This is a genomic window from Rhizobium phaseoli (assembly GCF_010668805.1).
In the GTDB taxonomy this organism is placed as follows: domain Bacteria; phylum Pseudomonadota; class Alphaproteobacteria; order Rhizobiales; family Rhizobiaceae; genus Rhizobium; species Rhizobium phaseoli_A.
In genome coordinates this window covers 1-55358 of sequence record NZ_WUFT01000022.1, presented here as the reverse complement: position 1 = coordinate 55358, position 55358 = coordinate 1, and the positions used below count along the sequence as shown (strand labels likewise).

Here is a 55358-nt window from a genome sequence, read left to right as displayed (position 1 = left end):
CGCCGATATCAACCACCTGCTCCGCCCCGGCCATCTGAAGCAACTCGCCTCGATCCTCGACGACCCCGAGGCGACCGACAACGACCGCTTCGTCGCCTACGACCTTTTGAAGAACGCCAATATTGCCGCCGGCGGCGTGCTGCCCATGTGCCAGGATACCGGCACCGCAATCATCATGGGCAAGAAGGGCCGCAGGGTCTGGACCGAGGGCGGCGATAGCGCGGCACTCGCCCGCGGCGTCATGGATGCCTATGAGAAGAAGAACCTGCGTTATTCGCAGCTCGCGCCGGTCAAGATGTTCGAGGAGAAGAACACCAAGAACAACCTGCCGGCCCAGATCGATATCTACGAGGAAGGCACCGACGCCTACGAATTCCTCTTCGTCGCCAAGGGCGGCGGCTCGGCCAACAAGACCTTCCTTTATCAGGGCACGCCTTCGCTGCTGACGCATGACCGGATGATCGACTTCCTTAAGGAGAAGATCCTGACGTTAGGGACGGCAGCCTGTCCGCCCTACCATCTGGCGATCGTCATCGGCGGCACCTCGGCCGAAATGAACCTGAAAACCGTCAAGCTCGCCTCGACCCGCTATCTCGACGAACTGCCGACCGAAGGCTCCGAGAGCGGCCACGCCTTCCGCGATCTTGAGATGGAAAAGGAAATCCACCGACTGACGCAGCAGATGGGTGTCGGCGCCCAGTTCGGCGGCAAGTATTTCTGTCATGACGTGCGTGTCATCCGCCTGCCCCGCCACGGCGCCTCGCTGCCGATCGGCCTCGGCGTCTCCTGTTCCGCCGACCGCCAGGCCAAGGGCCGCATCACCCGCGACGGCATTTTCGTCGAGCAGCTCGAAACCGATCCGTCGAAATACATGCCCGAGATCGACGAAGCGAAACTGTCGGAATCGACCGTCCGGATCGATCTCAACCGGCCGATGGCCGAGGTGCTGGCCGAACTCTCCCGGCATCCCGTCAAGACGCGGCTGTCGCTGTCGGGCACGATCATCGTCGCCCGCGACCTTGCCCATGCCAAGATCCGCGAGCGGCTGGAAAAGGGCGAAGGCATGCCCGAATATCTGAAAAACCACCCGGTCTATTATGCCGGTCCGGCCAAGACGCCTGTAGGTTACGCTTCCGGCTCCTTCGGCCCGACCACGGCCGGCCGCATGGACAGTTACGTCGACCAGTTCCAGTCCTTCGGCGGATCGATGGTGATGCTTGCCAAGGGCAATCGCTCGCGCGCCGTGCGCGAGGCCTGCAAGAAACATGGCGGCTTCTACCTCGGTTCGATCGGCGGCCCCGCCGCCCGTCTCGCCCAGGACTGCATCCGCAAGGTCGAAGTCTTCGAATATCCCGAACTCGGCATGGAAGCGGTCTGGAAGATCGAAGTCGAAGACTTTCCGGCCTTCATCGTCATCGACGACAAGGGCAATGACTTCTTCCAGGAACTAAACCTGGGCTGACGCTCTCGGATGTGGGACGGGCAGGCATCGGCGCCCGTCCCCGTCATGAATGTGCGGCAAAGTCCGCCGCCAGCAAACAGCCTCAGAAATATCATTCCAAACCCATTTCCAATGAAATATCGGGCTGTCGAACAACTATCGATATGATGAATACGTGCAAAATGCGGAGAAGAACTGCAAGTTTTTCAGATATCGCTCCCGTCAAGCGAGCATGCGCTTTCTCACCAAAGCTAGATATTTTCTTTGAAAATCATGGTGCTACTTGAAGTATTGGCCGGTCATGAACTTATCGTATGTAATCTTTGGTATATATCGCTTTAATCTTTTCCCAAGAAATTTAAGCTACCAAATAGATTATTGCCTTCGAATATATGAGGAGTTCGCCGGATGAACACGGCTGTCGCGCCAAAGGTGCAGGTTCCCGACGTAGCGGGCCAGATCACCTATGCCATGCGCTCGATGGGCGTTGCGCCGATACCGCGCAACTACGAACTCTTCTACGAAGCCTATATCGGCTCCAACCCGGCGCTCACCCGGGACCTTGCAGCCCTCGGCGGCCAGGTGACGCAGGCCGAGCTCGACGAGCTCGGCGCGCAATATTTCACCAGCAGCCCGGCCCGCATCTTCGACGACGCCCATACGCGCATTTCAGGCGAACTCGATGGGCTGCTGCGGGTCCTGAGGCAGGAGCAAAACTCGCTGGAAAGCTATACCAGGCTGCTCGGCGAGACCCATAAGCGCATCACCTCGAAGAGCAATGCCAGCGTCGAACTGATCGAAAACGCCATCGAACTTTTGAGCCAGGCGACCGGCGACACCATGGCGCACGGCGAACGTACCGTCGGCGACGTTGTCCAGCGCTCGCAGGAGATGGATCAGGTCCGCAAGGAACTCGACGAATATAAGCGCATCGCCAACACCGATTCGCTGACGCGCCTTTCCAACCGCCGCGCCTTCGACGAGCGCCTCGCCGCCGTCTTCAACAATCCCGGCATGCGGCCGGTGACGGCCCTGCTGCTGGCCGATATCGACAACTTCAAGAAGATCAACGACACCTATGGCCATCCCGTCGGCGACAAGATCCTTGCCACTGTCGCCTCCGTCATCCGCAGCAACGTCCGGCGGGATGTCTTTGTCGCCCGCGCCGGCGGCGAGGAATTCGCGCTGATCATCGACGGCAATACGCCCGAGGAGATCACGGCGATCGCCGAGCGTATCCGCCGCACGCTGGAAACCACCCCGTTCAAGAATTCCCGCACGCGGGTCAATTACGGCCCGATCACCGTCTCGATCGGCATCTGCATGGCCTCGAGCGCCGAGGATGCGGGTGAACTCTACAGCAAGACCGACATCGCCCTTTACGGCGCCAAGAATGCCGGCCGCAACTGCACCATCCTCTATCAGGACGGCATGCAGAAGGATTTCACCAAGAGCTGGCTGATCTACAAGACCTGACGACCAGTCTGCGCCACGGACACGCCGTCATCACAGGTGACGGCGGTTTTACCACATCGTCTTCGCCGCGCGTCCCGGCCATTCCCGGTCGTAGGTTTCCTGGTCGAAATCGCCGACCGCGGCCTTCAGCATCTGGCCGGGTGTGGGCAGGCCTGCCGGATCGGCGAAATGTTGGCCATTCCAGAGTTCGGCCCGCATCACGGCGCGGGCGCATTGGAAATAGACCTCGTCGATCGAAATCACCACGACGGTGCGGGGATGTTTGCCGTCCATCTCGAAACTCGAAAGCAGCGCTGCGTCGTCCGAGACCACGCCGCGGCCGTTGATGCGCATCGTCGTGTTCGAGCCGGGGATCAGGAACATCAGCGCCAGCCGGGGATCGCGGACGATATTGGAAAGCGAATCGACGCGGTTGTTGCCCCGCCAGTCCGGCAGATGCAGCGTCTCGTCATCGACGACACGCACCACGCCGCCGAGATCGCCGCGCGGCGAACAGTCGAGCCCCTCCGGCCCGACGGTGGCAAGCGCTGCGAACGGCGAAAGCGCGATCATCTCCCGATAGAGCGGCGTCAATTGCTTCGTCACCTTGTCGACCGAGGCCTGCGAAAGCCCGGCGCCGTAGATCGTGTTGAGTTCTTCGATGCTGCTGATGATTTTCATGAGGCGTCCCGCCGCGGCTTGATATCGGCACGGACGCTACAGCGCCGCATGCTTTACCGGAAGCTCAAAAAACGGAATGATCTCCGCATCTTTTTTGATGCTTTCGTCGGGAACGCCCTCTTCGCCCCGATCGCCGTCGAGAAATGCCGCGATCGCGGCAAGCACCGGCGCCGCGCCGAGGATGCGCCGATGCCCGAAGCCGTTCGCCCAGAACAGCCGGACGTCCTTCCCGGCAGCCTGATAGCGCCTGGCATGGGTCGGCGGCACCTCCTTGTCGTCCTCCGCATGGATGACGAGCACCGGCCGGCCGATCGCACTCGCCGCTTCACCGGCATCGAAATCCTCCAGTCTCCGCCCGGTGACGTGATGCACCGCATTTTCCAGCGCCGCTTGCGCGGCCGGGCGGAGGCCGATCATCCGGCCGAAATCGGTAAACAGCCAGGCCATCTCGCTCGGCGCGCCGATCAGCACCAGCCGCTCGCAGACAACCGGCGCCATGCCGGGCAGCAAGCCCGCCGCTGAGACCATCAGCGCCGCACCGCCAAAGGAATGACCGATAACCGCATCGAAGACGCCGAAGCGTGCCTCGGCAGCCGCAATCGCCTCGACCGCGAGCCCCATATGCAGGAAACGCCGGCCGGCGCGTCCGTGACCGGGAAAATCAAGCGCCACCACCTCCGCACCCGTTGCCGCAAGCATCGAAACCAGCTCGGCCATGTATTCGGCGCTCGAGCCCCAGCCATGCGTCACCAGATAGCGTTTGCGCTTGCCCCGCGCCCCGCCGTTCAATCGATAGGCATACGCTTTCGCCCCGCCGGCAAGCCTGAGGGTGAAATGTTCGGCGCCGGCAAGCCGGGCGGCACCGGCTGCATGCGCCGCCTTGGCCTTCTCCCCTTTCGGCCGCGGCGATGGCGTTCGGCAGAACAGCAGAAACGCCGCTCTGCCCGCCAGCTCCGGCGAAACCGCCTGCAGCAGGGAGAACCCGAGGCGGGTGACCTCAAGCGCAAAATTTGCCATAGTAAGAATCCAAAATACTGTTCAACACTGAACAATAAAGTACAACGATGAACAAAAATCAATCCCTTCCCTGGGATCACCCGCGTTTTCGCAGCTGGATCGCGGTGGCGCGCGCCTGTCAGCTGATGCAGCAATCGCTGACCCGCTCGCTTGCCGATCTCGACATCAAGCCGCCGCACCTCGATATCTTGGTCAATCTTTATCGTTTCGAAGCCATCTCGCAGCAGGAGCTGGCCCGCAAGCTGCTGGTCGGCCGCTCCAATATGAGCATGCTCTTACCGCAGATGGAAAAGCGCGGCTTGATCGAACGACGCGGCGATGCGCGCGACAAACGCGTGCTGCGCCTCTATCTCACACCGGAAGGCCGCACGTTGACCGAGGCGGCGATGGTGATCCAGACCGATCTCATCGAGCGCTCGCTTTCGCAAGAGCCGATCGAGCAATGCATGGCGACCGCCACCTCGATGGAGCGCATCATCACCGTGCTGCTCAGCGACCTCAGCGACGAGGATTGAGGATCAATGCAGCGTCGGCGCTGCCGCCGTGCCGGTCAGCGAGCGGTATTCCCAGGCGGCAACGATGATCAGCACCAGCGTCGCCAGAATGCCCATCAGATAGATTTCGATGAAGGGTGCAACGAAGGCCAGCAGGATCAGCAACACCAGGCCGGCCAGATGCGAAAGCGGCAGCTGCCCGCTGGTCGCCCCCTTGAACCAGAGATTGCCGATCAGGAACAGGCCGGAGCCCCCGAGCACGGCCGCAGCGATGCCGAGATCGCCGGTCTCATGCGGATGCGAGAACATGAATTCGACCGCCACCGCATGCACGATGATGCCGGCAAGAATCGGAATATGCCCATAGGTGAAGGCGAGCCGCGCCAAGGCCCCCGGCGTCGCCTCATGCTCGATGCGGTGGGCGGCGCGCCCGTGGCCGAAGCGGAAATAAAGCCACCACATGGTGACCGTGCCGATGAAACCGGTGACGAAGACGATGCCGGTCAATCCCGAAAACGGCAGCTCCGAAAAGGTGCGGCCGGAAACCAGGATTGCCTCGCCGAGGCAGATGATGACGAAGAGCGCGCAGCGCTCGGCCATATGCGCACCGGAAACATCCCAGTCGCCCGCCGTCGAGCGGCCGAGACCAGGCACGGCAAAGCCCGCGGCCGGGCCGGCATATTCGATCGCCAGCGCGATCACCCAGGCGATCAGCCGCGCTTCATGATCGAGCAGCCCGCCGGCAATCCAGAAGACGGCAGCGACCACGAGCCAAGTGGTGATGCGGATGAAATTCAGCGTATTGGCGCGGTCGACGCGCGTCATCGCATAGGTGGTAAACAGCGAGCGCCCGACCTGCATCGCCACATAGGCGCCGGCAAACAGCAGCCCCTTGTCGCCGAAGGCTTCGGGAATGGAGGCTGACAGCAGCAGCCCGAGCATCATCAGCGCCACCAGCATGCCGCGCACCGGCATCTTGTCGGGATCGAGCCAGTTGGTCACCCAGGCGGTGAAAATCCACACCCACCAGACGGCAAAGGTCATCAGCGCCGCTTCGGCGGCACCGAGCGGCGTATAGTGGGCGGCAAGCGCATGCGAAAGCTGCGAGATCGAAAAGACGAAGACAAGGTCGAAGAACAGTTCGAGGAAGGTCACCTTGCTGCCGCTGGCACTGCCCTTGGAGCGCAGCCAGTTCTTTTCGTTCAATTTCGCCATGTATCCCCCGATACCCATTGATTTCAGCGCGGCTTTTCCGCCGTATCGCGGTCCATGCCCTTTTCCCTGAGCTCGTCCTCATAGGTCGAAAACAGCTCAGCACCCCGTTCGCCGAGTTCGCGCAGATAGGTCCAGGTGTAGATGCCGGTATCGTGCATGTCGTCGAAACCGATCCGGACCGCATAATTGCCGGTCGGCATCATCGAGATGATCGCGACATTGCGCTTGCCCGGCACCGTCACCTTCTGCCCCGGCCCGTGCCCCTGCACCTCGGCCGACGGCGACAGCACGCGCAACAGCTCTGCCGACAGGTCGAAACTCTGACCGTCGTCGAAGGTTATCGCCAGCCTCTGCCGGTCTTTCGAAACACGAAGTTCGCTCGGCCAGATATCGCTCATCTCTATCACCTCTTTCCTCTGGAGCAGTAGGCGTTCGCCTTTTTCGAGGCAAGCGCAAATTAGCGTGTGCGAAATCCGTTTCCCTTGACGGCGCAATCACATATGCACACATAGAAAGATATCGCTTGAAAACAGGCAGGCATCCGGTCTGGCGTGCTTCAGATCCGGTCGCGGAGGAATTGGTGAACACCAGCATAGGAACGATAGGAAACGCATCGCCGCTCACGGCGGATGCACATCCGATGATCGACCCCTTCGGGCGGGCGGTCACCTATCTCCGTGTTTCCGTCACCGACCGCTGCGATTTCCGCTGCACCTATTGCATGGCGGAGAATATGACCTTCCTGCCGAAGAAGGACCTGCTGACGCTGGAAGAGCTCGACCGGCTCTGTTCCGCCTTCATCGCCAAGGGCGTTAAGAAGATCAGGCTGACCGGCGGCGAGCCGCTGGTGCGCAAGAACATCATGTATCTGGTCCGCCAGCTCGGCGCAAAGATCGGTTCCGGCCTCGACGAGCTGACGCTGACGACCAATGGCTCACAGCTCGCCCGCCATGCCGAGGAGCTCTATGATTGCGGCGTGCGCCGCATCAACGTCTCGCTGGATACGCTTAACCCCGACAAATTCCGCAAGATCACCCGCTGGGGCGATTTCGACAAGGTCATGGAAGGCATCGATGCAGCGGAGAAGGCCGGGCTGAAGATCAAGCTCAACGCTGTGGCGCTGAAGGATTTTAACGACGCCGAGATGCCCGATCTGCTGCGCTTCGCCCATGGCCGCGGCATGGACCTGACCGTCATCGAAACCATGCCGATGGGCGAAATCGAAGAAGATCGCACCGACCAATACCTGCCGCTCTCTGCGCTGCGCGCCGATCTGGAGAAGCTGTTCACCTTTACCGACATCGACTACCAAACCGGCGGCCCGGCGCGCTACGTCAGGGTTACAGAGACCGGCGGCCGCCTCGGCTTCATCACCCCGATGACCCATAATTTCTGCGAGAGCTGCAACCGCGTCCGCCTCACCTGCACCGGCACGCTCTATATGTGCCTCGGCCAGAACGACGCCGCCGATCTTCGTTCGGCCCTGCGCGCCAGCGAAGACGACGCCCTCCTCCACACCGCGATCGACGAGGCCATCACCCGCAAGCCCAAGGGCCACGACTTCATTATCGACCGCACGCATAATCGTCCGGCCGTGGCCCGGCATATGAGTGTCACCGGTGGGTGAGACGCGGTCCCGCAAAGCGGGAGCGATCGATCCAGTGAATCGATCGCAGCGTCGAACGCCCTGAGCCCAAGCGAAGGGCCGGGATACGGTGCGGCAACTTCCCTCATCATCCTCAAATGACATTAGTCATTCACCCGCGCGGGTACGCGGTGAATGACTCTGATACGGCGTGCCGTGGCCGCCCCCCTCTGCCCTGCCGGGCATCTCCCCCACAGGTGGGGAGATTGGCTGGGCGCAACCGCTTCTCCAAACAATCAGCGTCGCAGCGGACGAAACGGTAGAGGTTCAGGAAGGTCCAGCCGCTTGCGATCTCCCCACCTGTGGGGGAGATGGCCGGCAGGCCAGAGGGGGGCGGCCACGGCACGCGCCCTCCCTGTTCCCTCAGGGCTTCGCTCGAGGAATGTCAGGAGAACCCAGTGCGATTAAGTCCTTGGGCGCAGTCAGCTCACCCAGGCTTACGCGCACAAATCGCAAACCGCTCCTGCACCATACGCTCCAGCCCGCGCAGAAACGGCATCTTGCGCGCCTGCGCCCAATGAATGTCGCCGAGCTTGCGATCGACCACAATGTCCACAAAACCGGCCTTACGGAGAAGATCGACGATCGCTTCGGCCGGCATTTCATGGGAGAAATGCACGCGTGAGCGGATCTTCTGGTGCCGCGCCATCATCTCCGGCGACATGTGGCTCGCCGCCGGCTTGCCGGTGATCCTCGTCCACAGCTTCTGCAGACCCTTGACCCAGGTTTCCCTACCCATATTGCCGTCGACGATCAGCACCTTGCCGCCCGGTTTCAGCACCGCGAACCATTCCTTGAAGGCCAATGCCGGGTCCACCAGCGTCCAGACGAGATGCCTATTGGTGATGACGTCGTAGCTGCCCCGCGGCTCCATGGTGTTTTCGGCATCGCCGGAAACGAAGCGGATGTCAGTGCCGCGCTTCTTCGCCTTGGCGCGCGCCCGCGCCAGCATGGCATCCGACCAGTCGAGCCCGGTGACGGCAAAGCCGACATCATGCATCAGATGCGAAATGACGGCGGTGCCGCAGGCAAGATCGAGTGCCGCCCGTCCCTGCCCGTCGCCGAGATGTTTTCGGATCAGCCTCTGCCAGCCCTTTCGCTCGCCCTCCGAAAAGATTTCATGGCCGACGCTCTGATCGAAGGTTTCAGCCCTCTCCGACCAGAAATCGCGAATTTCGTCGCGGATCGAGTAGTTTGTATTCATCGAATTCATCTTGCGTGCCCCGGCAGTGCAACAGTTTGGAAATGCTCTAAAACATATAACTTGATTCACAAAGTCATATTTCTTATGGCTGCGGACATTATTCAGACGTCAGGGGAATTTCCAGATGAATTTCGTGAAAATGCTCGCAGTATCCGCAGCTGCGGTTGCCGGCCTGATGCCGCTATCGGCCTGGGCGCAGTCCTTCACCGTCAAGGACGTAGCGGGCCGCGAAGTCAGCTTCGACAAGCCGGTCGAGCGGGTGATCCTTGGGGAAGGCCGCATGCTCTACGCCGTCGCGCCGATCGAGAAGGAAGATCCCTTCGCCAAGATCGTCGGCTGGCGCAACGATCTCTGGACCACCGACAAGGACGGTTTCAACGCCTATGTCGAAAAATTCCCGAAAGGCAAGGACCTGCCCTTCCTCGGCAATCTCACAGACGGCACGCTGCAGACCGAGACGGTCGTCAAGCTGCATCCCGATGTGCTGCTGCTGCCGATCGGCAATAAGACGGCGGCCGACGAAGTGAAACTCGAAGAGATGCTCGCCGGCATCGGCGTCAAAATCGTCTATATCGATTTCCGCGAGCACATTCTCGCCAACACCGAGCCGAGCCTGAAGATCCTCGGCCAGCTCTTCGGCCATGAGGACCGTGCCGAAGCCGTAGCAAGCTTCTGGAAAGAGCAGATGGCGCGGGTGACCGACAGGCTGAAGGCGGCCAATCCGCCGAAGCCGAATGTCTTCATGTACCGCGCCGCAGGGCTGGTGGAGTGCTGCGGCACATTCGGTCCCGATAATTTCGGCCTGATGGTCGATTGGGCCGGCGGCCACAATCTCGGCTCCGATTTCCTGCCCGGCTACACCGGCTCGATCAATGCCGAGCAGGTCGTCGCCTCCAATCCCGATGTCATCGTCGTCACCGGCTCCAACTGGAGCCAGACCAAGGATGCCAAGGACTTCGTCAATGTCGGCCCGAATGCCGCTTCCACCTTCGGCGACAGCCGCAAGGCGCTGAACACGCTGATGGAAAACCCGGCCTTAACCGGCTCCAAGGCGGTTGCCGGCGGCAATGTCCATGCGATCTGGCACCAGTTCTATACCAGCCCCTACCAGTTCGTCGCCGTCCAGCAGCTCGCCAAGTGGTTCCACCCGAATCTCTTTGCCGATCTCGATCCGGATGCCACCTTCAAGGAATTCCACGAAAAATTCATGCCGGTCGCCTATCAGCCGGGTTATTGGGTCGACGCCAAGGCGGCTGAGTAAAACCACGATGGTCGAGGTCGCCGCCATATCGATCGAAGCCGAAGCCGAAGCCGGGAGGGAGCGCTATCGCGCCCTTGCCCGGCGCAAGCTGTTGATCCTTGCCGCCATGACGGCGGCGCTCTGTCTCTCCTTTGCCGTCGATCTGGCCTGGGGGCCGGCCCGCTACAGCCTCGGTGAGGTCGTCGCCGCCCTCCTCGACCCGTCCTCCGTTTCCGATCAGGTGCGGGCCGTCGTCTGGAATATCCGTATGCCGGTCGCCGTCATGGCGATCGTCGTCGGCGCCTCGCTCTCCGTTGCCGGCGCGCAGATGCAGACGATCCTCGCCAATCCGCTCGCCAGCCCCTTCACGCTTGGCATCTCGGCAGCGGCAAGCTTCGGCGCGGCACTGGCGATCGTCACCAGCGTTCCGCTCCTGCCGGTGGCAGCCGGCCTGCTGGTGCCGGTCAATGCCTTCATCATGGCGCTGATCGCCACGCTCTTCATCCATTTCGTCTCGCAGGCTCGCGGTGTTTCGGTGCAGACGGTGGTGCTGCTCGGCATCGCCCTGGTCTTCACCTTCAATGCGGCCCTCGCCTTCCTGCAATATCTCGCCTCCGAACAGGCGCTGTCTGCGGTCGTCTTCTGGACAATGGGCAGCCTGACCAAGGCCACCTGGCCGAAAATCTGGGTAACGCTCGCCATTCTCCTGATGGCCCTGCCGCTCTTTGCCCGCAATGCCTGGGCGCTGACCGCCATCCGCCTCGGCGAGGACAAGGCCGCCAGCTTCGGCGTCAATGTCCGCCGCATCCGGCTGGAAACCATGCTGGTTGTCTCGTTGCTCGCCGCCGTGCCCGTCAGCTTCGTCGGCACCATCGGTTTCGTCGGCCTCGTCGGGCCGCATATTGCGCGCATGATCCTCGGCGAGGACCAGCGCTTCTTCCTGCCGGGCTCGATCCTCTCCGGCGCGCTGCTCCTGTCGCTGACCTCGATCGTCTCGAAATCGATCATCCCCGGCGTCGTCTTCCCGATCGGCATCATCACCGCGCTGGTCGGCGTGCCCTTCTTCTTCTCGCTCATCCTCTCGAACAGGAGCCGGTCATGGTAGCGCTTCAGTTGCAGTCGGTCGGCGCCTATCACGGCCGCAAGCTCTTCGTCGAAGACGTGACGACGCCGGTCATGAAATCCGGCGAGATCGTCGCGGTCATCGGCCCGAACGCCGCCGGCAAGTCGACGCTGTTCAAGCGCATCACCGGGCTGCTCAAGGGGCCGGGTCAGGTCGTCGTCGAAGGCTCGAAGACGAAAAACACCATCGGCTACATGCCGCAGGATACCTCGGCCAATGCCGTGCTGACCGTCTACGAATCCATCCTGCTCGCCCGCAAACAGGGCCAGTCCTGGGCCGTCGGCGACGGCGACCTGCGCTTCATCGACGAGATCATGGCAGCGCTCGATATCAGCGCGCTGGCCTTCCGCGATCTCGGTGCGCTGTCAGGCGGCCAGCGCCAGCTCGTCTCGATCGCCCAGGCGCTGGTGCGCGAGCCCGAAATCATGCTGATGGACGAACCCACAAGCGCGCTCGACCTCCACCGCCAGGTCGAGGTCCTCGATTTCATGCGCCGCCGGGCCCGCGCCAAAGGCATGATCGTCCTGATCGCCATCCACGACCTCAACCAGGCCCTCCGCTTCGCCGACAAAGTCCTCCTCATCGCCAACGGCCGCATGCGCGCCTGCGGCGCCCCAAGAGACGTCGTCACCGCCGAAATGCTGCGGGAAATCTACAGGGTCGAGGCGCGGGTGGAAAAATGCTCACTGGACCACGACCATGTGATCGTGGATGGGACGGCGCATTAAGGCTGGCAGGACCAACGCGAAAGACTGCGCCCCCTGAAGCGCCGTGGCCCAGGAAAGCCGCATTCTGAGACGTCAACACCAAGAGAGCCCCAGCCTGAAGTGCCAACACCCGAGCGCGCCTCGGCCTGAGATTCCAACGCTCGAGAACGCCTCAGCTAGAGATGCCAACGCCCGAGAGAGCCTCATCCTGAGGTGCGTAGCCCAGAGGGCGAAGCCTCGAAGGACGAGGCGGGCGCTCCCACTCCAGCCACCGCCGCGGGACCCGCCTACCCCATCAGTCGATCAATCGTTGCGCGGTAAACTTGTCCGTAACCAGCATGTCGATCACCCCCACGCGGAGCGCGCCCGCGATCGCGTCCGCCTTTTTGGACCCGCCGGCGAGTGCAATCACCCGGTCCACGCGCTCGAGATCCTCAAGTGGAAGCCCTATGACCCGGTCGTCCAGGGGCGTCTTCACCGGCTTGCCATTCCTGTCGAAGAAGCGCAGCGAGATATCGCCGACGGCGCCCGCTTCGGCGAGATCGGACAGTTCGCGCGATGAAAAGATGTTGCCGGACCGTGCGAGAAGTTCGGACGGCTCGACGGCTCCGATTCCGACGATCGCAAGCGTTATGCTGCCGAACAGGTCCATCGTCTCGCGGACATACGGATCGGCCTGCATCAGAAGTTTTGCCTCTCTTGATGACGTCACGCCCTGCACCGCGAGCAGTTTTGGCTCGGCGCCGGTCAGCCGGGCAAGCCGCGTGGTCAGCTGCGTCGCATGCGTCTGCACGGAAGGATCGCCCATGCCGCCAAGGGTTTGGACGACGTACTTCGCCTGAGCGCTCTTCTGCGGATGAATGTTCTCGACCATCTTGGAGATGGTCTGGCTCCAGCTCGAGACGCCGATGATCTCGCCTGGCGCAAGCGTCACCTCCAGGAGGTGCGCCGCTGCCTCTCCGATACGGGCCATGATCGCACCGTCCCGGTCTTCCGTGCACTCGACGACGATCGCCTCCGGCAAATCGTATTTCTCGCGAAGCGCGCCCTCTAGTTCGCTATAGGTGCCAACGGGTGGGGTCACGCTGGTTCGCACGATATCTTCAGCCTCGGCCCGCTTGAGCATGCGCGACACAGTCGCCTGCGACAGCCGAAGGTGCTCCGCGATCTCCGCCTGTCGCCGCCCCTCCAAGTGGTACATCTGGGCGACCCTTGATATGAGGCGGAGTTCGTTGAGGCGGGTCATCGCTAATCCTGGAGTGAATTTTTATTCATCATTAGCGGTTGTATCGCGTGACGTCGAGCGGGCAAGTGCATCATTCCAGGTACCGAGAAGCGCCGCGCGATCCACCGGTTCCGGATCGAGGATTTGTGAGTTTCGAGGCAGCTCTGCGATATCTTGAAGATCGCTCCACAAGCCAAGTGAGAGACCCGCGAGATAGGCAGCCCCCAAAGCCGACGCCTCGGGTGCTTCGCATTGGATGACCGGATGTTCGATGAGGTTGGAGACACACTGCATCAGGAAGCGGTTCTGGCTCGGTCCGCCATCGACATAGAGCGCTCCAAGCTCACCGCCGCTTTGTGCCCGCATGGCGGCGATCACGTCGTGCACCTGGAAGGCGATCGAGTCGGTCACCGACCGCGCCATTTGCGCGCGGGTCGTATTGAAATTGATCTGGGAAAATAGGGCACGGGCGTCGGAATTCCAGTAGGGTGCGCCCAGTCCCACGAATGCCGGCACGAAACCCGGTCCGCCCGGTTCGGCGCTCGCCGCAAGTTCGACAAGCGCCACCACATCGGAAAGGCCGAGAATGCCGGCCATCCAGGGCAGGCTGGCGGCGCAAACGAGAATATTGCCTTCGAAAGCGAAAGTCGGCTTTCCCCGGAGACGCCATGCGACGGTCGTTGTGACGCCGTTGCGTGGCGGAATAAATCGCGCAAGCGTCGTCATGATGGAAGAACCGGTTCCAAAAGTTACCTTGCCATCACCCGGCTTGAAGGCTCCATGACCGAACAGCGCAGCATGGCTGTCTCCGATCGCGGCCATTATCGGAGTTCCATCCGGCACGCCTGGCAAGCCTTGCGTCCTGCCGAAGTCGGCAGAGCTGTCGAGCACCTCCGGCAGCAGCGCGATATCGACGCCGAAAATCTCGCCGAGTTCCTCGCTCCATCTCTGCTCCTTCAGATCGAACACCTGGCTCCTGGCGGCATTGGAAGCATCGCAGACATGCCGGCGCCCGCCCGTCAGGCAGTGGACGAGCCAGCTGTCGACCGTTCCCAACCGGACCGATCGCCCAGCCGGTATACGGTCGAGCAGCCATCGGAATTTCGAACCCGGAAACATCGGATCGAGTGGCAGGCCTGTCAGCGCCTGCACACGGTCAAGATGGCCTTCGGCAATCAGACGTTCGCAATCTGGTGCGGTTCGACGGCACTGCCAGCTGACCAGCGGTCCAAGTGCCTCTCCCGTTTCGGCGTCCCAGGCAGTGACCGACTCGCGCTGATTGGAAATCGCCACCGCCGCGATAGTCACGTCGGGCGTGGCCTTCAGGCAGGCGTCGATCGCCTCGCAGACCGAGGCGTAGAGCCGGCGTGGGTCCTGTTCGACCCAGCCTGGTTTCGGATAGGTGATGCCGACCGGCGCCGAACCTCTGCCGACAATGTCTCCCTTTTCGGAAACGAGAACGGCCTTTGAATTGGTCGTGCCCTGGTCGATTGCCAGAATTGCCCGCATTCCATCCTCCCCGGATCAGGTGGAGGCCGGGGTGAAAATGCGCCCCGGCCGGTCCACGCGATCCTAATTACTTGCGCCTGATCAGCGACTGTGCGGCGTCGGCGATTGCCGACGGCGCCATCCCGAATTCGTCGAGCAGGAACTCTGCCGAACCTGTGGGGGCATAGACGCCGGGAACGCCGAGACGTTTCATCGGCACTGGAGCATTGTCGACCACCACTTCGGCGACCGCGGAGCCGAGCCCGCCGAAGATCGAATGCTCTTCGGCCGTGACGATCGCTCCGGTTTCCCTAGCCGCAGCGATGATGGCGTCCTCGTCGATCGGACGAACCGTTGCTAGGTTGAGCACTCTGGCATTGATGCCGCGTTCTGCGAGGATCTCAGCGGCCTTCAAAATTCGATGGGTCAAAGTGCCGTTGGCGATAAGGGTGACGTCGGAACCCTGGCGAAGCAGGTTTGCCTTGCCAAGTTCGAACTTGTGACCCTCCGGAAGTAGATCCGGCACACCGACGCGAGAGAGACGCAGGAAACAGGGCCCGTTATAGGCCGCGGCCCACTCGACCGCAGCAGCTGTTTCGATGCGGTCACAAGGCGCAATGACCGGAAGATTGGGCAGAACCCGCGTCCAGGCGAAGTCTTCGATCGAGTGATGGGTCGGGCCGAGTTCGCCATATGCCATTCCCGAAGAAATACCCACAAGCTTGACGTTGGCATTCGAATACGAAATATCCGCCTTGATCTGCTCCAGCGACCGTCCCGTTAGAAACGGCGCGGCGGCGCACACGAACGGAAGGCGCCCGCCATTGGCGAGGCCTGCTGCAACACCCACCATGTTCTGCTCGGCGATACCGACATTGACGAGGCGCTCTCCAAACCTAGCCTTGAAGCCGCCGAGCTTGGAGGAACCGACGGAGTCGTTGCAGACAGCAACGATCGTTTCGTTTTCGGCTGCCAGCCGTTCAAGTGTCGAGGCGAATGCGTCGCGGCAATCGTAGAGCTTGGGTTGGTTTATTGGCGCGTTCATGCCAGTGCCTCCGACAATTCTGCCACTGCGATGTCGTATTGTTCCTTGCTCGGTACCTTGTGGTGCCAGTCGACCCGGTCCTGCATGAACGAGATTCCATGGCCCTTGTTGGTATGGGCCACGATGCAATGCGGTCTCGATCCCTTATGTTCGAGGGCCGAAACGACTTCGCTCATCGTGTTCCCGTTGATCTCGGTGACCTCCCAATCGAAAGCTTCAAGCTTCGGACGAAGCGGGGCGAGATCGTTGGTTTCCGAAAGCGCAGCACCCTGCTGGAACCTGTTGTGGTCGATGACCAGCGTCAAATTGTCGAGCTTGAACTGCGCGGCGGCCATGATCGCTTCCCAGTTGGAGCCCTCCTGCATCTCACCGTCGCCGGTGACGACATAGGTGTGATATTTTGCACCCGAGAGCTTGGCGGCTTTCGCCATTCCGACTGCGACTGGAAGACCGTGGCCGAGCGGCCCGGTATTCGTTTCGACGCCGGGAACCTTGTTGCAATTCGGATGCCCGTTCAGCCTCGAATGCGGCTTCAAAAAGGTGGAAATCTCCTCCTCCGGGATGAAGCCGCGTTTTGCGAGCGTCACGTACAGGGCGCAGGCCGTATGCCCCTTCGAAAGAACGAACCTGTCGCGGTCGGGATGTCCAGGCTGATCGGGCCAAACATTCAGGACACGAAAATAGAGGGCAGCCAAAATGTCGATGACCGACATTTCGCCGCCAATATGGCCGGCGCCCGCTTTGAAGACCGCCTGCAGATCGCGCAATCGGATCTCGCGAGCGACCCGCTCGAGTTCTCTCGTATTCATGGGTTCCTCTTGTGCATAAATATTCATTAATCAATATTCTTGCACCGCCGCGCGATTGTCAAGCCCTTTAACCGGGGCTCCGGCGGCCTCAGGACCAGAAAACCCTATTGACAGCCGAAAGGCAAATTGTTAATGAATTTTCCAGCAGCAATGAATATTTATTCTTATAACACTTAGCGGTCGGCCTGGCATGAGGAGGAACAATGGTGGCGCTCGATATCAATGAAAACGGGCTTTCGTCCGGCGCCTGGTTGAGCAAGCTCAAGGGAGCCACCGGCCCACTCGTCGGGCTGCTTGCGCTTTGCGTCTTTCTGAGCGTCAGCACCGACACGTTTCTTTCGGTTCGCAACGGCCTCAACATCCTCGATCAGATCACCGTCCTCGGCATCATGGCCGTCGGAATGACCTTTGTCATTCTGATCGGCGGCATCGATCTCTCGGTCGGCTCGGCACTCGCTCTGGCGATGATGGTCATGGGCTGGACTGCGAATGTCGCCGGTCTGCCGCTGCCGGTCGCGATCGTTTTTGCCCTGGTCGCATCCGGGGTTTCGGGGCTGATCGTCGGACTTCTGGTGACGCAGTTCAGGGTTCCGGCCTTTATTGCCACTCTGGCGATGATGTCGGCTGCCCGCGGCGTCGCCAATATGATCACGGACGGCCAGCAGATCGTCGGGTTCCCCGACTGGTTCATGATGCTGGCAATCGATCGCCATTTCGGCGTGTTGACCGCCACCGTGTTTCTCATGCTTGCCGTGGTTCTTGTGGCGTGGCTTTTCCTGCACTTCCGGTCCGAAGGTCGCATGCTCTACGCGGTCGGCGGAAATCCGGAAGTCGCGCGCCTTGCGGGCATCAACGTCCCACTCGTGACGATTGGCGTTTACGTCGTAAGTTCCGTCCTTGCCGGGCTCGCAGGCATCGTACTCGCCGCCAGGCTGGACTCCGTCCAACCATCAAGCGGTCTCGGCTATGAGTTGGATACCATCGCTGCGGTCGTCATCGGCGGAACGTCGCTCTCCGGCGGCGCCGGCGGGATCGGAGGAACACTGATCGGCGTTCTTATCATCGGCGTCCTTCGCAACGGGCTCAATCTTCTCAACGTTTCGCCGTTCCTGCAGCAGGTGATCATCGGCATCGTCATCGTGCTCGCGGTCGGCGCGGAGACTATTCGTCGGCGTCGCGCTTGACGAACGGGGTCCGCCGCGTTGGCGGGCCGGAAATTCCGCCCCAAGGGTTTGGGGCGGATCAATACCCCGAGGGGGAGGACATACCCGAGGGTTCCATCAAACAACGGAGGAAATACAATGAAAATTGCGCGCACCATGCTCGCGTCTGCTGCACTGCTCGGCCTCACGCTCGGCCCCGTACACGCAGCCGAACTGAAGAAGCTCGGCTTGGCCGTTGCCAACCTTCAGGCAAACTTCTTCAACCAGATCAAGCAATCGGTCGAAGCCGAAGCCAAGAAGCGCGGCATCGAAGTCATCACGGTCGACGCAAAGGGCGACGGGCCGACACAGGTCAATCAGATCCAGGACCTGCTGACCCAGAAAATCGATGCGCTGATCTACATTCCGGCAGGTGCGGCCGCTGCGACCGTTCCGGTCAAGCTTGCCAAGACCGCTGGTATTCCGGTCGTGAACGTTGACCGCAACGCCGAGGGAGCACCCGGCGATACCTTCCTTGCAACGGATTCTGTCGCCTCTGCCAAGGCGGTGTGCGACTACATTCTGAAGGAAGCCGGCGGCAAGGGGAAGATGGTCATCATCCACGGCCAGAAGGGCACGACGCCGGAAGTCGATCGTTCGAAGGGCTGCGCTGAATCGCTCAAGGCATATCCGGATGTGAAGGTTGTCGCCGAGCAGTTCTCGAACATCTGGAGCCAGGACGAAGGATTCCAGATCATGCAGAATATGCTGCAGGCAAATCCGGACGTTTCGATCGTCTTCGCCCAGGCCGACGGCCTCGCTCTTGGCGCCGCGCAGGCGATCAAGGTCGCCAATCCTTCCCAGAAGATCGTAGTCGGCGGCTTCGATGGTGACACCGCTGCGCTCGAAGCGCTCAGCAAGGGCGTCTTCAACGTAACGGCGACCCAGCAGACGCAGAAGATGGGCCGCGACGCGGTCGAAAATGCCGCCAAGCTTGTTGCCGGAGAGAAGGTGCCGCCGGTCCAGCTCATGGATGCCACGCTGACAACCAAGGAAAACGTCGCAGGCTTCATCGCCAACCATCCCTAAAGCATGTCCCGCAAAAGTGTGCCGCGGTTTTGCGACAACGACATGCGTAGATTCAAAGTGTTAGAGCGCCCTTTGTGCGTCCGAATGGACGCACGGCGCTCTAATGAACCGACGTCTTGAGGAGGTGTGCCGTGACTGATCCAGTTCTTTCCCTGAGGGGCATATCCAAGTGGTATGGGCCGCTCCAGGTTCTGAAGAATGTCAGCTTGGACGTTTATCCGGGCGAAGTGGTAGCACTTCTCGGTGAAAACGGAGCCGGCAAGTCGACGCTATCCGGCATCATCGCCGGGTCACGCACGCCGTCCGAAGGATCAATGACTTGGCTGGGGCAGTCTTATGCCCCAGCCTCCCCAAGGGAAGCGATCGACAAGGGCGTCGTCCTTATCCATCAGGAACTGCAGCTGCTGCCACAGCTGTCGATCGCGGAAAACGTCTTCATCGGGCGCTGGCCGATGAAGAACGGCGTCATCGACCGTGCCCAGATGGTTCGCCGCGCCCAGGAGCAGCTTGCTCGCCTCAATCTTCACATACCCGCCACCCGCAAGGTCGCCGGCCTTTCCACCGCAAATCAGCAACTCATCGAAATCGCCAAGGCGCTGGCTCTGAATGCCAAGCTCCTGATCCTCGACGAACCGACCGCGGCCCTTGGTGGTGCCGAGACGGAAGCTCTTTTCGAACAGGTTCGAAAGCTTCGCTCAGAGGGCGTCGGCATCGTCTACATTTCCCACCGCATGGAAGAGATCAAGCGAATAACCGACCGGGTCGTCGTTCTTCGCGATGGCGAACGCGTGCAGGAATTTTCCGACAGCGCGACACCAGTGCGAACGATCGTCGAAAGCATGGTCGGACGCCCGCTTGACCGCTTGTTCCCGGCCCTGCCGGTTCCGACAGACCATCCAGTGCTCCAGGTGTCGGGGCTGAGCTCGCCGGACAACTCGTTCCGTGACGTTACCTTCGATGTGCACTCCGGGGAAATTCTCGGAATCGCCGGACTGGTCGGCGCTGGCCGCACCGAACTTGTCCGCGCGATTTCGGGCGCGGACCCGATCAGTGCCGGTTCGATCAAGCTGGAAGGTGAAGAACTCAGGCTGCGCGCTCCGGCAGGCGCGATCGCCAAAGGCATCGTCATGGTCCCGGAAGACCGCAAGGAGCAAGGCCTGGTTGTCGGGCACCGGATCGGCGAGAACATTATCTACGCCAATCTTGACAAGCTGGGCGGGCGTTGGATTACCCCGCGCGTCAAGCGCGCGTTTGCGGAGAAGGCAGTTGCCAAGTTCGGCGTAAAGGGCCGCGCGGAGCAAAATGCCTCGGACCTGTCCGGCGGCAACCAGCAGAAGGTCGTCATCGCGAAATGGCTGATGCGCGATCCCAAGGTCGTCGTACTCGACGAACCGACGAGAGGCATCGACGTCGGCGCCCGCGCCGGCATCTACGACATCATCGTCAATCTTGCCAAACGGGGCGTGGCGGTCATCGTCGTCAGCTCGGACCTCGAGGAAGTTCTCGGAGTTTCCAATCGCATTCTCGTGCTTGCCCAAGGCAAACAGGCAGGCATTCTCAACCGTGACGAGGCGAATGACGTTTCGGTCATGGAGCTAGCCACCATCTAAAGCAATTCCAGCAAAAGTGTGCAGCGGTTTTGCGCCAGGAATTGCGTGAAAACAAAACAGACACAGAAAGGAAGAGCGGTGTCCGACATCACTCTGAACGCCCCGAAGCTTTTCGACCTCAGCGGCCAGGTTGCCATCGTGACCGGAGCCGGGAGCGGCATTGGGCAACGCATTGCCATCGGCCTTGCACAGTGCGGCGCCGACGTGGCGCTGCTCGACCGTCGAACTGACGACGGGCTGGCGAGGACCGCCGAACATATCCACACCGCCGGCCGCCGTTCGATCCAGATCGCGGCGGATGTCACCAGCAAGTCTTCCCTTGCAGAGGCAATAGCACGGACCGAGACAGATCTCGGCGCATTGACGCTTGCAGTCAACGCTGCCGGCATCGCCAACGCCAACGCGGCTGAGGAGATGGAAGAGGACCAATATCAGACGTTGATGGATATCAACCTGAAAGGCGTCTTCCTTTCCTGCCAGGCCGAGGCGCGTGCCATGCTGAAGAATGGACGCGGCGCCATCGTCAACATCGCTTCCATGTCCGGTGTGATCGTCAACCGGGGGCTGAGCCAAGCGCATTATAACGCCTCCAAGGCGGGCGTGATCCATATGTCGAAGTCTATGGCGATGGAATGGGTCGACCGCGGCATTCGTGTCAACACCATCTCCCCCGGATACACGGCAACGCCGATGAACACTCGTCCGGAGATGGTTCATCAGACCAAGCTCTTCGAAGAGCAGACGCCAATGCAGCGAATGGCAGCGGTGGACGAAATGGTCGGCCCGGCGGTGTTTTTGCTGTCGAATGCAGCAAGTTTCGTGACCGGCGTCGATCTTCTCGTCGACGGCGGTTTCTGCTGCTGGTGATGCGAAACGCGCATTGCCGGCAACTCGAAAACGATCTCGCTTCCTCCCTGGCAGAGATCGAGGCGCTGAAGGGGATAACGGGTAGACGGCGTGCGATACCGTCGTCTACCCGCCCCTCACGCCGATCGAAACGGCCCCGTGGAACGGACAGAGGGTTCGGGTCTCCACGGGTCGCTGAAGGCTTCGGAATTCACCGAGATCATCTCGGCCGCCGCTTGAATTCCAAAAATGATCGCAGACTGCGTCGCGCGCCCCAGGTCGCTATCTACCCATGTTACCGGAAGGAAAGAGCATGAAACGCTTTGAGCAAAAGACCGTCGTCATTACCGGGGGCAGCCGCGGCATTGGCGCGGCCATCGCCAGGCGCTTTGCCCACGAAGGCGCCAATATCGTCGTCTCCGCCAACGAGGACCTGGTTCATGGCGTTGCCGAGCAAATTCGGGCCGAAGGCGGCAAGGCGATCTCCTTCATCGGCGACGTCACCGACAAGGCGAGCGTCGTCGCCCTCTACGATGCCGCCGAGAAGGAATTCGGCTCTGTCGACGTCTCGATCCAGAATGCCGGCGTCATCACCATCGCCCGCGTCGAGGACCTCTCCGAAAACGACTGGGACAAGGTCATGGCCGTCAACACCAAGGGCGTCTTCCTCTGCGCCCAGGAGGCAATTTCCAGAATGCGCAAGCACAAGCGCGGCGGCCGCATCATCAACACCGCCTCCGGCCAGGCCCGCGACGGCTTCATCTACACCCCGCACTACGCCGCCTCGAAAATGGGCGTCGTCGGCATCACCCAGAGCCTGGCCAAGGAAGTCGCCACCGAAAAGATCACCGTCAACGCCTTCTGCCCCGGCATCATCGAGACCGACATGTGGGCCTATAACGACCAGGCCTGGGGCAAACTGCTGGGCAACTACGCCCCCGGCGAGTTGATGAAGGAATGGGTCGAAGGCATCCCAATGAAACGCGCCGGCTCCGGTGAAGACGTCGCGGGCCTTGTCACCTTCCTCGCCAGCGAAGACGCCGCCTACATCACCGGCCAGACGATCAATGTCGATGGCGGGTTGATTATGTCGTAGGCGGGCTTGGGGTGGCACTGAAATTGGGCGGAATGTCATTTGCCTTTCGCTTGCCGCTCAAGGCGTTCGTCGCTGCCGCTCCTCACCCCCCTCATCTGCCCTACGGGCATCTTCTCCCCGCTGGGGCGAAGGGGGGAGCAAGACGCACGGTGGCCACACCTATCGCAACGTCTCAAATGGAGCGAGGCGCCGCCGCGATTCCGCTTCTCCCCAGCGGGGAGAAGATGCCGGCAGGCAGATGAGGGGGCCACTCGGCACATCTTTCATTGCCTGGGCAAAATGCCCCCTCGCCCCACTTACGTCCGACTGATCGAAACCCCGCCATCCGCCAGCATCGCCGTCCCCGTCACAAAGCTCGACATATCAGACGCCAGGAACAGCGCCGCATTGGCGATCTCTTCCGGTTGGGCCATGCGTTTCAGCGCGTGCAGTCCCTCCACGAAGGCGAGCAGTTCCGGCGTGGCATCCGGCCCGTTGGTGATGCTGGCTGGCGTGTCGGTGCCGCCGGGAAGCAGGGCGTTGACGCGGATCTTCTGTCGCCCGAGTTCGGCGGCAAGCACCTGCACAAAGCCGATTAGCCCCGCTTTGCTCGCCGCATAGGCGGCCATCCCGGGCATGCCGACGGTGTGGCCGACGAAGGTCGAAGTGAAGATCAGGGATCCACCACGCTCTCCCATCGCCGCCGACTGGTATTTGGCGCCGAGGAAGGCGGCGGTGAGATTGGTATCGATCGTCTCGCGCCATCCCTCCGGCGACAGCCCGGCGATCGGTCCCATCTCGCCGAGGATGCCGGCATTGTTGAAGCCGATATCGAGCCCGCCGAAGCGTGAGACAGCCGTCTCGACGAGACTTGCCTGCAACGCCTCGTCCTTGACATCCCCCGATATGGCGACCGCCTTTCCGCCCTCCACCTCGATTTCGGCGACGACGGCGTCGAGAGCGTCCTGTCGCCGTCCGGTGACCACGAGCTTGGCGCCCTCCCGCGCAAAGAGTATCGCCGCCGCGCGGCCGATGCCGGAGCTGGCGCCGGTGATGATTGCGACCTTGTCGTTCAGAAGTGTCATGTCCGTTTCTCCTCAGTTGTCGAGACATCTGAGATCTCAAACATCAGCCGATCCAGCCACCCGTTTCCCGCGCGAGGAAAAAAAACTACCTATGCTGATGATTTCAGTCAGAGCGACGGCGCCACTGCGGGGCATGTTTGAAACGGTCATCGCCGCGCCGGCAGGATTGATTTTCCTCGATGAAACAGGGACCTGCCACCTATCCCACTCACATCACGGCGTTGACGTCCGCACCATTGTGCGCTGCGTCATCGATTTATCCCGGATGTGGCATTCATCCGATTCCCTTCGAGTATCTTCCCGACTAAGAAGGGGCGCACAGGTAACGGGAATCTCTTCATGCCGCGGTCACGCAATACTGAGGGCGCCATCTATATGAGCATGGCGATGGCCGGCTTTTCGGCAAGCGACGCTCTCTCCAAATCGGTGATCGCCTACATGAACGCCGGCGAAATCATGTTCTTACGTGGGCTTTTCACCAGCCTGCTGGTCTATCTGATCGCTTGGAAAATGGGCGCGCTACGCTCCTGGCGCATCGTGCTCAAGCCGGTCATCATCCTCAGGATCATCTGCGAAATGCTCGCCGCCGTCACCTATATCACTGCCCTCGGCATGATGCCGATCGCCAATGCCTCGGCGATCCTGCAGTCGTTGCCGCTGGTCGTCACCTTTGGCGCGGCGCTCTTCTTCGGCGAGCCTGTCGGCTGGCGGCGCTGGTCGGCAATTCTCGTCGGTCTCGTCGGCGTAATGATCATCATCCGCCCCGGCCCGGAAGGTTTCACCGCCGCCGCCCTCCTCTGCGTCGGCTCGGTGCTGTCGACGGCCAGCCGCGATCTTGCGACCCGGTCGATCGACCCGGAGATTCCCTCGCTGATGATCACCGTCGTCACCGCCATCTCCGTTTCCTTCTTCGGCGCACTGCTCATTCCCCTGCTCGGCGGCTGGCAGCCGGTCAGCGCCACCTCGCTCGGGCACTTGGCCCTCGCCTCGGTGCTGGTGCTCGTCGGCTACCAGTCCGTCATCCTCGCCATGCGCACCGGCGAAATTTCCTTCGTTGCGCCGTTCCGCTATACAAGCCTGATCTTCTCGTCACTGCTCGGCTTTTTCTTCTTCGCCGAAGTGCCTGACAGCTGGATGCTGGTCGGCGCTGCGATCGTCATCGCCTCCGGCCTCTATACGTTCTATCGTGAGGCCAAGCGCCGCGTCTCGCCGATCGCGCAGGAATCTGCGCCGCGCACACCGGTGTGACGAAGATTCTGGGGCAGGATGATGGCTGAATTCTCGCTGGAAAAATCCGATATAGCAGGCGTCGTGCTGGCTGGCGGCCGCTCGCAGCGGATGGGCCGCGACAAGGCGGGCGTGATGCTCGGGGTCGAGAGCCTGCTGCGGCATGTGTTAACCCGCCTCTCGCAGCAGGTCGTCGCGGTTGCCGTCAATGCCGATGCCGCCGCCGAGGATGTGCCTGTCGTCCCCGACCGTTTTCCCGGCAAGGCCGGGCCATTGGCCGGCATCCATGCGGCGATGGTCTATGCCGCCGGCTTGCCCGCGATCAGCCATGTCGTCACCGTCTCGGTGGATTGCCCGTTCTTCCCAGCCGATCTTGTCGCCCGGCTCGCGGCAGCGCTCGAACACCCTTCGCAGATTGCCATCGCCGCCTCCGAAGGCCGCAGCCATCCCGTCTTCGGGCTCTGGCCGGTGGCGCTGGCCGCCGATCTCGAAGCCTGGATCGCCACCGACGAGAAGCGCCGCGTGCGCGACTTCCTGTTGCGTCATGACGTTACGGAAGTAATGTTTCCACTGCATCCGACCCGCGCCAGCCTGCTCGATCCCTTCTTCAACATCAACACGCCGGATGATCTCATCGAGGCAGAACGCTGGCTGGAGGCCCTTGGCGCATGACCGCACCCAAAATCTTCGGCATCGCCGGCTGGAAGAACTCGGGCAAGACGGGGCTCGCCGTCCGGCTGGTGACGGAATTCACCCGCCGCGGCTACAGGATCTCGACGATCAAGCACGCTCATCATGATTTCGATATCGACAAGGTCGGGGCCGACAGCTACCGCCACCGCCAGGCCGGCGCTCACGAGGTCACCATCGTTTCCGGCACCCGCTATGCCATCATGCACGAATTGCGCGGTGCGCCTGAACCTGAATTCGAGGAGATCCTTGCCCGCCTCGCCCCCTGCGATCTCGTTCTGATCGAAGGCTACAAACGCGAACCGATCCCGAAGATCGAGGCCCGCCGCCTGGAGGCCGCCAATCGCCAACCGCTGGCACCGGCCGATCCGCATATCTGCGCCATCGCCGCCGATCATGCCGTCAACGATACGGCGCTGCCCGTCTTCGATCTAGACGACACAGGCGCCATCGCCGATTTCATCGCAGCGATCGTCGGCCTTAAACAGCGACCCTGAACCACGCGCGCTGATGGCGCCGATAACCGGAGCCGTCTCGCGGGCCAGCGCCTTGGCGATTTCCTTGGTGAGCTGAGCTTGATTATAGGGTTTACCCAATCTCGGAATATCGATGTCGGTGCCGGCAGGAAGATCGGCATACCCTGTCGCCAGCACGATCGGCAGCGTCGGGTGAATGTCCCGCACGGCCTCGGTGAGCTGTGCGCCGGTCATACCCGGCATCGAATAGTCGGTGATCATCAGATCGAAATGCTGACCGTTCTTGATCAATTCCAGTGCCGCCGCGCCGGAATTTGTCTCGACGACCTCATGGCCGAGATCTTCGAGCATGTCGACCGAACTCATGGCGATCAAGGCGTCGTCATCGACCAGCAGGATCTTCAGTCTGGAGGCAGATTGCGGGACGGGCAGCTCTGTCTCGGCCGGCCGCTCCGGGCGCCGTTCGGTCGCCGGTAGCCACAACTCCGCGGTTGTTCCCACCCCAAGCTCGCTTGTCAGAAAGAGCGCGCCGTTAAGCTGAACGGCAAGTCCGTGGATCATCGATAGACCGAGACCCGTGCCTTTCCCGAGTTCCTTGGTGGAGAAGAAAGGATCGACGGCCTTCTTCAGCGTCTCCGCGTCCATGCCGGTGCCACTGTCAACCACCGCCAACACAAGATAGGCTCCGTCGCCCAGATCGCCGCCAGCGCCGACAACCTGTTCTTCGCGCAGCGATATGGACAGCGTCCCCCCATCCGGCATCGCATCGCGGGCATTGACCGCAAGGTTGAGCAGCGCCAATTCGAGCTGGTTCGCGTCGATCAGCGCCGGCGGCAGTCTCGCCGGGAGATTGGTCTCGATGCTGATCGAGGATCCGACCGAGCGCCGCAGCAAGTCGTTCATGCCCGAGACAAGAGCGGCCAGATCGACGGGCTTGACCTGCAGATCCTGCTGTCTGGCAAAAGCCAGCAAACGCTGGGTCAGCGCCGCTCCGCGTCGCGCGCCCTGAATCGCCCCGTCGACCAGACGCGTCGCCCTGGTATCTCCGGCCAGGTGTTTGCCGAGCAGTTCCAGATTTCCGAGAACGACCATCAGCAGATTGTTGAAGTCGTGGGCGACACCGCCAGTCAGCTGGCCGATCGCTTCCATTTTCTGGGATTGGCGAAGCTGCTCCTCGGCTCTCTCACGCTGGGCGACCTCTTCCAGCAGCGTCTGGTGGGCAGCATTGACCTCCCGGGTCCGTTCCCGGACACGCTCTTCGAGGGTTTCATTGAGCCGCCTCAGATTTTCCTCGATGGTCTTGCGGACGGTGGTATCGGAGCAGACCCCGACGAGCTTGCTGGCTGATCCATATCTGTCTGCATAAAGCTGGGCGTGGACCTCGGTCCAATGCAGTGATCCATCCGGCCAGATCGTTCTGTGCTCGATCGAATAGTCGCGTCCGGTATCGACCGTCTGGCGCAGGCGTGTCAGCACAAGTTCGCGATCATCGGGGTGGATGCTGGCGATCAGATCATCGCGCGTCACCTCATCATCCGGCCCTCGACCGAAGACCGCTTTGCAGGTCGCCGAGGCCGACAAGGCCATCGTCGACAGCTCCAGTTCCCACGCACCCAGGCGGCCGGCGGCGAGCGCCGTCTGCAACCGCCGCTCTCCCTCGCCCAGAGCTTCGAGCCGAGCGCGCGCTTCATACTGGCGCAGCCGGCCTTTCAGTGCGGTCCGCGCAACGCTGATGAAGGACGTGGCATGGAACGGCCTCTCCAGAAAAGTCACATTGCCGAGAACTTCGGAAAGCCTGGCGGCAGCGGGATTTCGTTCAGGTCCCCCGCCGCGTGAGGTGAGAACGATGAACGGCAGGTCAGACCAACTCGGCTGGGCGGCAACCCAGGCAGCGATCGGTGTCAGATCACCGCCGCGGACGGCCTCTTCGGTCAGAACGCCAACCGCAATTTCCTCATCGAGTGATGCCGCGAAGTTTTTCAGATCGGCAACCGCTATCGAGGGTAGTCCCGCCTGATCGGTCAATGATGCGGCGACCTGGGCGTCGCGTCCGGCCGGTGCGTAGATCAGGGCCTTCGGGTTCGGGAAATTAGAAATTGCCGCCGTCCTTGTTGTCGGTTGGCAAAAGCGGAGCGGATGCTGCGACGAATTCGGGAACCCCACGAAGCACCCCCTGGAACCCGACGAGAGGATCTCCGAATCGCAAGCCACTAGCATCGATGCGATATTCTCGTATCGTGTCCTCGTGAAAGCCGGTCCTCTTCTTGATCACCGAGACCGCCCGCCGCACCTTTCCCGCAGCTTCGAAGTAGCGCAGCAGAATGACGGTATCGGCAAGATAGGTCACGTCGACGGGTGCATTCATGTCGCCGACCAATCCGTGCTGGGCGACCGTGAGGAAGGTGTTTGCGCCTTGCCTGTTCAGATATTGCAACAATTCGTGCATATGCAATATCAGCGAATTCTCATCAGGCATCGAGGCCTGATAGCCGTTGATGCTGTCGATGACCACGGTTTTCGCGCCCGAGCTGTCGACGGAAGCACAGACGCGATGGGCAAATTCACCCGGTGAAAGCTCTGCGGCATCGAGCTGCTCGATATGCAGCAGACCCTCATTCCTCAGCGCCTCGAGATCCATGCCGAGCTGTTTCAGACGCGTGAACAGCAAGCCCAACTCCTCGTCAAAAATGAAAACAGCAGCCTTTTCGCCGCGTGCAATGGCCGCCATCACAAATTGAAAAGAGAAGGTGCTCTTGCCTGTGCCAGCGGGACCGAGGATCAGCGTGCTCGATCCTCGTTCGAGCCCACCGCCCAGAAGCAGGTCCATCCCGGCAACACCGCTGGAAAGCTGATCGCGAACATAACTCGTCCTGTGTTCGGCGGCGACGAGGCGCGGAAACACGACGACACCGCCGGTCTGGATGGTGAAATCGTGATAGCCACCGCGAAAACCCTGTCCGCGGTATTTCGTCACCCTCAAACGTCGCCGTTCGGAGCCGTAACTCGGCGCCAGCTCATCGAGATGGATGACACCGTGCACAACGCTATGCACCGTCTTGTCAAGCGTGTCGGAGGTCAGATCGTCGAGAAGAAGGACGGTTGCACCTTGTCGAGCGAAATAATGTTTGAGCGCCAGGATCTGCCGACGGTAGCGCAGCGAGCTTTGCGCCAGCAGCCTTATTTCGGACAGGCTGTCGAGAACCACCCGGCTCGGCCTGACCCGCTCGAAAGCTGCGAAGATTTCTCGTGTCGACTCGCCGAGTTCAAGATCCGATGAATAGAGCAGGCTTTGCTGCTGGTCGGCGTCGAGCAGGCTTTCCGGAGGCACGAGTTCGAAGACCTCGATATTCTCATTGATCACCATGCCGTGCGATGCGGCGCCAGCCCGCAGTTCGCTTTCGGTTTCCGAAAGGGTGATGTAGAGCCCCTGCTCGCCGAGCCGAGCCCCTTCGATCAGAAACTGCAGCGCGATAGTCGTCTTGCCCGCCCCAGGATTTCCCTCAAGGAGAAATACGTGGCCGATGGAAAGCCCCCCTGCCAGAATTGTGTCCAAACCGGACACGCCGGTCCGGGCTTTCGTGGCAAGTGCAGTATTCATTCAGTGTTTCCTTCAGTTTTAAATGTGAATTAGTGGCGAGTGAAGGAATGTCAAATTGCCGGCGCAGCATGCTTTCGCTCCCGCAGAGAGTTTGTCGAGCATTGCAATAGAGCCGGCACGGATAGCTACTCGCTGTCAGCGACCTGAAAATATCGGCTTCTACCCTCGATAGCGAAGCGCATCGACGACGAGGGCAAATGCCGGCGACGCATGCCGGCGGCTCGGATAGTAGAGATGGTAGCCGGGAAACGGCGGGCACCAGTCCTCGAGCACCCGCACCAGCCGCCCATCGGCAAGATGCGCCTGCACGGCATCCTCCGGCAGATATGCCAGCCCCAACCCTGCCAGCACCGCGTTCAGCCGCAGCGCTATATTGTTGAAGACCAACTGTCCCTCGACGCGAACCCTGAGCTCGTGCCCGTCCTTCTCGAACTCCCAGGCATAAACGCTGCCATAGGTCGGCAGGCGCAGATTGATGCAATTGTGATCGGTCAGTTCCTGCGGCGTCAGCGGCGTCGCCCTGTTGTCGAAATAGGCGGGGGCGCCGACCACGGCCATGCGCATGTCGGGGCCGATGCGCACCGCAATCATATCCTTTGCGACCTGTTCTCCCAGCCGCACCCCCGCATCGTACCGTTCCGCGACGATGTCGGTCAGGCCGTAGTCGACAATGATCTCGACATGGATATCGGGATAATCAGGCAGAAGCTTTTGCAAAGCGGGCCAGAGAACCGCATTGGCCGCATGTTCGCCGGCATTGATGCGGATGGTGCCCGCCGGCTTCTCGCGGAACGCGCTCAAGGCAGCGAGCTCGCTCTCGATCTCATCCAGCCGCGGTCCGATGGAGACGAGCAGGCGTTCGCCCGCCTCCGTCGGTGAGACGCTGCGCGTCGTCCGTGTCAGCAATCGCAGCCCAAGCCGCTCCTCAAGCCCGCGAATGGTGTGGCTGAGCGCCGACTGCGAAACACCGAGCTTGCCCGCCGCCTTGGTAAAACTCTGGGCGCGCGCAACCGCGAGGAAGGCGATCAGGTCGTTCACAGCAGGGCGCGGCATTTATGAAACTTTCTCATGGGTCCATGCCGTTTATAGCATCTTATCGCCACTCGGCTCACGCGCTAAATAGCTTCCATCGCAGGCAGACGCCCGGCCCGCCGACCGGCCTGTCCACCCTCCAATATTTGAAAGGAAGATAAGATGGACATCAAACGAAGCGGTTCGCAGCCTTCGGCCAAGGGACCAGCCGACTGGTTTACCGGCAGCGTGCGCGTCGACCCGTTGTTCGCGGTGACCAGCCCCGCCCGCACCGCCGGCGCCAGCGTCACCTTCGAACCCGGCGCCCGCACCGCCTGGCACACCCATCCGCTCGGCCAGACGTTGATCGTCACCTCCGGCTGCGGCCGCGTCCAGCGTGACGGCGGCCCCATCGAAGAGATCCGCGCCGGCGACGTCGTCTGGTTCTCACCCGGCGAACGCCATTGGCACGGCGCATCGCCGACGACCGCGATGACCCACATCGCCATCCAGGAACAGCTCGACGGCAAGGTGGTCGACTGGATGGAGCACGTCACCGACGCGCAATATCAAGATTAGGAAAGGAAACGACTATGCAGAAGCGTGAACTCGGAAAGAGCGGACTTCAAGTCTCTGCCATCGGTCTCGGCTGCATGGGGTTGAGTTATGGTTATGGCCCGGCGACCGATATCCAGGAGGCGACCGCGCTGATCCGGCGGGCCTTCGAACGCGGCGTGACTTTCTTCGATACCGCCGAGGCCTATGGCCCCTACAAGAACGAAGAGCTTCTGGGAGAGGCGCTCGCCCCCTTCCGCAACGAGGTCGTGATCGCCACGAAATTCGGCTTCAACTTCGATGCCAATGGCGGCCAGAGCGGCATGAACAGCCGCCCGGAGCAGATCCGCGCGGTGGCAGACCAGGCGCTGAAGCGTTTGAAGACCGATGTCATCGATCTGTTCTATCAGCATCGCGTCGATCCCGATGTCCCGATCGAGGATGTCGCCGGCACCGTCAAGGCGCTGATTTCAGAAGGCAAGGTCCGGCATTTCGGTCTCTCTGAAGCCGGCGCTCGGACGATCCGCCGCGCCCATGCCGTCCAGCCGGTAACGGCGCTGCAGAGCGAATATTCGCTATGGTGGCGCGAACCCGAGCAGGAAATCCTGCCGTCGCTCGAAGAACTCGGCATCGGTTTCGTTCCGTTCAGCCCGCTCGGCAAAGGCTTCCTCACCGGCGCGATCACCGAAACCACAACCTTCGACAGCAAGGACTTCCGCAACATCGTGCCGCGCTTTTCTCAGGAGGCGCGCAAAGCCAACCAGGCGCTCGTCGATCTCCTCGCTGAGATCGCCACACGCAAGCAGGCCACACCAGCCCAGGTGGCGCTCGCCTGGCTGCTAGCGCAAAAACCCTGGATCGTGCCGATCCCCGGCACCACCAAGCTGCATCGCCTTGAGGAGAACATCCAGGCCGCCGAGGTCGAGCTGACGGCAGAGGATCTTGGCAGCATCGAAAGCGCGCTCGCCACGATCAAGGTGGAAGGCGATCGTTATCCCGCCCATCTGCAGGCAAGGGTCAACCGCTGAGCAGCGATGTCATCCTTCTCGTCATGCTCGGGCTTGTCCCGAGCATCTGCAGCCGGTCAATAGGGTGCAGATCCTCGGCATAAGGCCGAGGATGACGAGGAGTAAAAAATGAGAATCGACAAACTGAAGCGGCTGCAATCGTTTGTGGCCGTTTCTTCACAAATCGCGTCATCGTCTCAGTGCCGGTGCATTGTCCTGGAAAGCCGGTATCGCCTCAAGCCTCACGATAATCTCCGCGATATGAGGCCATTGGGCGAGGTCGAAGCCCATGCGCCGGGCGCTGATTGCCTGCGGGAAGAGAAAAATATCGGCAATACCGGGCCGATCTCCGACTGCGAAGATACCCTCTCTGCGGCCGGCGATCATCTTCTCCACAGCGGCCATTCCCTCGCCGACCCAATGACGGCTCCAGGCGGCAATCGCATCGGCATCGGCCTGAAAGGCCGCGCGCAGATGCAGGCCGATCCGCGGCGGCAGCAGCGCATGGATCTCGGCTGCGACCGCAAGCGCGATCGACCGCGCCAGCGCCCTGCTCTCCGCCGTCTCGGGCAAGAGCGGCGGTTCCGGCTGGATCTCCTCGAGATATTCGATGATCGCCAGCGATTGGGTGATGAGCACACCACTATCCGTCAGCAAGGCCGGTACCAGCCCCTGCGGATTGATGCTGCGATATCCGGCCTGCCGGCTCTCGGCCTCTTCGCCGAGAATGGTCACCGGCAGCGCTTCCGCCGTCATTCCCTTGAGAGCGAGCGCGATCCGGACTCTCGATGTCGCCGAGGAAATTTCGTTCTGATAGAGTTTCACAGTCTTTCTCCCTGGTGGCCTGAAAGGGAAACCGCGGATGCCGCCGTCATCAGGCCCGCAAGCGGCGACGGCTCCTGCGAGCGTATGTCGTAGATGCAGGGCGCGGCGAAGACCACCGCTCCCAGAATGCAGATGATCATCAACTTCATCAAATCCTCCATCGGCGAGGCCGATCGGCCTCGTCCTGTTTGCTTTCGGCGGAGCAATCGATCCGTCAGGCAATGGTCAATTCGACATCGATATTGCCGCGCGTCGCCTTCGAATAGGGGCAGGTCCGGTGCGCCTCATCCACCAATGCCTTGGCGACGTCGACTTCGATACCAGGCAGGCTGACCTTGAGCCGGGCCTGCAGGAAATAGTCCCCGTCGGTCGCCCCGAGATCGACTTCGGCATTCACGGCGGTCTCGGCCGGAAGCCTGACCTTCAGCTTGCCCGCGGCAATGCCGATCGCGCCGATGAAGCAGGCCGACCAGCCGGCTGCGAACAGCTGTTCGGGATTGGTGCCGGGCCGCGCGCTGCCGGGCGGCGAGAGCTTGATATCCAGCTCTCCGTCGTCGCTCTGCGACGCGCCATCGCGTCCGCCGGTGGTGCGAGTCTTGCCGGTATAGAGAACCTTGTCGATCTTGGTCATGGAAACACTCCTGTTTGCCTCGCTTTACGCGAGTGGTCGCTTCTGGCGACCGGGTTGACGGAGTGTGGTTTGACCGGCTGATATATCCGCCATGTTTCCGAAATCGGTCGAAATGTCACAAAACGTAGCATCCGCTATCCAGGACATCTTCCCGTACAAAACCGCCGGAAAACTTCCGGCGGCTGCAGTCATCACCGGAGGGTGACTTCCGCTGCCAACCCGCCGCCAGCGCGATTGTAGAGCCGAAGCGATCCGCCGATCTTGCCCGTCAGCTGCTGGGCGATTGCAAGACCGAGGCCGGTGCCGCCGGTCTCCCGGTTGCGGGAATGCTCCAACCGGAAGAAGGGCTGCATGGCGGCTTCGAGCATATCGTCGGGAATGCCGGGGCCGCGATCCATTACGGTGATGACGATTTCGTTCTCAGTGCTGCGCCCGACGCTGATCTCGGCAGCCCCGGCAAACTTCAACGCATTGTCGATGAAGTTCGACAGGATGCGCCGAAGGGCGTGCGGCTTGGTGAAGGCCGCGCCCTGGACTAGGCCGACGACCGTCACCGCCTTTCCGGTGTCCTGATAGTCGTAGGCTATGCTGTCGACAAACGAGGCGAGATCGATGCGGGCATTCTTCTCGCCGCTGCCATGGGCACTCCGTGCATACGCAATACCGTCCTGAACAAGGCGCTGAATCTCGCCGAGATCATGCACCAGCTTGTCCTTCTCAGGAGAGTCCTCCGCCATGTCGGCGCGCAACCGCATGCGGGTGATCGGCGTCTGCAGGTCATGCGAGATAGCCGCCAATATCTGTACCCGCTCTTCGAGGTAATGGGCGATCCTCTCCCGCATCGCGTTGAAGGCGCGTGCCGCATGCGCGACCTCGCTCGGCCCCGCTTCGCTCAAGGCCGAGCCATCCTTGTTGGGATCGAGAGCATCGGCGGCAGCGGCAAGCGCGCCGAGCGGACGGATCGCCTGGCGCACTGCAAACCACGTGCAGAGGATGAGCAGCGCCATCTGGACGGCGAAGACATAGGGCAGCCATGCGGCGATCGGCATGACGCCCTTCGGCGTGACGTCGATCGTCAGTGGGCTTCCGTCGCTCAGCGTCAGATGCGCCTGCAACCGGTTCACCTCGCCCGGAATCCGTTCGATCCGGATCGGAAAGCGATGCCCGATCGCTTCCTCTATCTTGCCTGCGATCTCCGCCCCCTTGCTCGATGTGTCCGGCACGCCCGGAAGCCCAGGTCCGAGCACGAAGCGGTAGTTGCCGCGGCTCAGCCGGTCGAGGAGATCGCCGCGTTCGCCCGGCGGAAGCCGGTCGAGAACGGCAATCGACGTTGCGACGTCATTCTCCAGCGTGCCGAGCATCACCGCTTTGGCCGACATGGTGCGCTCCATATAGAGCACGCTGAACGACAACCCGTAGGCTAGAGCGAGACCGACCAGCAGGATGAGGAAGATCCGCGATCGCAACGTCTTAGGCCACATCGAGCCCGAAAGCAAAGGGATCACCACCCTCATTGACGCGGCTCCGAGATTTCGACCGGAACCGAAAACACGTAACCTTCACTGCGCACCGTCTTGATGTAGATCGGTTCGCGTGCATCGTCGCCGAGCCGCTGCCGCAGGCGGCTGACCAGCAGATCGATCGAACGATCGAAAAGATCGGCGTCGCGGCCCTGCGTCAGGCTGAGAAGCTGGTCGCGATTGAGCACACGCTGCGGATGGTCGATGAAGACGCGGAGCAGACGGTATTCGGCGCCGCTGAGTCCAATTGCCGTTCCCTCCTTGTCGAGAAGATGCCGGCCGACCGTGTCGAGCCGCCAGTCGCCGAAGCTCAGCAACTGCCCCGCCTCGCTGATCTGCAGGTTGGGCGGCAGCATCCGCGTGCGCCGCAGCACTGCCTTGATGCGGGCAAGAAGCTCGCGTGCCGCAAAAGGCTTGGCAAGATAGTCGTCGGCGCCCATCTCCAGCCCGAGAACCCTGTCCATCTCGTCGGTGCGGGCCGTCAGCATCAGGATCGGGATCGCCTTGTGCCGCCCCGCCCGCAGTTCGCGGCAGAGCACCAGCCCGTCGTCGCCGGGCATCATCACGTCGAGCACGATCAGGTCGACGGCATTGGCGTCGACAAAGCTGCGCATCTGCCGCCCGTCTGCCGCCACACTGGTCCTCAGGCCATTCTTCTGCAGATAGCTCGATACCAGCTCACGGATTTCACGATCGTCGTCGACGACCAGGATGTGATCGACATGATCCATTTTACCCTACCCTTACCGATACAAGCGGCCGCGCCCTCCACCCCGATGATCGAGGTGGCTGACGCGACCTACGCATATTCCGCCGGCCGGAGCAACGCGCCGGCAGCGGCGTCGATCAAAAGCGGTCGACGTCGACGACCGCCTGGGCGAAGGCCTGCGGCGCTTCCTGCGGCAGGTTGTGACCGATGCCGCCACTGATCGTGCGATGCTCGTATTTGCCGGAAAACTTTCCGGCATAGGCGGAAGGCTGCGGATGCGGCGCGCCGTTTGCATCCCCCTCCATGGTGATCGTCGGCACCGAAATCATCGGCAGCGCAGCAAGCCTCGTCTCGTAGTCATCATACTTGGGCTCGCCTTCGACAAGTCCGAGGCGCCAGCGGTAATTGTGAATGACGATTTCGACATGGTCGGGATTGTCGAAGGCGGCTGCCGATCTGTCGAAGGTCGTATCGTCGAAATTCCACTTCGGCGACGCCGTCTGCCAGATGAGCTTTGCGAAATCATGGGTGTTGCTTTTATAACCCTCACGCCCACGCTCGGTTGCAAAATAGAACTGATACCACCATGAAAGCTCGGCCTTCGGCGGCAGCGGCTTCTTGTTGGCCTCCTGACTACCGATCAGATAGCCGCTCACCGACACCATCGCCTTGCAGCGCTCCGGCCACAATGCCGCCATAATGTTGGCCGTCCGCCCGCCCCAGTCATAGCCGGCAATCACCGCCTTCTCGATATCGAGCGCATCGAGCAGCGCAATCATATCGGCAGCCAGCGCCGAGGGCTGACCGTTGCGCGCCGTTGCCTGGTCCAGAAACCGTGTCGTGCCGTAGCCGCGCAGATAAGGCACGATCACCCGGTAGCCTGCCGAGACAAGCAGCGGCGCGACGTCGACGAAACTATAAATGTCGTAAGGCCAGCCGTGCAGCAGCAGCACGACCGGGCCATCCGCCTTGCCCGCCTCGGCATAGCCGATATCCAGCACCCCGGCATTCACCTGCTTCAGCGCTTCGAAAGATGTGTTGGTTCCGGCCTTCACCGCAGGCAAGGTTGCGGCAGCCGACTGCGCGGCGGCCTTGCCGGCCACGCCCAATTCGACCGCCGCAAGCGCGACTGCCGTCATGCCGAAGAAACGGCGGCGGTGATGGTTGATTTGCTCTGACATCGGTCTCTCCTGTCGACTGTTCACACACTCAAAAGACATTCCACTTGTATCACCGGTATGTCCCAAGCCGCCGGCTTTTGAAAGCTGATGTAGTTTCCGGCCGCCGCGACACAGTCTGATACAATCGCAGCTTCCGGGTAAAGCATGCATCGGCGACGACTGGTCGCCGCGACGTCAGTTTGTGTCGCTCTGTATCGCCATCACCCGTCGGCAACACTTCGGTACATTTCCCCGCAAAACCGGACACATCCGGGATACCTCCGCCCGGCCATATCCCAACCGTTGCTGGTTCAGGCCCATCGCCGTCCAGAGCCCGATCAATCGGTTTCAAAGGAAACGATGATGACACTTCTGATCATTGCCTATCTCGGAGGCGCGCTGACGATCCTCAGCCCGTGCATCCTCCCCATCCTCCCCTTCGTCTTCGCCCGTGCCGGACAGCCTTTTGTCAGGAGCACGCTGCCGATGCTGGCCGGCATGGCCGCCACCTTCGCGCTGGTCGCCACGCTGGCCGCCGTCGGCGGCAGCTGGGCCATCCGCGCCAACGAATATGGCCGCCTGGCCGCAATCGTCCTGCTGGCGCTCTTTGGCGCAAGCCTGCTATCGCCGCGCTTTGCAAGCACCCTTGCCCGGCCGATCGTCGATCTCGGCAACAATCTGGTGAACGCCAGCAGCAGTGGCCGCACCGCGCCGACGGTCAAGAGCGCCGTCATCCTCGGGGTCGCCACCGGCCTGCTCTGGGCGCCCTGCGCCGGCCCGATCCTCGGCCTTGTTCTCACCGGCGCCGCCTTGCAGGGCGCCAACCTGCAGACGACCTTCCTGCTGGCAGCCTACGCCGCCGGCGCCGCAAGCTCGCTCGCCGTCGCCCTGCTCGTCGGCGGAAAGATCTTTACCGCGATGAAGCGTTCGCTCGGCGTCGGCGATCGGATTCGCCAAGTCCTCGGCGCTGCGGTACTCGCCGGCGTCGCCGTCATCGCCCTTGGCCTCGACACCAGCCTGCTGGCCCGCTTCTCCTACGCCAGCACCGCATCGCTGGAACAGGCCGTGCTCGACCGGCTGCATGCAAAGCCGCTCGGATCCTCCGAGGTGGCGAGCAATGACGCGACGATCACTGCTGCCGATGCTACGAAGCCCTTCCGCAGCGATCTGCCGGTTGAAGGTCATACACCTTCGTTCGGCGGCGCGGTCGAATGGCTGAACTCCAAACCTCTGACCACCGAGCAGTTGCGGGGCAAAGTGGTGCTCGTCGACTTCTGGACTTATTCCTGCATCAACTGCATTCGCACCATCCCCTATGTCAGGGCCTGGGCGGAAAAATATGCGGACCAAGGCCTCGTAGTGATCGGCGTCCACGCCCCGGAATTTGCCTTCGAGAAGAAGGTCGACAACGTCAAGAAAGCGCTCAGTGACTTCAAGATCGGCTATCCCGTCGCCATCGACAACGACTACAAAATCTGGCGCGCTTTCGATAACAGTTACTGGCCCGCCGCCTATCTGATCGATGCCAAGGGCCAGATCCGCTACCACCATTTCGGCGAAGGCAATTATGGCGCGACCGAGAAGGCCATTCAGGACCTGCTGCGCGAGGCCGGCAGCCAGACGACTGCAAGCGCGCCGGTCGCGCCGGATGCCAAGGGTGCGGAAGCAGGCCCTGACCTTGGCAATATCCGCTCCGGCGAAACCTATCTCGGCTACGCACAGGCGGCAAATTTCGCCTCTCCGGAAGGGCTGCAGGCCGACGCCACACAAAGCTATTCGATCTCCGAACCCGGCCTCAATGGCTGGGGCCTGTCGGGAACCTGGATCGTCGGCCGCGATCAGGCGACGCTTGATCAGGCCGGCGGCGGCATCACCTATCGCTTCAGCGCCCGCGACCTGCATCTCGTTCTCGGGCCTGGCGCCGGCGGCAAACCGATCCGCTTCCAGGTCACGGTCGATGGCAAGGCGCCTGGAGCGGACCACGGCTCCGACATCGATGCCGACGGCAACGGCGTGGTGAGCGCAACCAGGCTTTACCAACTCATCCGCCAGTCCGGCCCCGTCGTCGCCCGCAACTTCGAGATCCGCTTCCTCGACCCTAGCGTCCAAGCCTACGCCTTCACCTTCGGCTGAATCCGGAACGTAACATTACCCAAAGAGTAACACGCATGAATAGACGTCTCATTTTCACGGCAGCCCTTGCCTTCGCCACCACCGGCATCGCCTTTGCGGCGGAGGCTGCCGCGGTCAAGAACATCGTGATCGTCCACGGCGCGCTCGCCGATGGTTCGGGATGGCGCAAGGCGACCGAGATTCTCGAAAAGCGGGGCTTCAAGGTCACCATCGTCCAGGAGCCCATCACCTCGCTCGACGACGATGTGGCGGCGACGAAGCGGGTTCTCGACCTCCAAGACGGACCGAGCCTGCTCGTCGGCCACAGCTATGGCGGCATGGTCATTACCGAAGCCGGCAACGATCCCAATGTCGCGGGCCTCGTCTATGTCGCAGCGTTTCAGCCCGACAAGGGTGAAAGCGTGCTGAGCCTCGCCAGTTCGAAGCCCGCCGGCAGTATGGATATAAGGGAAACCAAGGACGGCAAATATCTCTATCTCGATCCGGGCGTCTTTGATGCGGATTTCGCAGCCGACCTTCCGCAAGCCGAGGCTGATTTCATGGCCAAGTCACAGGTCTTCGCCGCCAAGCAGGCGTTTTCCGCCAAGATCACAGACCCGGCATGGCGCACGAAACCGAGTTGGTCGATCGTCGCCACCCAGGATCGCTCTATCAATCCCGAGCTGGAGCTCGACATGGCAAAACGCGCCGGCAGTGAAGTGACCGAGATCAAGGCCAGCCACGCCGTCTTCGCATCCCAAGCAGCGAAGGTCGCCGACATCATCGAAAACGCGGCCAGGAAAGCGGGCCAGTAAAACCGGCAGGATGCTTCGCCCAGTCCGCCGGGCAGAAAAAGACAGACAACCGAGTGCCCCTCTCCATTCCCAGAGAGGGGCAACAGCGTTTACTTGGCAGCGACCGGCCTAACCAGCGCCGTGACGCGGCGGATGGTGACGCGGCGGTTTTCCTGTTCAGGGTCTGTCGTGTTGACCTTCAGATATTGTTCGCCGTAACCCTGCGTCGCCAGGTTCTCCGGCGGGATGCCGTAAACGTCGGAGAGCACGTTGGCGACTGATTCCGCCCGTTGGTCGGAGAGGATGAGGTTGCTCTGGTCGGAGCCGACCGCATCGGTATGACCTTCGATCAGGAAGGTCTCGCTCGGATCCTTCTTGAGCACCTGGCTAATCGCGTCGGCAACCTTGCGCAACGTCCGCGCCTGGGTCATCGGGATATCGGCACTGCCGGTCGCGAAGGTGATCGTGTCGAGGTCGATGCGGCGCACCTTATCACGGATACGCGCCGAATACTTCACCTCGTCGAGCGAATAGACACGCTCGACCGGCTCGACCGGCGGCTCGCTCAGGAACTCATAGTAGTCCCGATTCGGATCGCTGCGGGTGTCGATGATATAGTCGTCGAGCGGCACGCGCAGCCGCATCGGCGGCAGGTCGGCGCCCGGATCCTCGAAATAATCGCGGTCCGGATCGTCATAGAGTTCCTGGGAGTAGTAGAGCACATTCTCGCGTCCGCGGGCATCGACACGCGACCGCTGGATAATGTCGCCATAGCGGTTGCGGATCGTGACGATGCGATAGCCTTCCGGCCGTGTGATCGTCTCGCGGTAGCGGTCGCCCGACAGCTCTTCATAGGTCGGCCGTTCGCCGTCGCGCCGGAACCGTCTGTCGTCGTCGCCGCGCACGATCACCCGGTTGTCGTATTGGATGATCACACGGCTATCGTCGCTGCGGTCGTCGAAGCGTGCACCGTCGGGACGGACGAATTGCGGCCGCTCGTCGAGCTTCCTGCCCTTCTCGCTGGTTACCGCCTCGAGCTTGACCGGCGCCGGCGCCTTGGCACCACTGACGGCCTGCGCGTCGGCATCCGAGGTCGGCACCTTCACCTCCTGGCTATCGGCGCGCTGCTTGTCGCGATCGCGGCGGCCTTCCCGGCCCTTGCTGCGGTCGGCATCCTTGTCGCTGTCGAGCACGGCCGCACCGTTTTCGACCGGCAGTACGACGGTCTCGTTGCTCTTGGCCGGGTCTGCAGCAATCTTCTTGCGGCGCTCCAGCTCTTCGGGCGAAGCCTTTTCCGGCGCCGGAATGGCCTGCTTGACCTCCTGGCCACCGCTGGCATCCGGCAGCGGCTGGGCAGTGCCGGTCGCGGGCGCGGCCGGCTGCTCGCCGGCGGGCTGTTCACCGGCAGGCTTGGCTGCAGTGCCGTCCTTCGGCTTTTCCGCGGGTGCGGCCTCCGGAGCCGCCGCCTTGTCTTCGGGCGCTTTCACTTCGGCAGGCTTATCTCCAGGCGCCTTCTCCTGGCCCGCCTTGTCTGCATTCGTCTTGTCTGCATTCGACTTGTCTGCGGGCGCAGCCGTCTCGCCCTTTGTCGGCTTTTTCTCGGCCGGCGCCTCGGCAGCGGGTTTTGCCTCCGGCTTGACTTCGGGTTTGGCTTCTTCCACGGGCGGCGTCAGGGCCTCGGGAGCCGCCGTCTCGGCCTTGCCCTTGCCTTTGCCATGGGCCTTGTCACGCTTGCCGCCGTCCGGCTTGGCTTCCGGCTGCGCCTGCTCCGTCTGCGACTGCGCTTCCTTTGCCGCTGGCTGCTGTTCGGGTTGCGGCTGGGCCTCCGGCTCTGCCTGCTTCTTCGGCTTCCTCGGCTTCTCCTGCGTTACCGGCTGCTCCTGCTGCGGCTCGGCTTCCGGCTTTGCCTCGGGCTGGGCTTCCTGCTTGGGCTTTCGCTCTGGCTTGCTTTCGGCTTGCGGCGCGGGCTCTGCCTTCGGCGCGGCTTCGGCCTTCGGCGGTTCCGGCTCTGCCTTGGGTTCGGGCGCCGGCGCCTCCTTCCGCTCAGCCTTCGGCTTTTCGGCAGGCGCCTCCTTCGGTTGCTCGGCGGCCGGTGCTTGTTCGGCCGGAGCTTCCTCCTTCTGTTTGTGCTTCTTCTTCAGCAATTCCTCTTCGGAAGGCGCGTCCTGCGCCACCTCGAAGCTGCCCTGTTCGACTTGCCGTACGGCCGGAGCCTGCGTCGCGACGTCGCGCACGGCAGCCATTGCCGATGCCGGCTGGAACGCCAGCGAAAGGGAAAGCAACGGAAAAGCCGCGCTTGCGAACAATTTTGATTTCATGCCCATCGGGTTTCCTCGATCCTGTTTGAGCTTCTTAAAGGCCGATAGGCCCTGGTTCCGCCCCTAGCTTTGCATTGAGGCGGAATGGCAATCGCCGAGCCGCCGATTTGTTCCGGTTCTAGGAAGCCGCGGATTAACCTCGCGTGAATGTTGCAGTCTGCCGGCGTTCATGTCGCCTGCGATTTGCACCGCCCAATTGCGATGGGATTTGTGTTGCAATTCCATCAAAAAAAGTCTGATTATCGCGGCAAGGCGGTCTAGGTACCGTTGAATTGCGGCCGTCAGCCCACGAGAAAAACAGCGGCGGCTACCAACAGAGAGGATCCTCATGCATATCTCCACCCGTATTTTCGCGGCAGCCTCGATCGCGGCGATGTCCCTTTTCGCCGGCTCGGCCATGGCCGATGGCGAAAAGTATGTGATCGGCACCGATTCGACCTACCCACCCTTCGAATTCGTCGATGCCAGCGGCACGATCCAGGGCTTCGACATCGACATCACCAAGGCGCTCTGCGCTGAGATGAAGGCCGATTGCTCCTTCGTCAGCACCGACTGGGACGGCATCATCCCGGCGCTCAACGCCAAGAAGTTCGACATGATCGTTTCCTCCATGTCGATCACACCGGAGCGTCTGAAGCTCGTCGATTTCTCCAACAAGTACTACAACACCCCGCCGGCCATCGCCGTGCCGAAGGATTCGACGATTACCGACGTTGCCGGCCTCAAGGGCAAGGTGATCGGCGCGCAGACCTCGACGACGCACGCCAACTATGCAGAGAAGCATCTGGCCGACACCGAACTGAAGCTCTACCCCACTGCTGACGAATACAAGCTCGACGTCTCCAGCGGCCGTGTCGATGCCGTCATCGACGACGTCGTCGTTCTCTCCGAATGGGTCAAATCCGACGCCGGCGCCTGCTGCAAGATCCTGACCACCCTGCCGGTCGACAAGGAAATCAACGGCAACGGCGCAGGCATCGCCATCCGCAAGGGCGATCCGCTCAAGGAAAAACTGAACACGGCGATCGCTGCGATCCGCGCCAGCGGTGAGTACAAGAAGATCCAGGACAAGTACTTCGACTTCGACGTTTACGGCGAATAAGAAATTCGCTATCTGGCCGATCAAGGTAATGGCGGAAGGCTTGCTCTTCCGCCATTTTTGTTTGACAAAGATGGCAAGATCAAAACGGCAAAAGCCGTGAGGGGAATTATCGCATGGGCGGATTATTTTCCGCGCTTGGCTCCTTCTGGAGCTTACTTGTGCACATTTTCGATCCGCTATGCGGACCCGTTGGCATCTTCACCTGGCTAGGTCAGTCGACGATCCTTGCCTGTGGCGATACCGGCTGGGGCGACGAGATCGCCCTTGGCCTGCAGGTCACCGTTTCGGTGGCAATCGTCACCCTGCCGATCGGCCTCGCCATCGGCTTCCTGGTGGCGCTCGGCCAGCAGTCGGAAGAGAAATCGCTTCGGCTGGCGGCCGGCATCTACACGACGATCTTTCGCGGCCTGCCGGAGCTTCTGACGCTCTTCATCATCTATTACGGCATGCAGATGCTGATCCAGTCTCTGCTGACCTTTGTGGGGTATGACGGGCCGCCGGTCGAGATCAACGCCTTCCTCGCCGGCGTCATCGCGCTTTCGGTGGTCTTCTCCGCCTATTGTTCGGAAGTATTGCTCTCAGCCTTTCGCGCCATTCCCAAGGGACAATATGAGGCAGGCGATGCACTTGGGCTGCATAGCGGCCGCACGTTGCGCCTGATCATCCTGCCGCAGCTCGTGCGCATCGCGCTGCCGGGCCTGACGAATCTCTGGATGGTGCTGCTGAAGGATACTTCCTACGTCTCGATCATCAGCCTTGCCGATATCCTGCGCCAGACGAGTGTCGCCGTGCGCGTGACCAAAGAACCCTTCTTCTTCTATGGCCTGGCCTGCTGCCTCTATCTGGTGCTCGCCATCCTCTCCTCCTTTCTGCTCGTCTATGTCGAGCGGTGGGCCAGGCGTTCGGAGATCCGCCGATGAGCTACGTCGAAACGCTGATCCCGCCGCAACCCGCACCTCGCGAAGTGATGAAGCCGATGACGCCGGCGCGTATGGCCGGCTATATCTTCGTCGCCGTCTGGGTTGTATTCGGCGCGCTGCTGGTAATCTCCGTCATCAACGGCTGGGATCTGGAAAAATTTACTCGCTACGGACCGCGCTATGTCCACGGTCTTGGGGTCACGCTGAGCCTCGTTTTCATTTCCGTCATCTGCGGCGCAGTTCTGTCGCTGCCGCTTGCCGCGGCGCGCATGTCGAAGAACCGGATGCTGAATGCGCTCGCTTACGGCTACATCTATTTCTTCCGCGGCACACCGCTGCTGGCTCAACTGTTCCTGGTCTATTACGGCCTCGGCGTATTCCGGCCGCAGCTTGAGGCCGTCGGCATCTGGTGGTTCTTCCGCGAAGCTTGGTATTGCGGCCTTTTTGCCATGACCATCAATACCGCGGCCTACCAGGCGGAAATCCTGCGCGGCGCCATCGAAAGCGTACCGCACGGCCAGCACGAAGCAGCCGCGGCCCTCGGCATCCACAGGTTCATCGCCTTCCGCAAGATCATTCTGCCGCAGGCTCTCATCGTCGCGCTTCGCCCTTACGGCAACGAGATCATCCTGCTGATCAAGGGCTCGGCGGTCGTCGCCATCATCACCGTGCTCGACCTGATGGGCGAGACCCGCTACGCCTTCTCCCGCACCTTCGACTACCAGACCTATCTCTGGGCAGCGATCTTCTACCTCGTCATCGTCGAGGCACTGCGCCATCTTTGGGCCTGGATCGAGCGCCGCCTGACCCGGCATCTCAAGCGCTGACGCGTCCTCTCCGAAGGTGTCTCGCGGTTTTCGGACCACTGCGCGGATCCATCAGAACCGACGTGGCAGCACTCCCCGCCATATGCTGCTAATCTATTGATATTAAAAATCAATTGTCCTTTTATGAAGCATCTGTAAAGCTCTCGTTAACCACTCGCATGTTTCCATATCACTTAGCGCTAATAAGCGCGCGAGTGGGAACGAGAAGTGAACACGATGCACAAGGACATGGAAAAACAACTGAAGGGCTATGGTCTGACGACCGCCCAGATCCTCTACCACCTTCCGGATCATCCGGCGATCCTACAGACCTATGTCTGGCAGGATTATGATCTCGCCCCCGATTTTCCCGAAATGCGCGGCTTCCTCAAATTTTGGGAAGAAAAGCTCGACGGACCGCTGCATTCGGTGCGCTACGTCCACCGCAAGCTGATCTCGCCAACCGAGTGGCGGGCGCTGAAGGGAGAGTTCATCCTGCACTGATCCGGCCTCTGCGCAGGATCAGACATGTGCCTCGCCATGGCCGAATTCACCTTGGTCACGGACCGGGCGGAGCGCAAAACCGAGGATGCCGAGGTAGAAGACGACGACGATGATGATGACCGCAAGGCCGGGAATGGGCCCCAGCACCGCATTGTCGATGACATAGGTCCAGGATTGCGCCTGTAGCGCCGGCATGCCCTCCGTCTGCAATTTCGGCGTCGAGATCTTCAGGCACCAGGCGAGAAACAGGATGGAATACATCCAGCCATAGTTCCGTTTGAGCCGGCGGTGCATTGCGTCCCAATAGCTGAGCAGGAATCGCGGTTTGCGCAGGCTGCTCGCGATCACCGAGGCCCATTCTCTGCCGGCCCCCGCCTCCGGCGCCAAAATCTGCGCGAAATAGCAGCGCTCGATCTGCCGAATGCGGGCGCGGTAGATGTCGAAGAAGCGGTAGCGCCGCGCTTCGATGATCAGAAGCAGCGTGACCAGCATCATCCCGAACAGCAACACGCCGTGATGCGAGGTCGGCGTCGACAGCGACACCGAAAGCAGCGCCGCGACCACGGTGATCGCCCAGTTGGACGTTCGGTCGATGCGGTCGCGCCAACTCGTCATCCGCCCGAGTTCACCGCGGTAATAATGGCTGAGCGTGTTGGTGATCTCGCCTGGCGTACCAGGCAGCAGCAATGCCCGCGCAGCCTCTCCTTCAAGTATCGATGACGGCCTTTCTTGCTCCGATTTCATGGTTTTCCTCCCTTGGTCTTCTTTGCGCCCATTCTGCGCCCGCAGCCGCGCCATTGCAAAACTTCGAAAGCCGCCTTAGACGCATGCCTGAAACAAAAGGACGATGGACCGCGATGGCAAAGAAGATCGACGAAGAAGCCCTTGGCGAGGCCTATAACCGCGCTCTGGCGCTGGAAAAGGCCGGCGATATCGACGCGGCGGTTGCAGCCTATGAGGAAGTCCTGGCAATCGATCCCGACGATCACGGCGGTGCCGCCGTGCGTATCGCCGCCATGGGCCGCGGCGAAACTCCTGCCAGGGCGCCCGACGCTTATGTCGAGACCCTGTTCGACCAGCATGCCGAGGTTTTCGAGGACGTACTTGTCGAGCAGCTCGGCTACCACGTGCCGATGCTGGTGCGCCAGCGCCTGCAGGCGCTGAAGCTCGGACCGTTCAAGCGGCTGCTCGATCTCGGCTGCGGCACGGGCCTGACCGGCGGCGCACTGCGCGACCTCTGCGCCGACATGACCGGCATCGACCTATCGGAGAAGATGGTCGAGATTGCCCATGAGAAGGATCTCTACGAGACGCTCTTCGTCGCCGAGGTCGAGGATTTCCTCGACGACAACGACGAGGACGCCTTCGACATCATCACCGCTACCGACGTACTGCCCTATCTCGGCGCGCTCGAACCACTATTCTTCGGCGCCGCCGAGAACCTCACCCCGGATGGCCTGTTCATCTTCTCCTCGGAAACCGTGCCGCATGCCACTCTCGCTGGCCGTGCCTACATGGTCGGTCCGCATCAGCGCTTCGCCCATGCCGACGCCTATGTAAAAGAACGCCTGGCGGCCACCGGTTTCGAACTGGTCGAGATATCGGATATCAACGTACGCATGGAAGACGGCCAGCCGACACCCGGCCATCTGGTCATCGCGAGATATATCGGCTGACGACGATACTTGCGCGATTGGCAAACTATTTGTTGCGCTATGCCGGCCGACCTGATACTTAGTCGAACGGTAAAGTTTATCACAACAGGAAAGGTTGCCGCATGTCGCTCGTGTTCTATGGGCATCCGCTCGCCTCCTTCTGCCACAAGGTGCTGATCGCGCTTTATGAAAACGGCACGCCCTTCGAAAATCGTCTCGTCGATCTGTCCGACGAGAGCTCGCGTTCCGATCTCTTCCGCTTCTGGCCGATCGGCAAGATGCCGCTGCTGCGGGACGAGGCGCGCGACAGCACCATTCCCGAGACGTCGATCATCATCGAATATCTTGAGCAGTATTATCCCGGCCCCGTCCGCCTGCTGCCGCTTGAGATCGACCGGGCGCTGCAGGTCCGCCTCTGGGACCGCTTCTTCGACCACTATGTTCAGGCGCCGATGCAGACACTCGTCAGCAATCGCCGGCGCCCCGAGGGGACGGCGGATGAGATCGAGATGACCGCCGCCAAGGCGACACTTGCCACCGCCTATGCGATGATCGAAAAGCAGCTTGCCGACAAACTATGGATAGCGGGCGACGGCTTCACCATGGCCGATTGCGCTGCAGCCCCGTCGCTCTTCTATGCCGAGACGCTGGTTCCTTTTTCAGCGGAGCAGCCGAACCTTCGCGCCTATTACGATCGGCTGCTGACGCGCCCCTCCTTTGCACGGGCACTGGACGAGGCCCGCCCCTACTTCAAGTTCTACCCCTATAAAGAGCGGTTGCCCGCCCGCTTCCGGGATACAGCTGGATGATCGAAAGCCAGGCCGATCTCGACCGGATGTTCCACGCGCTTTCCGACCGCAGCCGCCGCGGCATGATCGATCGCCTCGGCCGCGGCCCGGCCTCGGTCACCGAGCTGGCCGCGCCGCTCGCGGTTGCCTTGCCGACGGTAATGAAACATCTGCAGGTGCTGGAGCATAGCGGCCTCGTGCTCTCGGAAAAATCCGGCAGGGTTCGAACCTACCGCCTGCAGCAGGATGCGCTTGCCACCGTCGAGCGCTGGGTGGAACAGCGAAAGAGCCGCTGGGCAACCACCTTCGACAGACTGGATCAATTTCTCGCCGAAGAACCGGAGAGCTTTTCCGAATGACGACACGATCTGCCGAACATGCCACCCTCGTCATCGAGCGCCGCCTGAAAGCAGCGGTCGGCCGTATCTTCCGCGCCTGGTCGACGCCGGAGGCCAAGCGCCAATGGTTCGCCTGCCACGGCGAATGGGTGCCGCTGGATTACGGGCTCGATTTCCGTCCCGGCGGTACCGAGCGAAACCATGTCGCCGATACGGACGGGCTTCTGCACGCTTTTGACGCCCACTTCATCGATATCGTGCCTGACACCCGTATCATCTATGCCTATGAGATGAAGCTCGGCGAAAGGCGCATCTCCGCCTCGCTCGCCACCGTCACCTTCGAAGCCGAACCCGACGGCACGAAAATGGTCTTCACCGAGCAGGTAGTCTTCCTCGACGGCTACGCCGACAACGGCGCCCGCCTCCAGGGCACGGAGATCGGCCTCGACAATCTCGAACTCTTTCTCGAGCGCGAGGCGAACCCGATCCATTAAAGCGCGTCGCGATCTTTCAGATTCGCTCCTCGCGCTTTGGATCTTTGTTTTTACGCAAGTCGTTATCGCGGAACCGCTGCACACTTTTGCGCGACATGCTTTAGCGAAACCTCATGTGCCGCTTGATTTCTTCCGCGAGACGGCAGTCTTCGATGACGTGTTCAGCGCTGCGGCGGCACGAAAGAGCGCCTTCAGTGCCTCCTCGTCGATCGTGTCGCCTTGATGGAAATCGATGGCGCGCCGGGTGTTGCCTTCAAGGCTGGAGTTGAACAGTCCCTTGGGATCGTCCAGCGAGGCGCCCTTGGCGAAGGTCAGTTTCACCACGCTCTTGTAAGTCTCGCCGGTGCAGATGATCCCGGCGCGCTCCCATACGGGAACTCCTCGCCACTTCCATTCCTCAAGCACCTCGGGCACGGCCTGCTTGATCAGCATTCGGACCTGGGCAAGCTTCTCGCCCCGCCAGTCCCCCAGCTCCTCGATCTTCGCATCGATCAGCTGAGAAGGGGACGGCCCCTCGCTTGCTTCTCCGGAATCGCTTTTCTTCACGGCTGCTGTCACTTTCTTCATAGTTCCCCCACCCGTCGATCGAGTACTGTTTGGTTACATCCGTTCGCCGGGCAAGCGGCTGGCCTGCTCCACCCAGGCGGCAAGCTGGGCTTCGTCGATTTCGTCATCCTCGAGGATATCGTGGTAGCGCACTTCCTTCTGCTTGGAATGGCCGGGCGGCAGAGGGTGCAGCGACGTACCCCGGAAGAAGGCCAGCTTGACGTATTTGGTGAAGCAATGAACGCTGAGAAACCAGCCCTGCCCTTCGATGCCATAGAGGGGCGAGTTCCATTTGACCGCCTTGTTCACATCCGGCACGGTGTGCATGATCAGCGCGTCGAGACGGCGTCCGACGGCGCTTTTCCAGCCCGGCATGGCAGTGATATAGGCCTGCACGGGAGCATCGCCATAACCTTTGGCGATCTGCGGGTTGCCTCCCGAGAGGAGCTTCGGCTCCGCCGCAGCCGGCTGAGTGGCTGTCTTCTTTCTGACCTTCGCTGCGATATTGGAGGTCTTGCCTTCCATTGCCTTCACTCCTATCTGCCGCGCCATTTGGTAGCATAAGGCAGCATGAACAGGTAAAGGCCGGTCGGCAATAGCAGCCAAGCGGCAACAGCGCCAAGGGACCTACCCAGCCTGGTCGCTTTCTCCTGGACCATCGCGACGATATTGAGAATGAGCGGCCTTACTCCGTCCGCGCCAGCACCTGCTCCAGATTTGCGAAGAACTGTGTCCACCCGCTCCTGGCGCCCCCAAAAGCCTGCCGCTGATCCGGCCGGAACCCCGACTGCTCCATGCGCAGGTGCGTGCCCGTGCCGGTCGGAGTGAGAGTCCAGGTCACGGTGCTTTCGAGACCATAGGCATCCCAGCTATAGGACAGGGTCTTGTTCGGCTCGACTTCCAGGACCTTACAGTCGACGGAACCCCAATCGGCGCTGAACTTGAAGCGGTGGTCGGCGACCGGCTTGAAGTCGCTCTTCATCAGCCATTCTTGGATCAGGTGCGGCTGGGTCAGCGCCCGCCAGATCTTCTCCGAGGCAAATGGGATTTCCCTTTCGATGACGACGGAGCGTGTTTCGGTCGATGTGTCGGTCATTGATCCATCCTTTTCAGCAAATCTTCGAGATCATTGAATCGGCTTTGCCAGAACCCGGCCATCTCACTCGTCCAGTCGACCAGTGGCGCCAGCGCGCCGAGCTGCGCGCTGTAATGCGCCTGGCGCCCTTCGTGGCGGTCGCGCACCAATCCGGCCTGCTTCAGTATGCCGAGATGTTTTGAGACGACCGGCTGCGAAACCCCGGCCCGAGCCGTCAGAGCCCCGACCGTCTTCTCTCCTTCGCGGCACAGCCGCTCGAAAAGAGCCCGCCGTGTCGGATCAGCGAGCGTTTTGAAGAGCGCGTCTTGAGTATCGGACATTCGAATTCATACCTCTTCAGCTATGGATTTATTCATAGCCAATGAGGCATACGTGGGTCAAGAGGCAAACGAAGAGCGAAAGGAATTAGCAAGCCTAGTCGATATAAATCAGCCAGCGAACACGATGTTCTGGAAGACTGTGAGGAAACGCATCATAGCTCATCGGCTATAAGTCGACGTGTTTCGCTAGATTATGCGCCCCCAGGACGATTCCGGCAGGATGGCGCCGAGATCTCAAACAATGACAATCATCAATACCGAGGATTACGCGATCAGTCGCTCCGACCCCGGGCATGGCCGCACTCAAAAAATGCCAAAAGCCGCGAGCGGCTTCCGGCGATATCATGTTCGGCGTCGCGTCGGAACTCAGGAACCGGAGACAACTTTCAGGTTGCCGCCGTGGCTGCCGCCTGCAAAGATCTGCTTGCCACCGAATTCGTTGTTGAACGCCAGGCGCTGCTGTGCGCGGGTGATACCGAGCTCGGGGAAGAGCAGCTCGGCGACGCGATAGGCTTCTTCGAGATGCGGATAGCCGGAGCCGATCACCGTATCGATGCCGATCTCCTGATATTCAGCAAGGCGCGCGGCAACCGTCTTCGGCGACCCCACAAGCGCCGTGCCGGCACCAGCCCGCACTAGGCCGACACCGGCCCAGAGGTTCGGCGAGACTTCAAGCCTGTCGCGCCGGCCGCCGTGAAGGGCAGCCATGCGCTTCTGGCCGACTGAGTCGGATTCGTGGACGAAGCGCTCCTGCGCCTCGCGGATCGTATCGTCGTCGAGGTGGCGGATCAGCCGCTCCGCCGCCTCCCATGCCTCTTCGTCGGTTTCGCGCACGATGAAGTGCAGGCGGATGCCGAAGCTCACCTCGCGGCCGCGCTCGGCGGCCGCCTTGCGCACCTTGGCGACCTTCTCGGCCACCTGTGCCGGCGGCTCGCCCCACGTCAGGTACTTGTCGACGCGGCCGACCGAGAAATCGATGCCGGCATCCGACGACCCGCCAAAATAAAGCGGCGGGCGCGGGTTCTGCACTGAGGGAAACCCCAGGCGTGCATTGGTCGCCTTGATGTATTTGCCGTCGAAGCTCGCCGTGCCCTTGTCCAGCAATTCCTCGAAGACGGTAAAAAACTCCTCGGCATGGGCATAACGCTCGTCATGTTCGAGATGGATTCCGTCGCCGGCAAGCTCCGCCGGGCTGCCGCCGACGACGATATTGAGCAGCAGGCGGCCGTTGGAGATGCGATCGAGCGTCGTCGCCAGACGCGCGTAATAAGCCGGCGACGCCGTGCCGGGGCGGATCGCCACCAGGAACTGCAGCTTCTCGGTCTTGGCCGCGAGAGCCGCAGCCGTCACGAAGGATTCCTCGCAGGCAACCCCTGTCGGCAGCAGCACGCCGGAATAGCCGAGCCGGTCGACAGCCTGGGCGATCTGCGTGAGATAGCCGATCTCGGGCGCGCGGTTGAGATCGGAGGAACCGAGATAGGTGCCGTCGCCCGATGTCGGGATGAACCAGAGGAAATTGATGGGATCGGATGTGGCGGTCATGGAAACAATCCTTTGCTGCTAAATTCGAAAATCAGCTCGCGCGGTCAAGCTGGGCCCTTGGCAGGCGACGACGTACAGACCTGCCTGCCATCGCAGCCGCACGGATGCTTGGGAGGATCATGGCGGGAAGAATGCCGGGGCTTTGTCTGCGCGGGAACATCTGAATATCCTGTCGATCGATGGCGGCCGGCCGGATGCCGTCAATAGTCACCGTCGATCGCCACGATATTGGCATAGACCATAAATTATATCGACAATATCAATTTCGCATTGTCCTCCGCTTAGGGGAATAATTTTTCCCGTTCGGGCGCTCGTCGACACGGGCCTGCTGAAGCGGCCTTATTCCGCTATCCCTCCCGACGTTCGGCGGCCAACCGCTCGCGGATAAAATAGGCTCCGCCAGCAAGGCGCTCCGCCAGCAGGCTTGCCGGATCCACCATGCGCCAATAGGGTGTGACCGTCGAAACCGGCTCGCCCTTTTGCAGCGCGAAGAAAGACAGATCGGCGATCGCACGCAGATGCCGCTGTACGGTGACCGGACAGCAGGCATCCGCTCCGTATTGGGTGGCGAGACGGCGGCGAAGGACGCCGACCTCGGTGAAAACACCTTCCTGCGCCGAACTAATCTGCTCTGCCACCATTTGCTGCGATGGAATCAGCATCGCCTGCATCCCACTGCGGCCTTTGCGCCGCGGCTTGATTGTCGGAATTTCGCTCATGTCACCCCTCCGGGAACATTTTGCCTAATCCCCATCTAGGGCCTGAGCGAGCGGCGACCAGCCTCCTATGCAACTATCGGAACGAACTCCGCCTTCACGGCTTTTCTGCTCCCCCCGTTTCGGTTAATCCTCGGGGCCTCTCACTCCCGATAAGGACAGGACATATGGCTAAAGTCGCATTCATCGGTCTCGGCGTCATGGGCTTTCCCATGGCAGGGCATCTGAAGACGAAGGGCGGCCACGATGTCACCGTCTACAATCGAACAGTCGAAAAGGCCGTCGCCTGGGCCGAGAAATTCTCCGGCAGATCCGCGGCCACGCCGGCCGAGGCTGCTACTGGCGCCGATTTTGTCTTCGTCTGCGTCGGCAATGATGAGGATCTCCGATCGGTGACATCTGGCGAAAACGGCGCCCTGCACGGTATGAAGCCGGGTTCGGTGTTGATCGACAACACCACCGCCAGCGCTGAAGTCGCTCGCGAGCTTTATGCCGTGGCAAAGGAGAAAGGCGTCGATTTCATCGACGCTCCCGTCTCCGGCGGCCAAGCCGGCGCTGAAAATGGCGCCCTCACCGTCATGTGCGGTGGCGACGAGGCCGTCTTCGAACGCGCCCGGCCCGTCATCGACGCCTATGCCCGCATGGTCGGCTTGATGGGACCGGCAGGCTCTGGCCAACTGACCAAGATGGTCAACCAGATCTGCATCGCCGGCCTCGTCCAGGGACTTGCCGAAGGGTTGCATTTCGGCAAGCGAGCCGGCCTTGATATCGAGAAGGTCGTCGAGGTGATCTCCAAAGGGGCGGCCGGCTCCTGGCAGATGGAAAACCGCCACAAGACCATGAACGCAGGCAAATATGATTTCGGCTTCGCGGTCGACTGGATGCGCAAGGACCTCGGCATCGTGCTCACAGAAGCCCGCCGCAACGGCGCCAAGCTGCCTGTCACTGCCGTGGTCGACCAGTTCTACGGGGACGTCCAGGCGATGGGCGGCAACCGCTGGGATACATCCTCGTTGCTCGCCCGTCTTGAGAAATGATTGGCCCCTCCTCCGATGCCGCCGAACTGATCGCGCATCTCGAAACGCTGCGTTCGGAGGAGAATATCGCCGGCATGGCGCGCTTCGGCATCGTTTCCACACGCGCCCTCGGCATCTCCAATCCCGATATCAGGGTGGTTGCCAGACTGGCGAAGAAGAATCACGCCAGAGCGATCGAGCTCTGGCGAAGCGATATCCGCGAAGCCCGCCTGCTCTCCCTCTACACCGCCGAGCCGAAACGGCTTACGGCGGAAGAAGCCCGGAACTGGGCCAATGATTTCAAGTCTTGGGAGATCGTCGATTGCGCAGCCGATCTCTTCGTCGAGGCCGGGCTGGACGCGCTCATCTCAAAATCCGCCGACGACGAGCGCGAATTCGTCAGGCGCACTGCCTTCGCCATGATTGCAGGTGCCGCTGTCCATCGCAAGAACGAGCCCGACGCCACCATCCATGCCTGGCTGCCGCTGATCAAGGTTCATTCCGGTGACCCCCGAAACTTCGTGCGCAAGGCGGTGAACTGGGCGCTGCGCAGCATCGGAAAGCGCAATGTCGCCTGCCATGCACCGTCGCTGGCCCTCGCAAGGGCCTTGGCGGAAAGCTCTGATAAAACCGCTCGCTGGATCGGCAAGGATGCCGTCAGGGAGTTGGCCGGCGAAAAGCTGCTGGCACGGCTGAGATAAAGCGGATGCGAGCTTGTATCGCCTCTCCAACAAAGCTGTAATCACATTGTCGGCATTGGATCTTCTCTCTGCGATTTGCTGCGGCCAAGCCAGCCCGACACCGAATACGACAAGGGACCAACAGCTCCGCCCCGGCGGTGATGCTGTCGATCAATATAGTTCACTTGAAAATGGAAAAAGGGAGTGTCTCGAGAAACAGTGCTGGCAAGAATCCGGCTTGCAATACGCAATGTGCCGCTTCGGTTCACCTGTAAAGTCTATGCTGAAAGACTGTCTTGAAGACTGCGCGTCAAAGACGCTACAAGGACGGCCCGGCAGGGAAGACCGGACCCGTCCCCGTAGCTGATCGGAGGTCACTCGGATCAGAAACTGATTTGAGGTGCCCCCGGTCCGAAAACCGGGGACATTCACTAAGCCTATTAGAACGAACGCTGCAGGCGGAAGTAGCCCGTCGTGGAGTCGTCAGCATCTTCCGGATCGAGGTACTGAACCGAAGCCTTGGCGTAGAAGTTGTCGACGATCTGGTAATCAACCGTCAGACCGAC

Annotated in this window: 57 protein-coding genes (1 of these 57 running past the window's edge); 29 read left to right on the top strand and 28 right to left on the bottom strand. The window is 61.5% G+C overall.

Annotation, left to right across the window (positions count from 1 at the left end):
• Both GR197_RS26820 and GR197_RS26815 read left to right on the top strand, forming a co-directional pair.
• Positions 1-1462, top strand: partial view of a fumarate hydratase gene (locus GR197_RS26820; protein WP_164015119.1) — the 3' portion only. The gene continues 146 nt to the left of window position 1, outside the view; 1462 of the gene's 1608 nt are visible here — the last part of the coding sequence; its start codon lies beyond the left edge, outside the window; the stop codon is at positions 1460-1462.
• Positions 1463-1849: 387 nt separating this feature from the next.
• A complete protein-coding gene (locus GR197_RS26815; RefSeq protein WP_164015117.1) occupies positions 1850-2917 on the top strand; it encodes a GGDEF domain-containing protein in 1068 nt (355 codons plus the stop codon).
• Positions 2918-2965: 48 nt separating this feature from the next.
• Here the strand turns inward: GR197_RS26815 and GR197_RS26810 are convergent, their stop codons facing one another.
• Both GR197_RS26810 and GR197_RS26805 read right to left on the bottom strand, forming a co-directional pair.
• Positions 2966-3577 (bottom strand): pyridoxamine 5'-phosphate oxidase family protein, encoded by a 612-nt coding sequence (locus GR197_RS26810; RefSeq protein ID WP_164015115.1) that lies wholly within the window; start codon positions 3575-3577, stop codon positions 2966-2968.
• A gap of 36 nt (positions 3578-3613) precedes the next feature.
• A complete protein-coding gene (locus GR197_RS26805; RefSeq protein WP_164015113.1) occupies positions 3614-4594 on the bottom strand; it encodes an alpha/beta hydrolase in 981 nt (326 codons plus the stop codon).
• 47 nt (positions 4595-4641) lie between these two features.
• Here GR197_RS26805 and GR197_RS26800 point away from each other — a divergent pair, with 47 nt between their 5' ends.
• On the top strand, positions 4642-5109 hold the full coding sequence (locus tag GR197_RS26800; protein WP_164015111.1) for a MarR family winged helix-turn-helix transcriptional regulator: 468 nt from the start codon (positions 4642-4644) through the stop codon (positions 5107-5109).
• Between the two features lie 3 nt (positions 5110-5112).
• Here the strand turns inward: GR197_RS26800 and GR197_RS26795 are convergent, their stop codons facing one another.
• Together GR197_RS26795 and GR197_RS26790 are read right to left on the bottom strand one after the other, a co-directional pair.
• Positions 5113-6303, bottom strand: a complete 1191-nt coding sequence (locus GR197_RS26795; RefSeq protein ID WP_164015109.1) for a low temperature requirement protein A — start codon at positions 6301-6303, stop codon at positions 5113-5115.
• 23 nt (positions 6304-6326) lie between these two features.
• The gene (locus tag GR197_RS26790) at positions 6327-6701 is read right to left on the bottom strand and encodes a gamma-butyrobetaine hydroxylase-like domain-containing protein (RefSeq protein WP_164015107.1); all 375 of its coding nucleotides are present in this window, start codon (positions 6699-6701) and stop codon (positions 6327-6329) included.
• A gap of 182 nt (positions 6702-6883) precedes the next feature.
• Between GR197_RS26790 and moaA the strand changes: the two genes are divergently transcribed.
• A complete protein-coding gene (gene moaA / locus GR197_RS26785; RefSeq protein WP_164015105.1) occupies positions 6884-7930 on the top strand; it encodes a GTP 3',8-cyclase MoaA in 1047 nt (348 codons plus the stop codon).
• Between the two features lie 445 nt (positions 7931-8375).
• Here the strand turns inward: moaA and GR197_RS26780 are convergent, their stop codons facing one another.
• Positions 8376-9161 (bottom strand): class I SAM-dependent methyltransferase, encoded by a 786-nt coding sequence (locus GR197_RS26780; RefSeq protein ID WP_164015103.1) that lies wholly within the window; start codon positions 9159-9161, stop codon positions 8376-8378.
• 115 nt (positions 9162-9276) lie between these two features.
• Here GR197_RS26780 and GR197_RS26775 point away from each other — a divergent pair, with 115 nt between their 5' ends.
• From GR197_RS26775 to GR197_RS26765, 3 genes are read left to right on the top strand one after another with little or no spacing between them, the layout of a single operon-like run.
• A complete protein-coding gene (locus tag GR197_RS26775; protein WP_164015101.1) occupies positions 9277-10413 on the top strand; it encodes an ABC transporter substrate-binding protein in 1137 nt (378 codons plus the stop codon).
• 7 nt (positions 10414-10420) lie between these two features.
• Positions 10421-11497 carry a FecCD family ABC transporter permease gene (locus GR197_RS26770; RefSeq protein ID WP_164015099.1) on the top strand — a complete coding sequence of 359 codons (1077 nt, stop codon included), beginning with the start codon at positions 10421-10423 and terminating at the stop codon, positions 11495-11497.
• The gene (locus GR197_RS26765; protein WP_164015097.1) at positions 11491-12243 is read left to right on the top strand and encodes an ABC transporter ATP-binding protein; all 753 of its coding nucleotides are present in this window, start codon (positions 11491-11493) and stop codon (positions 12241-12243) included. Before GR197_RS26770 ends, GR197_RS26765 begins: the two co-directional genes overlap by 7 nt.
• A gap of 274 nt (positions 12244-12517) precedes the next feature.
• Here GR197_RS26765 and GR197_RS26760 read toward each other — a convergent pair whose 3' ends face one another.
• From GR197_RS26760 to GR197_RS26745, 4 genes are all read right to left on the bottom strand, one after another.
• The gene (locus GR197_RS26760; protein ID WP_164015095.1) at positions 12518-13468 is read right to left on the bottom strand and encodes a sugar-binding transcriptional regulator; all 951 of its coding nucleotides are present in this window, start codon (positions 13466-13468) and stop codon (positions 12518-12520) included.
• A 21-nt stretch (positions 13469-13489) separates the two neighbouring features.
• The gene (locus GR197_RS26755) at positions 13490-14956 is read right to left on the bottom strand and encodes an FGGY family carbohydrate kinase (RefSeq protein ID WP_164015093.1); all 1467 of its coding nucleotides are present in this window, start codon (positions 14954-14956) and stop codon (positions 13490-13492) included.
• Between the two features lie 67 nt (positions 14957-15023).
• Complete coding sequence (locus GR197_RS26750; protein WP_164015091.1) at positions 15024-15980, bottom strand: transketolase family protein; 957 nt, start codon at positions 15978-15980, stop codon at positions 15024-15026.
• Entirely contained in the window at positions 15977-16789 is an 813-nt protein-coding gene (locus tag GR197_RS26745; protein WP_164015089.1) for a transketolase, read from the bottom strand. Before GR197_RS26745 ends, GR197_RS26750 begins: the two co-directional genes overlap by 4 nt.
• A 203-nt stretch (positions 16790-16992) precedes the next feature.
• Between GR197_RS26745 and GR197_RS26740 the strand changes: the two genes are divergently transcribed.
• The 5 genes from GR197_RS26740 to GR197_RS26720 all read left to right on the top strand — a co-directional run bounded on the left by GR197_RS26740 (position 16993) and on the right by GR197_RS26720 (position 22572).
• Positions 16993-17973, top strand: a complete 981-nt coding sequence (locus GR197_RS26740) for an ABC transporter permease (protein WP_164015087.1) — start codon at positions 16993-16995, stop codon at positions 17971-17973.
• A gap of 117 nt (positions 17974-18090) precedes the next feature.
• Positions 18091-19020 (top strand): sugar ABC transporter substrate-binding protein, encoded by a 930-nt coding sequence (locus GR197_RS26735; protein WP_164015085.1) that lies wholly within the window; start codon positions 18091-18093, stop codon positions 19018-19020.
• Positions 19021-19151: 131 nt separating this feature from the next.
• Positions 19152-20630, top strand: coding sequence for an ATP-binding cassette domain-containing protein (locus tag GR197_RS26730; protein WP_164015083.1), 1479 nt, complete (start codon positions 19152-19154; stop codon positions 20628-20630).
• A gap of 78 nt (positions 20631-20708) precedes the next feature.
• Positions 20709-21497: an SDR family oxidoreductase gene (locus GR197_RS26725; RefSeq protein WP_164015081.1), complete on the top strand. Its 789-nt coding sequence runs from the start codon at positions 20709-20711 to the stop codon at positions 21495-21497.
• A gap of 292 nt (positions 21498-21789) precedes the next feature.
• Complete coding sequence (locus GR197_RS26720; RefSeq protein ID WP_164015079.1) at positions 21790-22572, top strand: glucose 1-dehydrogenase; 783 nt, start codon at positions 21790-21792, stop codon at positions 22570-22572.
• 296 nt (positions 22573-22868) lie between these two features.
• Here GR197_RS26720 and GR197_RS26715 read toward each other — a convergent pair whose 3' ends face one another.
• Complete coding sequence (locus tag GR197_RS26715) at positions 22869-23636, bottom strand: SDR family oxidoreductase (protein ID WP_164015077.1); 768 nt, start codon at positions 23634-23636, stop codon at positions 22869-22871.
• A 339-nt stretch (positions 23637-23975) separates the two neighbouring features.
• Between GR197_RS26715 and GR197_RS26710 the strand changes: the two genes are divergently transcribed.
• Genes GR197_RS26710 through mobB form a run of 3 tightly spaced genes read left to right on the top strand, consistent with a single transcriptional unit; the run spans position 23976 to position 26050 of the window.
• Positions 23976-24884 (top strand): DMT family transporter, encoded by a 909-nt coding sequence (locus GR197_RS26710; RefSeq protein WP_164015075.1) that lies wholly within the window; start codon positions 23976-23978, stop codon positions 24882-24884.
• A gap of 21 nt (positions 24885-24905) precedes the next feature.
• Complete coding sequence (mobA, locus tag GR197_RS26705) at positions 24906-25535, top strand: molybdenum cofactor guanylyltransferase MobA (RefSeq protein ID WP_164015073.1); 630 nt, start codon at positions 24906-24908, stop codon at positions 25533-25535.
• Complete coding sequence (gene mobB, locus GR197_RS26700) at positions 25532-26050, top strand: molybdopterin-guanine dinucleotide biosynthesis protein B (protein ID WP_164015071.1); 519 nt, start codon at positions 25532-25534, stop codon at positions 26048-26050. The genes mobA and mobB overlap by 4 nt, the downstream gene beginning before the upstream one ends.
• On the opposite strand, the gene GR197_RS26695 is transcribed toward mobB, so the two are convergent.
• The 3 genes from GR197_RS26695 to GR197_RS26685 form a co-directional block, all read right to left on the bottom strand.
• Entirely contained in the window at positions 25985-28126 is a 2142-nt protein-coding gene (locus GR197_RS26695; protein WP_432444207.1) for a response regulator, read from the bottom strand. The genes mobB and GR197_RS26695 overlap by 66 nt on opposite strands.
• Positions 28119-29627, bottom strand: a complete 1509-nt coding sequence (locus GR197_RS26690) for an ATPase domain-containing protein (RefSeq protein ID WP_164015069.1) — start codon at positions 29625-29627, stop codon at positions 28119-28121. Before GR197_RS26690 ends, GR197_RS26695 begins: the two co-directional genes overlap by 8 nt.
• A gap of 159 nt (positions 29628-29786) precedes the next feature.
• Positions 29787-30680: a LysR family transcriptional regulator gene (locus tag GR197_RS26685; RefSeq protein ID WP_164015067.1), complete on the bottom strand. Its 894-nt coding sequence runs from the start codon at positions 30678-30680 to the stop codon at positions 29787-29789.
• A 141-nt stretch (positions 30681-30821) separates the two neighbouring features.
• On the opposite strand from GR197_RS26685, the gene GR197_RS26680 reads away from it, so the two are divergent.
• Positions 30822-31217, top strand: a complete 396-nt coding sequence (locus tag GR197_RS26680) for a (R)-mandelonitrile lyase (protein ID WP_164015065.1) — start codon at positions 30822-30824, stop codon at positions 31215-31217.
• A gap of 14 nt (positions 31218-31231) precedes the next feature.
• Complete coding sequence (locus GR197_RS26675; RefSeq protein WP_164015063.1) at positions 31232-32221, top strand: aldo/keto reductase; 990 nt, start codon at positions 31232-31234, stop codon at positions 32219-32221.
• Between the two features lie 168 nt (positions 32222-32389).
• Here the strand turns inward: GR197_RS26675 and maiA are convergent, their stop codons facing one another.
• From maiA to GR197_RS26650, 6 genes are all read right to left on the bottom strand, one after another.
• Positions 32390-33025 (bottom strand): maleylacetoacetate isomerase, encoded by a 636-nt coding sequence (gene maiA / locus GR197_RS26670; RefSeq protein ID WP_164015061.1) that lies wholly within the window; start codon positions 33023-33025, stop codon positions 32390-32392.
• Positions 33022-33174: a hypothetical protein gene (locus tag GR197_RS32130; protein ID WP_204330404.1), complete on the bottom strand. Its 153-nt coding sequence runs from the start codon at positions 33172-33174 to the stop codon at positions 33022-33024. Before GR197_RS32130 ends, maiA begins: the two co-directional genes overlap by 4 nt.
• 65 nt (positions 33175-33239) lie before the next feature.
• Positions 33240-33656 carry an organic hydroperoxide resistance protein gene (locus GR197_RS26665; protein ID WP_164015059.1) on the bottom strand — a complete coding sequence of 139 codons (417 nt, stop codon included), beginning with the start codon at positions 33654-33656 and terminating at the stop codon, positions 33240-33242.
• Between the two features lie 191 nt (positions 33657-33847).
• Complete coding sequence (locus GR197_RS26660) at positions 33848-35170, bottom strand: sensor histidine kinase (RefSeq protein WP_164015058.1); 1323 nt, start codon at positions 35168-35170, stop codon at positions 33848-33850.
• Positions 35167-35907 (bottom strand): response regulator, encoded by a 741-nt coding sequence (locus tag GR197_RS26655; protein WP_164015055.1) that lies wholly within the window; start codon positions 35905-35907, stop codon positions 35167-35169. Before GR197_RS26655 ends, GR197_RS26660 begins: the two co-directional genes overlap by 4 nt.
• Before the next feature lie 115 nt (positions 35908-36022).
• On the bottom strand, positions 36023-37066 hold the full coding sequence (locus tag GR197_RS26650; RefSeq protein ID WP_164015053.1) for an alpha/beta fold hydrolase: 1044 nt from the start codon (positions 37064-37066) through the stop codon (positions 36023-36025).
• Positions 37067-37408: 342 nt separating this feature from the next.
• Between GR197_RS26650 and GR197_RS26645 the strand changes: the two genes are divergently transcribed.
• Both GR197_RS26645 and GR197_RS26640 read left to right on the top strand, forming a co-directional pair.
• The gene (locus tag GR197_RS26645) at positions 37409-39178 is read left to right on the top strand and encodes a cytochrome c biogenesis protein DipZ (RefSeq protein ID WP_164015051.1); all 1770 of its coding nucleotides are present in this window, start codon (positions 37409-37411) and stop codon (positions 39176-39178) included.
• A 35-nt stretch (positions 39179-39213) separates the two neighbouring features.
• Positions 39214-39972 (top strand): alpha/beta hydrolase, encoded by a 759-nt coding sequence (locus GR197_RS26640; protein WP_164015049.1) that lies wholly within the window; start codon positions 39214-39216, stop codon positions 39970-39972.
• Positions 39973-40061: 89 nt separating this feature from the next.
• Here GR197_RS26640 and GR197_RS26635 read toward each other — a convergent pair whose 3' ends face one another.
• Positions 40062-42275 (bottom strand): OmpA family protein, encoded by a 2214-nt coding sequence (locus GR197_RS26635; RefSeq protein ID WP_164015047.1) that lies wholly within the window; start codon positions 42273-42275, stop codon positions 40062-40064.
• Positions 42276-42597: 322 nt separating this feature from the next.
• On the opposite strand from GR197_RS26635, the gene GR197_RS26630 reads away from it, so the two are divergent.
• The 4 genes from GR197_RS26630 (at position 42598) to GR197_RS26615 (ending at position 45601) form a co-directional block, all read left to right on the top strand.
• Positions 42598-43371, top strand: coding sequence for a transporter substrate-binding domain-containing protein (locus GR197_RS26630; protein ID WP_164015045.1), 774 nt, complete (start codon positions 42598-42600; stop codon positions 43369-43371).
• A gap of 113 nt (positions 43372-43484) precedes the next feature.
• Positions 43485-44291: an ABC transporter permease gene (locus GR197_RS26625; RefSeq protein WP_164015043.1), complete on the top strand. Its 807-nt coding sequence runs from the start codon at positions 43485-43487 to the stop codon at positions 44289-44291.
• Positions 44288-45118, top strand: a complete 831-nt coding sequence (locus tag GR197_RS26620; protein ID WP_164015041.1) for an ABC transporter permease — start codon at positions 44288-44290, stop codon at positions 45116-45118. Before GR197_RS26625 ends, GR197_RS26620 begins: the two co-directional genes overlap by 4 nt.
• 216 nt (positions 45119-45334) lie before the next feature.
• On the top strand, positions 45335-45601 hold the full coding sequence (locus GR197_RS26615) for an usg protein (RefSeq protein WP_164015171.1): 267 nt from the start codon (positions 45335-45337) through the stop codon (positions 45599-45601).
• A gap of 18 nt (positions 45602-45619) precedes the next feature.
• On the opposite strand, the gene GR197_RS26610 is transcribed toward GR197_RS26615, so the two are convergent.
• Positions 45620-46345 (bottom strand): DUF2270 domain-containing protein, encoded by a 726-nt coding sequence (locus GR197_RS26610; RefSeq protein WP_164015039.1) that lies wholly within the window; start codon positions 46343-46345, stop codon positions 45620-45622.
• A 113-nt stretch (positions 46346-46458) separates the two neighbouring features.
• Here GR197_RS26610 and GR197_RS26605 point away from each other — a divergent pair, with 113 nt between their 5' ends.
• The 4 genes from GR197_RS26605 to GR197_RS26590 all read left to right on the top strand — a co-directional run bounded on the left by GR197_RS26605 (position 46459) and on the right by GR197_RS26590 (position 48876).
• Positions 46459-47277 carry a methyltransferase domain-containing protein gene (locus tag GR197_RS26605; RefSeq protein ID WP_164015037.1) on the top strand — a complete coding sequence of 273 codons (819 nt, stop codon included), beginning with the start codon at positions 46459-46461 and terminating at the stop codon, positions 47275-47277.
• A gap of 101 nt (positions 47278-47378) precedes the next feature.
• On the top strand, positions 47379-48065 hold the full coding sequence (locus GR197_RS26600; RefSeq protein WP_164015035.1) for a glutathione S-transferase family protein: 687 nt from the start codon (positions 47379-47381) through the stop codon (positions 48063-48065).
• Entirely contained in the window at positions 48062-48403 is a 342-nt protein-coding gene (locus GR197_RS26595; RefSeq protein ID WP_164015033.1) for an ArsR/SmtB family transcription factor, read from the top strand. The genes GR197_RS26600 and GR197_RS26595 overlap by 4 nt, the downstream gene beginning before the upstream one ends.
• Positions 48400-48876 carry an SRPBCC family protein gene (locus tag GR197_RS26590; protein WP_164015031.1) on the top strand — a complete coding sequence of 159 codons (477 nt, stop codon included), beginning with the start codon at positions 48400-48402 and terminating at the stop codon, positions 48874-48876. Before GR197_RS26595 ends, GR197_RS26590 begins: the two co-directional genes overlap by 4 nt.
• 111 nt (positions 48877-48987) lie before the next feature.
• On the opposite strand, the gene GR197_RS26585 is transcribed toward GR197_RS26590, so the two are convergent.
• The 6 genes from GR197_RS26585 to GR197_RS26560 all read right to left on the bottom strand — a co-directional run bounded on the left by GR197_RS26585 (position 48988) and on the right by GR197_RS26560 (position 53099).
• Positions 48988-49443 carry a DUF1801 domain-containing protein gene (locus GR197_RS26585; RefSeq protein WP_164015030.1) on the bottom strand — a complete coding sequence of 152 codons (456 nt, stop codon included), beginning with the start codon at positions 49441-49443 and terminating at the stop codon, positions 48988-48990.
• Between the two features lie 33 nt (positions 49444-49476).
• Positions 49477-49947: a DUF1801 domain-containing protein gene (locus GR197_RS26580; RefSeq protein ID WP_164015028.1), complete on the bottom strand. Its 471-nt coding sequence runs from the start codon at positions 49945-49947 to the stop codon at positions 49477-49479.
• A 160-nt stretch (positions 49948-50107) separates the two neighbouring features.
• Positions 50108-50518, bottom strand: coding sequence for an SRPBCC family protein (locus tag GR197_RS26575; RefSeq protein ID WP_164015026.1), 411 nt, complete (start codon positions 50516-50518; stop codon positions 50108-50110).
• Positions 50515-50838 (bottom strand): ArsR/SmtB family transcription factor, encoded by a 324-nt coding sequence (locus GR197_RS26570; protein ID WP_164015024.1) that lies wholly within the window; start codon positions 50836-50838, stop codon positions 50515-50517. The genes GR197_RS26575 and GR197_RS26570 overlap by 4 nt, the downstream gene beginning before the upstream one ends.
• A gap of 366 nt (positions 50839-51204) precedes the next feature.
• On the bottom strand, positions 51205-52380 hold the full coding sequence (gene ssuD / locus GR197_RS26565; RefSeq protein ID WP_164015022.1) for an FMNH2-dependent alkanesulfonate monooxygenase: 1176 nt from the start codon (positions 52378-52380) through the stop codon (positions 51205-51207).
• A 347-nt stretch (positions 52381-52727) separates the two neighbouring features.
• Positions 52728-53099, bottom strand: coding sequence for a hypothetical protein (locus tag GR197_RS26560; RefSeq protein WP_164015020.1), 372 nt, complete (start codon positions 53097-53099; stop codon positions 52728-52730).
• A 164-nt stretch (positions 53100-53263) separates the two neighbouring features.
• Here GR197_RS26560 and GR197_RS26555 point away from each other — a divergent pair, with 164 nt between their 5' ends.
• Entirely contained in the window at positions 53264-54133 is an 870-nt protein-coding gene (locus tag GR197_RS26555; protein ID WP_164015018.1) for an NAD(P)-dependent oxidoreductase, read from the top strand.
• Positions 54130-54813, top strand: a complete 684-nt coding sequence (locus GR197_RS26550) for a DNA alkylation repair protein (RefSeq protein WP_164015016.1) — start codon at positions 54130-54132, stop codon at positions 54811-54813. The genes GR197_RS26555 and GR197_RS26550 overlap by 4 nt, the downstream gene beginning before the upstream one ends.
• A gap of 419 nt (positions 54814-55232) precedes the next feature.
• Here GR197_RS26550 and GR197_RS26545 read toward each other — a convergent pair.
• Positions 55233-55358: porin (locus GR197_RS26545; RefSeq protein ID WP_204330138.1), on the bottom strand; the 126-nt coding region annotated here is incomplete at its 5' end.

Excerpts from the sequence above, each read along its gene's own strand:
- GR197_RS26815 (WP_164015117.1), top strand. The coding sequence starts at position 1,850 with ATGAACACGGCTGTCGCGCCAAAGGTGCAGGTTCCCGACGTAGCGGGC.
- GR197_RS26810 (WP_164015115.1), bottom strand. The coding sequence starts at position 3,577 with ATGAAAATCATCAGCAGCATCGAAGAACTCAACACGATCTACGGCGCC.
- GR197_RS26805 (WP_164015113.1), bottom strand. The coding sequence starts at position 4,594 with ATGGCAAATTTTGCGCTTGAGGTCACCCGCCTCGGGTTCTCCCTGCTG.
- GR197_RS26800 (WP_164015111.1), top strand. The coding sequence starts at position 4,642 with ATGAACAAAAATCAATCCCTTCCCTGGGATCACCCGCGTTTTCGCAGC.
- GR197_RS26795 (WP_164015109.1), bottom strand. The coding sequence starts at position 6,303 with ATGGCGAAATTGAACGAAAAGAACTGGCTGCGCTCCAAGGGCAGTGCC.
- GR197_RS26790 (WP_164015107.1), bottom strand. The coding sequence starts at position 6,701 with ATGAGCGATATCTGGCCGAGCGAACTTCGTGTTTCGAAAGACCGGCAG.
- GR197_RS26780 (WP_164015103.1), bottom strand. The coding sequence starts at position 9,161 with ATGAATTCGATGAATACAAACTACTCGATCCGCGACGAAATTCGCGAT.
- GR197_RS26775 (WP_164015101.1), top strand. The coding sequence starts at position 9,277 with ATGAATTTCGTGAAAATGCTCGCAGTATCCGCAGCTGCGGTTGCCGGC.
- GR197_RS26770 (WP_164015099.1), top strand. The coding sequence starts at position 10,421 with ATGGTCGAGGTCGCCGCCATATCGATCGAAGCCGAAGCCGAAGCCGGG.
- GR197_RS26765 (WP_164015097.1), top strand. The coding sequence starts at position 11,491 with ATGGTAGCGCTTCAGTTGCAGTCGGTCGGCGCCTATCACGGCCGCAAG.
- GR197_RS26760 (WP_164015095.1), bottom strand. The coding sequence starts at position 13,468 with ATGACCCGCCTCAACGAACTCCGCCTCATATCAAGGGTCGCCCAGATG.
- GR197_RS26755 (WP_164015093.1), bottom strand. The coding sequence starts at position 14,956 with ATGCGGGCAATTCTGGCAATCGACCAGGGCACGACCAATTCAAAGGCC.
- GR197_RS26750 (WP_164015091.1), bottom strand. The coding sequence starts at position 15,980 with ATGAACGCGCCAATAAACCAACCCAAGCTCTACGATTGCCGCGACGCA.
- GR197_RS26745 (WP_164015089.1), bottom strand. The coding sequence starts at position 16,789 with ATGAATACGAGAGAACTCGAGCGGGTCGCTCGCGAGATCCGATTGCGC.
- GR197_RS26740 (WP_164015087.1), top strand. The coding sequence starts at position 16,993 with ATGGTGGCGCTCGATATCAATGAAAACGGGCTTTCGTCCGGCGCCTGG.
- GR197_RS26735 (WP_164015085.1), top strand. The coding sequence starts at position 18,091 with ATGAAAATTGCGCGCACCATGCTCGCGTCTGCTGCACTGCTCGGCCTC.
- GR197_RS26720 (WP_164015079.1), top strand. The coding sequence starts at position 21,790 with ATGAAACGCTTTGAGCAAAAGACCGTCGTCATTACCGGGGGCAGCCGC.
- GR197_RS26715 (WP_164015077.1), bottom strand. The coding sequence starts at position 23,636 with ATGACACTTCTGAACGACAAGGTCGCAATCATCACCGGCGCCAGCTCC.
- GR197_RS26710 (WP_164015075.1), top strand. The coding sequence starts at position 23,976 with ATGCCGCGGTCACGCAATACTGAGGGCGCCATCTATATGAGCATGGCG.
- mobA (WP_164015073.1), top strand. The coding sequence starts at position 24,906 with ATGGCTGAATTCTCGCTGGAAAAATCCGATATAGCAGGCGTCGTGCTG.
- mobB (WP_164015071.1), top strand. The coding sequence starts at position 25,532 with ATGACCGCACCCAAAATCTTCGGCATCGCCGGCTGGAAGAACTCGGGC.
- GR197_RS26690 (WP_164015069.1), bottom strand. The coding sequence starts at position 29,627 with ATGAATACTGCACTTGCCACGAAAGCCCGGACCGGCGTGTCCGGTTTG.
- GR197_RS26685 (WP_164015067.1), bottom strand. The coding sequence starts at position 30,680 with ATGCCGCGCCCTGCTGTGAACGACCTGATCGCCTTCCTCGCGGTTGCG.
- GR197_RS26680 (WP_164015065.1), top strand. The coding sequence starts at position 30,822 with ATGGACATCAAACGAAGCGGTTCGCAGCCTTCGGCCAAGGGACCAGCC.
- GR197_RS26675 (WP_164015063.1), top strand. The coding sequence starts at position 31,232 with ATGCAGAAGCGTGAACTCGGAAAGAGCGGACTTCAAGTCTCTGCCATC.
- GR197_RS32130 (WP_204330404.1), bottom strand. The coding sequence starts at position 33,174 with ATGAAGTTGATGATCATCTGCATTCTGGGAGCGGTGGTCTTCGCCGCG.
- GR197_RS26665 (WP_164015059.1), bottom strand. The coding sequence starts at position 33,656 with ATGACCAAGATCGACAAGGTTCTCTATACCGGCAAGACTCGCACCACC.
- GR197_RS26660 (WP_164015058.1), bottom strand. The coding sequence starts at position 35,170 with ATGAGGGTGGTGATCCCTTTGCTTTCGGGCTCGATGTGGCCTAAGACG.
- GR197_RS26655 (WP_164015055.1), bottom strand. The coding sequence starts at position 35,907 with ATGGATCATGTCGATCACATCCTGGTCGTCGACGACGATCGTGAAATC.
- GR197_RS26650 (WP_164015053.1), bottom strand. The coding sequence starts at position 37,066 with ATGTCAGAGCAAATCAACCATCACCGCCGCCGTTTCTTCGGCATGACG.
- GR197_RS26645 (WP_164015051.1), top strand. The coding sequence starts at position 37,409 with ATGACACTTCTGATCATTGCCTATCTCGGAGGCGCGCTGACGATCCTC.
- GR197_RS26640 (WP_164015049.1), top strand. The coding sequence starts at position 39,214 with ATGAATAGACGTCTCATTTTCACGGCAGCCCTTGCCTTCGCCACCACC.
- GR197_RS26635 (WP_164015047.1), bottom strand. The coding sequence starts at position 42,275 with ATGGGCATGAAATCAAAATTGTTCGCAAGCGCGGCTTTTCCGTTGCTT.
- GR197_RS26630 (WP_164015045.1), top strand. The coding sequence starts at position 42,598 with ATGCATATCTCCACCCGTATTTTCGCGGCAGCCTCGATCGCGGCGATG.
- GR197_RS26625 (WP_164015043.1), top strand. The coding sequence starts at position 43,485 with ATGGGCGGATTATTTTCCGCGCTTGGCTCCTTCTGGAGCTTACTTGTG.
- GR197_RS26620 (WP_164015041.1), top strand. The coding sequence starts at position 44,288 with ATGAGCTACGTCGAAACGCTGATCCCGCCGCAACCCGCACCTCGCGAA.
- GR197_RS26615 (WP_164015171.1), top strand. The coding sequence starts at position 45,335 with ATGCACAAGGACATGGAAAAACAACTGAAGGGCTATGGTCTGACGACC.
- GR197_RS26610 (WP_164015039.1), bottom strand. The coding sequence starts at position 46,345 with ATGAAATCGGAGCAAGAAAGGCCGTCATCGATACTTGAAGGAGAGGCT.
- GR197_RS26605 (WP_164015037.1), top strand. The coding sequence starts at position 46,459 with ATGGCAAAGAAGATCGACGAAGAAGCCCTTGGCGAGGCCTATAACCGC.
- GR197_RS26600 (WP_164015035.1), top strand. The coding sequence starts at position 47,379 with ATGTCGCTCGTGTTCTATGGGCATCCGCTCGCCTCCTTCTGCCACAAG.
- GR197_RS26595 (WP_164015033.1), top strand. The coding sequence starts at position 48,062 with ATGATCGAAAGCCAGGCCGATCTCGACCGGATGTTCCACGCGCTTTCC.
- GR197_RS26590 (WP_164015031.1), top strand. The coding sequence starts at position 48,400 with ATGACGACACGATCTGCCGAACATGCCACCCTCGTCATCGAGCGCCGC.
- GR197_RS26585 (WP_164015030.1), bottom strand. The coding sequence starts at position 49,443 with ATGAAGAAAGTGACAGCAGCCGTGAAGAAAAGCGATTCCGGAGAAGCA.
- GR197_RS26580 (WP_164015028.1), bottom strand. The coding sequence starts at position 49,947 with ATGGAAGGCAAGACCTCCAATATCGCAGCGAAGGTCAGAAAGAAGACA.
- GR197_RS26575 (WP_164015026.1), bottom strand. The coding sequence starts at position 50,518 with ATGACCGACACATCGACCGAAACACGCTCCGTCGTCATCGAAAGGGAA.
- GR197_RS26570 (WP_164015024.1), bottom strand. The coding sequence starts at position 50,838 with ATGTCCGATACTCAAGACGCGCTCTTCAAAACGCTCGCTGATCCGACA.
- ssuD (WP_164015022.1), bottom strand. The coding sequence starts at position 52,380 with ATGACCGCCACATCCGATCCCATCAATTTCCTCTGGTTCATCCCGACA.
- GR197_RS26560 (WP_164015020.1), bottom strand. The coding sequence starts at position 53,099 with ATGAGCGAAATTCCGACAATCAAGCCGCGGCGCAAAGGCCGCAGTGGG.
- GR197_RS26555 (WP_164015018.1), top strand. The coding sequence starts at position 53,264 with ATGGCTAAAGTCGCATTCATCGGTCTCGGCGTCATGGGCTTTCCCATG.
- GR197_RS26550 (WP_164015016.1), top strand. The coding sequence starts at position 54,130 with ATGATTGGCCCCTCCTCCGATGCCGCCGAACTGATCGCGCATCTCGAA.